Raw genomic sequence first — 53,827 nt, forward strand, 5'->3', positions numbered from 1 at the left:
GTCTCGGCGCCCTGCAGGAACCGGCAGTTGCGGCCGACGACCTCGTCGACGGGGTAGCCCGTGAGGCGCGTAAACGCCGTGTTGACCCAGATCAACGGTCGGTCGGGCAGGCGAGCGTCGGCGATGCTGATGGACAGGTCGCTGTCCAGGACCGCTCGCACTGCCGCGTCGTCACTCACGCCGCGATGGGTTCCTGCGCGACCGCGACGGACCCGACACCGCGGGACACGAAGGCGTACGCGAGCGCGCCTGCCACGTAACCGAAGGCGAGGATGACGAAGAGTCCCTGCGAGTACCCGGTGTCCGGCAGCGTCAGCGCACCGAGTGCGGCGGCGCCGACGAAGGCTGCGTTGTAGAGCACGTCGTACAGCGCGAACGCCCGGCCCCGGTAGATGTCGTCGGTGTCGCGCTGGACGATCGTGTCCACGGCGATCTTGGCGCCCTGTGCCGCGAGGCCGAGCAGCACCGCAGCACACAGGACGACGGTGCGCGACGGGCTGGTCGCGAGGAGGAGCTGGCTGGCGGCGGCTAGCGAGAGGCACAGGACGATCCACACGTGCGGGCCGGTCAGCCGTGCGAGCACCGGCGTGATGAGGACCGCCAGGAAGAAGCCGAGCGCGGAGGCTCCGAGGATCGTCGCGAAGGTCTTCAGCCCTTCGTCGGTGTCGGCCGGGTCGGAGAGCAGGTTGCGCGCGATGAGGATGCTCGCGATGAACGTGACGCCGTACAGGAAGCGGTGCACGGCCATGATGCCGAGAGCGCGCGCGGGTGTGCGCCTGGCGACCAGGTACTTGGCCCCCGCGACGAAGCCGCGGAAGATCAGCCCGAGCTGGGCGCGCAGCTGGGCGGCGTTCGCGCGCACGTCCGGACCCAGCCGGTCCTTGCCCAGCCGCGTTGCCAGGGCGGCCGCGATCGCCATCACGCCGGCCGCCGCGATGAGCGCCGCGGCGTCCTTGCCGCGTCCGGCCGGGAGCACCAGACCGAGCAGGAGCCCGATGGCCCCGCCGAACCCTGCGGCCGCAGCGCCCAGCGTCGGGGTCAGGGAGTTGGCCGTGAGCAGGAGAGGACCGTCGACGGTGCGGGGCAGCGACGCGGAGAGGGCCGAGAGCAGGAACCTGTTGGCCGACAGGTTGACCAGTGCGAGGGCGTAGACGACCGCGTTCACACCCTCGGTCAGCATGATCACCGCGATCAGCACCGTGAGCGCGACCCGCACCAGGTTCCCGACGAACAGCACCTGCCGTCGTCGCCACCGGTCGAGGAGGACGCCCGCCCACGGGCCGACGATCGTGAACGGCAGCAGGAGGACCGCGAACGCGGCAGCGACGCCCGTCGCGGTGCTGGCGTTCTCCGGGGAGAAGAAGAACAGGGTCGCGAGGCCGACCTGGAACATGCCGTCGGACGTCTGGCTGACGAGTCGCACAGCGAAGAGCTTGCGGAAGTCCCGCAATGGCCAGAGGGCCTTGAGATCGGCGATCACCTGCACGGGCACATCCTCGCACCCAGCCTCTCCGACTCACCCCTTCGTGTGTCCTTGGGTCGCGTGCGTGTGGTCCAGGCGGTGGTGTGTCGTGGCACGGGCTGATGATCATCGAGGGAGGTCGCGATCCGGCTCGGACGCTGAGCGGCTGAAGTTCGTCCGACCTCTGCAGAACCACGGCTCGGTCGGGGATCGTTCTTCTATCGCCGGCACCAACGCAGGTGCCGTGTGATGGGACGCGGGGTAGGCGTGAGTCGCTGGGAGCCGGTGCTGGAGCGGATGGTGCAGGAGCGCTATCCGCAGCTGGTCGCTCGGGCGATGCTGCTGTGCTCGTCGCGGGCAGACGCGGAGGACGTCGTGCAGGAGGCGTTGATCTCCACGTTCTCTGGCCGGGCCCGCTTCACGACGATGGCCGAGGCGGAGCAGTACGTCCGGCGGGCCATCGTCTCGCGGTTCATCGACGGCACCCGTCGGCGCGGGCGCGAACGAGCGCTGCTCGACCAGGTGAGGCCGCTCCCTGTCGTCGCGACGGCGGACGGGATGGCCGCACAGCTCGAGGCGGCGCTAGCACAGCTGCCGCCACGGCAGCGCGCCTGCGTGGTGCTGCGCTACCTCGACGACGTGCCCGTACGTGAGACGGCGTCGCTGCTCGGTCTCTCCGAGGGTGCGGTGAAGCGGTACACCGCAGACGGGATACGAGCGCTCAACGCTCTGCTCGGCACTCAGGGTTCGGTGCACGACGACAGCGTCCGGATCCTCTCGACCCAGAAGGGCGGCGGGCACGGTGCGTGACCTCGCAGACTTCATGAACGACGCGCTCGCGGAGCGGTCCGGCTCGCTGTCGGACCTGCCGACGACGTCCGTGGGCGAGCGCGTCCGCCGCAAGGTCCGGTTCCGACGCGCTCGTCGGCACACCCTCGAGGCGGGCGGCGTGGCCGCGATCGTGGCAGTCCTCGGGACCGCGACCTGGCTCGGGACGAACGGGCGGCACGACCCGGTGCCCGCCGTCAGCCCCACGACCTCCACGCCGTCGCCCACGCCGTCGCCCACGCCGTCCGACACGTCACCCGCGGTGGCCGACGAGATCCCGGGCCTCCCGCCGACGTACGCGATGCCTCCCGGACTCCTCGAGCGGACGACGACAGGTTGGGTGCTGTCGATCTACCGATCGGACGGCAACTCCGACACCGGCCAGGTGACCTACACCGTGGTGCTCGGCTCGCCCGAGGGCACCCTGTACCGGGTGCTCGACCTGCCCGCCGACCCGACGATGAACGTGGTGCTGGAACGGTGGGACGCCGGGTCGGCGACCGCCGTCGTCCACACCTCGTCGTCGCTGGACTCGACTGACGACAACCCACGCGCCATCCTCGACCTCGCGACCGGGACCGTGACTCCCGATGACCGCGGGATGCAGGCGCACGCGCAGTACGTCGGACAGGACGCCTCGGGCGCCGAGCTCTGGATCCAGCCGGCCTACGCGAGCCTCTCATCCGTCGCGGACGCCGAGCTGCTCACGATCCGGGAGGGCACGCGGGCTCAGAGTGTCGCCACGCTCAGCGGTGCCTATGGGCCGATCCTCGTGAACCCGACGGGCACACGCGCGGTCTTCCACATGGGTGCGTTCCTCGGTGCCGTCGACCTGGCCACGCAATCGGTGGTCACGGCGGACTACGGGATCGAGGGCATGGAGTGCGGGGTGGTCGGGTGGACCGACGCGGTCACCGTCCTGGTCTCGTGCTGGGACAACGTGAACTGGTCGCCCGACGCGGGTCTCTGGACCATCGACGTCGCATCCGACCCGCGCAGGACAGCGCACGTCCGGGACCTCGCGGAGTCGGATGCGCGCCCGGCGGTCTGGGGCGGGGCGTGGGTCAGCGACGGCGTTCTTGCGGCGCCGAGCTACCCGAGCCAGGATCAGAACGGCTGCCCGGAAGGCGTGTCGACCTGGGCGTCCGGTCTGCCCACGGTGGTCGCGGACGGGCACGGCAAGGTGCACTGGACTGCGACCGTGGTCGACGGTGTGATCTACGCGTCGTACGCGACGTCGTGCGGGGAGGTGTGGCCCGCAGCTGTCGAGGCATTCCCCGCGGACGGCGGTTCGATCGTGCTCCTGCCGCTACCCACGCCAGACCCCGACGGGCGCGAGTGGAACGGCATGACGTCCTGGGTCCCGGCCAGATGAGACGGGTGAGGGTGATCGTCTCCTGGACGATCGCCCGCCAAGGGTCCTGAGGACGACGAAGGCGCGCACCCCCTGGTGGGAGTGCGCGCCTTCGACGTGAATCGAGGTGCTAGAAGCTCAGCGCTCGTTCTTGGTGGTCGCGCCGAGCCTTCGTTCCGCTACGGCTCAGCGCTCGTTCTTGTGGTCGCGCCGAGCCTTCGTTCCGCTACGGGCGAGTGCGCTGGCGCGCCCTCACCCTGCGCTGCACTACGGCTCAGCGCTCGTTCGTTCCGGCGATGAAGGCCTCGAGCTGCTGGCGACCGAGGGTGTCCTCCATCTGCACGGGCGGGGACTTCATGAAGTACGTCGACGCGGACAGGATCGGGCCACCGATGCCGCGGTCCTTGGCGATCTTCGCGGCGCGCAGGGCGTCGATGATGATGCCGGCCGAGTTGGGCGAGTCCCAGACCTCGAGCTTGTACTCGAGGTTCAGGGGCACCTCGCCGAACGCGCGACCCTCGAGGCGGACGTAGGCCCACTTGCGGTCGTCGAGCCAGGCGACGTAGTCCGACGGGCCGATGTGGACGTTGCGGTCCTCCTTCTTGCCGCCCAGGGGGCCGGTCAGGTTGGAGGTCACGGCCTGCGTCTTGGAGAGCTTCTTGGACTCCAGGCGCTCACGCTCGAGCATGTTCTTGAAGTCCATGTTGCCGCCGACGTTCAGCTGGTACGTGCGGTCCAGCACGACGCCGCGGTCCTCGAAGAGCTTCGCGAGGACACGGTGCGTGATGGTCGCGCCGACCTGCGACTTGATGTCGTCGCCGACGATCGGGACACCGGCAGCCTCGAACTTCGCGGCCCACTCGGGGTCGGACGCGATGAAGACGGGCAGCGCGTTGACGAAGGCGACGCCGGCGTCGATGGCGCACTGCGCGTAGTACTTCGCGGCGACCTCGGACCCGACGGGCAGGTAGCAGATGAGGACGTCGACACGGGCCTCACGCAGGGCGGCGACGATGTCGACCGGCTCGGCGTCCGACTCCTCGATGGTCTCGCGGTAGTACTTGCCCAGACCGTCGTTGGTGTGGCCACGCTGCACGGTCACGCCGAGCGGCGGGACGTCGGCGATCTTGATGGTGTTGTTCTCGGAGGCGACGATGGCCTCGGAGAGGTCGAAGCCGACCTTCTTCGCGTCCACGTCGAACGCGGCGACGAACTCGATGTCGCGGACGTGGTAGTCGCCGAACTGCACGTGCATGAGACCCGGCACGGTGCTGTTGGCGTCTGCGTCGGCGTAGTAGTGCACGCCCTGGACAAGCGACGCGGCGCAGTTGCCGACGCCGACGATGGCGACGCGGATGGAGGTCATCCTCGCTCCTTCTCGGTGGTTCGCGGTGGTACGACGTCGTCGTCACCAGCGGTGGTGTCAGCAACGGCCGGACGGCCGGTGCCTGCAGGACGGGTGCGACGTACGCCGCGCTCGTTGTCGATCAACCCGTCGAGCCAGCGGACTTCACGCTCGACCTGTTCGAGGCCGTGCCGCTGGAGCTCGAGGGTGTACTCGTCCATGCGCTCGCGGGTGCGGGCGAAGGACTGGCGGACCGTCTCGAGTCGTTCGGTCAGGCGCGTGCGCCGACCCTCGAGGATCCGAAGCCGGGTCTCGGCGTCGGTCTGCGCGAAGAACGCGAACCGGACGTCGAAGTTCTCGTCCTCCCAGGTGGCCGGGCCGGACGACGCGAGGATCTCCTGGAGATGCTCCTTGCCGTCGGCGGTCAGCTGGTAGACGATGCGTGCGCGCTTGGACGCCACGGTGTGCGGTGCGACGACAGACTCGGTGCCCTGGATCCACCCGCGGTCGACGAGCGACTTGAGGCAGGGGTACAGCGAGCCGTACGACAGCGCCCGGAAGGATCCGAGCACCAGGTTGAGGCGCTTGCGCAGCTCGTAGCCGTGCATGGGCGTCTCGTGCAGCAGCCCGAGGATGGCCGGCTCGAGCACGTCGGAACGACCGCGCACGGGGGACACCTCCTCAACCTGTTGTGGACTCGATGTATCAACTCGATACATCCGGAGAGTATGTCGAGTTGAACGAACAGGGCAAGTCACGTGGCCGACAGGTGACCCACGCCACGCGCGGCAGGTCGATCTGCGGCGGGTCTTCGCGCAGGTCGTAGCGATCGTGTGAAGGGTCCGCAGCGGGGTCCGAGGTCCCAGGATCTGCCCAGCGGGGTCCCCCATACTGGGCATCGTCGGCAGAGGTGCGCCCATTTCGGGCGCCTCACGTCGCCGTGACCAGTTGATCGACGGAAGGCATCGCCTTGGCAAGCACGAACCGAAGGGCCGCGCCCGCACGGAGCAGGCGCAGTGCACCCCGCGGGTCGAAGCGCCGAACGGGACCGAAGAAGAAGTTCTTCGACTACCCCCGTACCGGGTTCCACGGACTGCACCGTTGGCTGCCGTCGTGGCGCGTCGTCGTCGGGACGTTCCTGGGTGTCGCCTTCCTCGGTGCCGGCTCCGTCGTCGCCGCCTATGCGTTCACGGAGGTCCCGGACGCGTCGGCCGCCGACGTCGAGGCGCAGACCACGACCGTCTACTTCGCTCCGAACGACGACGGAACCCCCGGCCCGGTCATGGGCACGTTCTCCACGCAGAAGCGCACGATCGTGGACTACGAGACGCTGCCCAAGTACGTCGGTCAGGCCACCGCTGCCGCCGAGGACAAGCAGTTCTACACCAGCAGCAGCGGCATCTCGATCACCGGGATGGGCCGCGCGCTGATCAACAACCTCAAGGGTGGCAAGACCGAAGGTGGGTCGACGCTCACGCAGCAGTACGTCGAGCGGTACTACGTGGGCTCGACGACGACCGACTACGTGGGCAAGGCCAAGGAGACGCTGCTGGCGATCAAGATCGCCAAGACGCAGACCAAGCCCGAGATCATGGGTCGCTACCTGAACTCGATCTACTACGGCCGCGACTCGTACGGGATCCAGGCTGCGGCACAGTCGTACTTCGGTGTCGACGCTGCCGCGCTGACGGTCGAGCAGGCCGCTCTGCTGGCTGGCATCATCCCGTCGCCGAACAACTGGGACCCGGCCAACTCGCCCGCGAAGGCCGAGGCTCGGTGGAACATCGTGCTCGACTCGATGGTCGAGGAGGGGTGGATCACGGGTACTGCCCGTGCCGCCATGGTCTTCCCGCCGACGGTCGAGCCGGTCGAGAGCAACACCTGGGCCGGCACCAACGGCTACCTCCTCGAGATGGTGGTCAAGGAGCTGGCCAGCGAGCCCTACAAGCTCGACCGCGACGAGCTGAACCGCGGCGGCTACAAGATCGTCACGACGATCAAGCAGCCGATGCAGGACAACGCCGTCGCCCAGGTCAACGGCTTCATGGCGGGCGGCATCGAGGGCCAGCGCGGACAGGCGCCCGACCCGCACGTGCGCGTCTCGCTGACCTCCGTCGACCCCAAGGACGGCGCGATCCTCGCCCTCTACGGCGGTCCCGACTACCTCACCGACGGCAAGAACCGCGCGACCTACGACAAGATCCAGGCCGGCTCGACCGCCAAGCCGTTCACCCTCATCGCGGCCCTTCAGGAGGGCATCCCGCTCTCGACGAAGTTCAAGGCCGGCTCACCCATGGTCATCCCGGGCTGGGATGCAGCGGTGAAGGACACGGTGCACAACTTCAGCGACGGCGGGCACGCCCCGATGGACCTCGTCCAGGCGACCGCCCAGTCGCAGAACACGGTCTACGCCCAGCTGAACCTGCAGGTCGGTGCCGACAAGACCGCGAAGGTCGCGGCGGACGCCGGCGTCTCGCAGGAGGACTTCGGCCTCGTCAACAGCAACGTCCTGGGCGCAGGACTGGTCAAGCCGATCGAGATGGTCGGCGCGTACGCGACGATCGCGTCGGGCGGCTACAAGGACACGCCGTTCATCGTGCGGACCGTCTCCGACAGCAAGGGCGCCGTGGCGTTCGAGCACCAGAGCGAGCACAAGCAGGTCTTCGCACCCGACGTCATGGCCGACACCACCTACGCCATGCAGCAGGTCGTCGAGTCCGGCTCGGGCGAGGACTGGGTCAAGCCTCTCGGTCGGCCCATCGCGGGCAAGACCGGAACCGCGACGGGCAACAAGTCGGCATGGTTCATCGGGTTCACCCCGAACATCGTGACCGAGGTGTCGCTCAGCCAGACGCCCGCCGACGGCACAGCTGGGCTGGACACGATCACCCCGCTGGGCCAGGCCAAGAACGGGCGGACGCTCAGGGAGGTCACCGGCGGTTCCTGGCCGGCGATGCTGTGGGCGTCGTACATGAAGCCCGTCTTCGACATGCCGGCCTACGCCGAGGTGCTCGAGTTCCCCGAGCGCGCGAACGTGGGGGGCAAGCCCAAGGAGACCGCGAAGCCGGCCCCCACGGAGACGGTCGCACCCCCGGCCCCGACCGAGGAGGCGCCGCAGCAGATCACCGTGCCCGACGGCCTCGAGGGCAAGCTCGAGGCCGACGCGACCGCGACCGTGGTGAACGCCGGGCTCGTGCCGAGCGTCGTCTCGGAGTCGTCGGACACCGTGACCATCGGTCGGGTGATCCGCGTCGATCCCGGCAGTGGGTCCACGATCGTGCAGGACGGGACCGTGACGATCGTCGTCTCGACGGGTCCGAAGAAGGCGCCGCCCGCACCCAAGCCGACGCCGACACCCACGCCGACGCCGACGGAGCCGCCCGCTAAGGAACCGGCTCCCTGATCTCCCCAGGACCCGGCCCTGTGCACAGCCGATTTCGGCACGTGCCCCGGGCCGGGTAGCCTTGGGGGCTGCTGTGCCCACAGTGACCGCCGCCATCGGTGGGAGGTGCGGGATGTCGTGCTCGGGTTCGCCCGGGCGGGACACTCAGCGACGCACACAACCCTCCTGCCACGGATCGACCGTGGCCGCTGAGACCAGAGGAGGTGGGTATGAGCCTGCGTCAGTACGAACTCATGATCATCCTTGACCCCGAGATCGAGGAGCGCACCGTTGCTCCGTCGCTCGACAAGTACCTGACGGTCGTCAAGACCGACGGTGGCTCTGTCGACAAGGTCGACATCTGGGGCCGTCGCCGCCTGGCGTACGACATCCAGAAGAAGTCCGAGGGCATCTATGCCGTCATCGACTTCCACGCGACGCCCGCGACCGCCAAGGAGCTCGACCGCCAGCTCGGCCTCAACGAGGTCGTCCTGCGGACCAAGGTCCTGCGCGCCGACGCCTGATCTCTTGTGGGTGCCCGCACGTAGCGTGCGGTTCCACATCATCCGACTGATTCCGAACGAGCGAGGAGCTGGGTATGAGCGGTGAGACCGTCATCACGGTGATCGGGAACCTGACCGGGGATCCCGAACTGCGCTTCACCCCTTCGGGGGCTGCGGTCGCGAACTTCACCGTCGCGTCCACCCCCCGCACGTTCGACCGCCAGAGCAACGAGTGGAAGGACGGCGACACGCTGTTCCTGCGCTGCTCCATCTGGCGGGAGGCGGCCGAGTCGGTCGCCGAGTCACTCACCAAGGGCACCCGCGTCATCGTGACCGGCCGGCTCGTGCAGCGCTCGTATGAGACCCGTGAGGGCGAGAAGCGCACCGTGTACGAGCTCCAGGTCGACGAGGTCGGCCCGTCCCTGCGCTACGCCACGGCCAAGGTCACCCGGACTCAGCGTTCGGGTGGCGGCGGCGGTGGCTTCGGTGGAGGCGGCGGTGGCGGCTACAACGGTGGCGGCGGCGGCTCGAGCGGTGGCGGCAGCCAGCAGGACGACCCGTGGGCCACGCCCACCGGTGGGTCCGGCGGCGCCGGCTACTCCGACGAGCCTCCGTTCTGATCGGCGCTCGACTCTCATAACGTCCCCATCCCCGGGCATGGCAACGCCCGGGGCTCCAGCAGACAAGGAGCACCACGATGGCCAAGGCCGTGGTCCGTAAGCCAAAGAAGAAGCAGAACCCGCTCAAGGCAGCGAAGATCGACGTCGTCGACTACAAGGACACTGCGCTGCTGCGCAAGTTCATCTCCGACCGCGGGAAGATCCGCGCTCGCCGGGTGACCGGTGTGTCCGTCCAGGAGCAGCGTGCGATCGCGCGCGCCGTCAAGAACGCCCGCGAGATGGCACTCCTGCCGTACTCGTCGTCGGCACGCTGAGAGAGGAGACCATCATGGCGAAGATCATCCTGACCCACGAGGTCACCGGTCTCGGTGAGCCCGGCGACGTGGTCGAGGTGAAGGACGGGTACGCCCGGAACTTCCTCGTCCCGCGCAACCTTGCGACGGCCTGGACCAAGGGCGCCGAGAAGGACGTCACCGCGATCCGCAAGGCCCGCAAGGCCCGCGAGATCGCGACGCTCGACGACGCCAAGGCGATCCGCGACTCGCTGCAGAGCAAGCCGGTCGTCGTGTCGGCCAAGGCCGGCGAGGCGGGCCGTCTGTTCGGTGCCGTCACGACCGCCGAGATCGCTGACGCGGTCAAGAAGTCGGGCGCGCCCCAGATCGACAAGCGGAAGGTCGAGATCGGTCAGCCGATCAAGGCCCTCGGCGAGTACCAGGTGTCGGTCCGTCTGCACGCAGACGTCTCGGCGACGGTGACCGTCAAGGTCGTCGCAGCCTGACCTAGCCCCACCAGCGGCGCCCCGTTCCTCTCGAGGAGCGGGGCGCCTCTGTCTGCGGTGCGCCGCGGGTCAGGCGCCGGTGACCATCCAGTGCGTGCCGCGCGCCCGCAGACCCGTGGTGACCGCTCGGGCGAGCATGAAGACGCCGGCGAACGCGGCCCACAGCCACGCCAGCCCTGCTGCCGCGCCCGACGGGGACGCATGCCGGACGGCAAGGGCGAAGGGCACGTAGACGAGCAGGGTGCCGATGCCGGCCCAGGCGAGGAAGCGACCGTCCCCAGCGCCGATGAGGACGCCGTCGAGCACGAACGTCCACCCAGCCATCGGCATCGTGATCCCGGCGACGACGAGGGCCACGACGGCGGCGTGCTGGACGGCGTCGTCCGAGGTGAACAGCGGGACGTACGCCCACGCGAGGCCGCCGAGCACGAGCCCGAGCACAGCCCCGGCGCCAACGCCCCACAGCAGCGTGCGGCGGAGCAGCGCGCGCACCAGCGGCACGTCGGAGGCGCCGAGACCGTGGCCGACGAGCGCCTGGGCGGCGATGGCCAGCGCGTCGAGCGCGAAGGCCGCGAGGCCCCAGACCGCACTCACGATCTGGTGCCCGGCGAGAGGGACAGGTCCGAGGCTCGTCGCGACCACGACGGTGAGCAGGATGGCCACCCGCAGCGACAACGTGCGGACGAACAGCGGGAGACCCGCGCGTGCGTTGGCCAGGATGCCGCCGGCCGCCGGTCGCAGGGAGGCGCCGACGAGGCGAGCTCCGCGCACGACCACGACGCTCAGCGCCACGCCCATCGCGACCTGCGTGATCGCGGTCCCCAGGCCCGAGCCCGCGATGCCCATGCCCACGCCGTAGACGAGGACGACGTTGAGCACGGCGTTGCCGACGGCGCCGAGGCTTGCGACGACGAGCGGGGTGCGGGTGTCGAGGAGGCCGCGCAGCGCACCGGTCGAGGCGAGGACCAGGAGCATCCCGGGCAAGCCCGGGGAGGACCAGCGCAGGTAGATGACCGCCTGCTCCGCCACCTCGCCGGTAGCCCCGAGCGCGCCCACGAGCCACGGTGCCGTGAGCCACGTGGCTGCGGCCAGCAGGATTCCCAGGCCGAGCGCGAGCCACATGCCGTCGACGCCGAGCTGGAGCGCGCCCGACCGGTCACCCGTGCCGAGGCGTCGTGCGACGGCCGCGGTCGTGGCGTAGGCAAGGAAGACGCACAGGCCGATGACCGTGATCAGGATGGTCGAGGCGAGCGCGAGACCGGCGAGGGGAGCGGTGCCGAGGTGTCCCACGACCGCCGAGTCGACGAGGACGAACAGCGGCTCGGCGACCAGTGCGCCGAGCGCCGGGACGGCGAGGGCCAGTATCTGCCTGTCCACGCCCGGTGGTGTGTGTCCGACAGATGAAATCCCGGCCAACCCTTCGTCGATCCACAGGAACTTCTGAGCGTTTGCGCCGGTCGAAGGCCGAAACGCGGGTGAAACTTCTTCGTCGTCCACATGCCTGTCCACGGTCTGTGGGCAACTCGCCAAGGTTATCCACAGGACGTCGACAGGTCGCGGGGCCCTGTCCACAGATCCTGACCCGCGCCCCACAGAGGACGTGACCGCCGCCCACAGCCCGATTTCTCCGACTTGGACAGCCGCGACATGGGCCCTAGGTTGCCAGGTGCGGTCTCGGCGTGACGTAGGTGGAGCGGCCCTCGCCCGGCGAGGATGTCAGACCCCCAGAGTACATATGTTCGAACGATGACGATGGGGAAGCGATGACGATCGAAGAGCTCGAGGGGTACGGCGCGCCGTCCGGCAGCCGTTCCGGAGGTGGCGGCTACGACCGCACCCCGCCCCAGGACCTCGATGCTGAGCGCTCGGTGCTGGGCGGCATGATGATCTCGAAGGACGCCATCGCCGACGTCGTCGAGCAGATCCGCGGCACCGACTTCTACCGCCCGGCCCACGAGGTGGTCTACGACGCGATCCTCGACCTGTACGGCCGCGGCGAGCCGGCGGACGCCATCACGGTCGCCGACGAGCTGACCAAGCGCGGCGAGATCGGCCGCATCGGCGGCGCGCCGTACCTCCACACCCTCATCTCGTCGGTCCCGACCGCCGCGAACGCCGGCTACTACGCGCGCATCGTTCGCGAGCGCTCGGTGCTCCGCAAGCTCGTCGAGGCCGGCACGCGCATCGTGCAGCTCGGCTACGGCACCGACGGCGGTGACGTCGACGAGATCGTGAACAACGCCCAGGCCGAGGTCTACGCCGTCACCGAGCGACGTTCGTCCGAGGACTACCTGATCCTGGGCGACATCATCGGCGGCGCGGTCGACGAGATCGAGGCAGCCGGCCACCGCGGCGAGGGCATGATCGGCGTGCCGACGGGCTTCTCGGACCTCGACAGACTCACCAACGGCCTGCACCCCGGACAGATGATCGTCCTGGCCGCCCGCCCAGCCATCGGCAAGTCGACGATGGGGATCGACATCGCCCGGTCGGCGTCGATCAAGCACAACATGACGTCGGTCGTGTTCTCGCTCGAGATGAGCCGCAACGAGATCACCATGCGTCTGCTGTCGGCCGAGGCACGCGTCCACCTGCAGAAGCTGCGCAACGGCCAGATGGGCGAGGACGACTGGGCCAAGATCGCGGCGACCATGGGCAAGATCTCCGAGGCCCCGCTGTTCATCGACGACTCGCCGAACATGTCGCTGATGGAGATCCGCGCCAAGTGCCGTCGACTCAAGCAGCGCCACGACCTCAAGCTCGTCGTCATCGACTACCTGCAGCTCATGTCGTCCGGCAAGCGCGTCGAGTCCCGCCAGCAGGAGGTCTCGGAGTTCTCCCGTGCCCTCAAGCTGCTGGCCAAGGAGCTCGAGGTCCCGGTCATCGCGATCAGCCAGCTGAACCGTGGCGCCGAGCAGCGCACCGACAAGCGCCCGCAGATGAGCGACCTGCGTGAGTCGGGCTCGATCGAGCAGGACGCCGACATCGTCATCCTGCTGCACCGCGAGGACGCCTACGAGAAGGAGTCCCCGCGCGCGGGCGAGGCAGACGTCATCGTCGCCAAGCACCGAAACGGCCCGACCGACACGCTCGTCGTCGCGTTCCAGGGCCACTACTCACGCTTCGTAGACATGCAGGCCTGACGACCGCTGTAAGTTCCGGCCAGGTGTTGTGGATTCCAGCCCGTGAGTGTGGGGCCGCTGTGCCGTCCGGCAGAAGCTGTGGTGTCGGCCATCCGTGGATGACGTTGGCCCCGTAGGCGCCCGATCGGCGATCGACGTTCCACGACGCGAGAAGACCTCCGGGGTCGAAGCGGAGCCTGTCGAGGCCCCGATCCACGGAGGTCTCTCGTCACGTCAACACCGGTTTCGGCCAGTACATCTAGTCCGGTCGGGCGGCCTCGGCGACCTTGGCGGTGTCGACGAACTGCTCGGAGCGCACTATTTGGCCTCCTCGGACGACGAAGTGGTGGGCGACCCGAACGTCCAGAGGCTTGCGCGTGGTGCGGTGCGCGGCGGTGTACCGGGCCAAGACGACCACGTTCTCACCGTCGACGACGTAGGTGTCGTCATGCGCGGTCCAGCCGTCCCAGTCCCCACCGAGAACCTCCATGACGTTTGAGGTGACGCCCTCCGGGGTGCGATAGGTGCGAGCCAGAGGGAAGCCGGCCATCTCGGTCCACTCGACGTCGGGGGCGAGCGTCGCTCGCAGTGCGACCAGGTCGCCGGCGGCGGATGCGAGGTACTGGCGGCGCACGACGTCGCGGGGCGCGGTCGAGGTGGTGGGGTCGGGTGCGTCGGTCAGCCCCATGTCATCTCCCCCTTGGCCACCTTGGGTTCGAGCTGGGCAGCGATCAGCATCCCGGAGCTCGGGTAAGCCTCGATGTACAGGCTCTCGGTCGCCTCGCTCAGCGCCCGAGCAGGGCGCGCGGCTCTCGCGGTAGGCGTGTGTCAGCGCCTGAGCAGGGCGCCCACCTGGGTCCGGATGTCCTGCGTGATCTCCTCGACGCTCAGTCCGGTGTTCACGCTCGCCGCCATGGCAAGGAACATGACCGCGGACACGACCCGGGCCAAGGTCGCTGCCTGGTATCCTGCGACGCGCTCGTCCCGGCGCAGCACGGCGGCGATCGCCTCCTCGGTCCGCTCGACGATGGCCAGCGCCTCGCGATGGCGGGGCTCTTCGGGGTCCCCGAAGACCATCTCGCGCAGGTAGGTCCGCCCGTTGTCGATCTGCACGCGGTTGCACATCACGATCGGGCGCACTACCGCCATGACGGCGTCCACCACATCGGCGAGGGGCTCGGCGTCCGCGATGCCACGCTCGAGGGCGTCGGCGTAGTGGGCGTTCTGGACCAGCAGGAGGAGCTCCCCCTTGGTCTTGGCGTAGAGGAACAGCGTCCCGGCGCCGATGTCAGCTCTGTCGGCGATCTGCTGGGTCGTGACCTCCTCGACGCCGTGCGCGGCGAACAGCTCGCTTGCGGCGGCGACGATGCGTTCGAGCTTGGCCTGCTTGTTCCGCTCGCGCCGACCAACCGAGGGGGCGACTGACATGGGGTGTCCTCCCGGGAATGAATCCTGACTCGACTCAGTTACGAGCATAGTCACTAGCGCGTGGGCTCGAATGTGCCTTTGTTCATTCTTCCACGTCCGGGCGGAGCACCTGCGCCCCCTCGGAGACAGCGGTGGCGTGACGATCGACGGAAGGACCGCCCGACCCATGACCACGTCCTCTTCTCTCTGGCAGCCGTTCACGCTCGGCCGGGTGGAGCTCAGGCACCGGCTGGCACTGGCGCCGATGACCCGCAGCCGAGCGAACCCGGACGGCTCACCAGGCCCGCATGCGGCGACGTACTACGGGCAGCGTGCTTCGCTCGGTCTGATCATCACCGAGGGTGCCCAGCCCTCGGAGGACGGCCAGGGCTACGCCAACACCCCCGGGATCCACACCCCGGCGCACGTCGAGGGTTGGCGCGAGGTCGCGGACGCGGTGCACGCCCGTGGTGGCGCCCTGTTCATCCAGCTCATGCACGTCGGGCGGGTCTCGCACCCGGACAACACCCCGCACCACCGTCAGCCTGTTGCACCCTCGGCGATCTCCGCCGACCAGGACATGTTCACCGCGTCCGGGCCGCAGAAGACCCCGGTGCCGCGTGCACTGACCGAGAGCGACATCCATGCGACCATCGACGACTTCCGCCGGGCCGCGGTCTTCGCCATCGCCGCGGGCGCCGACGGCGTGGAGATCCACGGGGCGAACGGGTACCTGCCGCACCAGTTCCTTTCCCCGAACGCCAACCATCGCACCGACGCCTACGGCGGCTCGGTGGAGAACCGGTCCCGGTTCCTCGTCGAGGTTGCCCGGGCCGTGGCCGAAGAGATCGGCGCGGATCGCACCGGCATCCGCATCTCGCCGGCGATGCCTCTCGGCGGGATCGACGAGGGCGACACCGCGAGCGTCCGGGCGCAGTACCGACACCTCGTGGGTGAGCTCGCCCCGCTGAACCTGGCTTACCTGCACGTGCATCACGTCGGTGACGACGAGCTGCTGCGCTCGTTCCGGGAGGGGTGGCCCACGGCGGTGCTCGTCGTCCGCTACGGGCGCACCCGCGAGCAGATCGCCGACGACATCGACGCCGGACTGGCCGACATCGCCCCGCTGGGCCGGTTCGCGTTGGCCAACCCCGACATCGTCGAGCGGCTGCGCACCAGCGCCCCGCTGAACGAGGTCGACCCGACCACGCTGTACGGAGGCGATGCGGCCGGCTACACCGACTACCCGACCCGCGTGCGCGCCTGATCTGCGCGCGTGCTCGCCCCGTCGCCCCGGCGGGCGGGCCTCATCGACCGAGTCGGTGCGCACAGACCGGTGCGCACCATACGCACGAACAGAAGGAACACGAAGATGCCCACTCTTGACGGAGCAGTCGTCCTGATCACCGGAGCCAACGGCGGGATCGGCACCCAGTTCGTCCACGACGCCCTCGCCCGCGGAGCGAAGAAGGTGTACGCGAGCGCCCGCAACCCCCGAGCCTGGGACGACGAGCGCATCGTGCCCCTGACCCTGGACGTCACCAACCATGCCTCGATCCAGGCGGCCGTCGAGGCCGCACCGGACGTGACGGTGCTGATCAACAACGCGGGTGCCTCGGTCGCCACGGCGGGCATCCTCACCCACACCGACGAGGAGATCCGCGCCAACGTCGAGACCAACTTCCTGGGCCCGCTGTTCGTGGCCCGCGCGTTTGCACCAGTCCTGTCCGCGAAGCGGGAGTCGGTGCTCATCGACATCCACTCTGCGCTGAGCTGGTGGGCGGCCGCTGGGATCTACAGCGCCACCAAGGCTGCCCTGTGGTCGGCGACCAACTCGCTGCGCCTCGAGCTCGCCCCCGCGGGCGTGCACGTCGTGGGGGTCCATGTCGGCTATGTCGACACGGCCATGGCCGCTAGTGCGACCGGGCCCAAGGTGGACCCGGCCGATCTCGTGCGCATCGTGTTCGACGCCGTGGAGGCGGGGGAGTACGAGGTGCTCGCCGACGAGACGTCCGTGCAGCTCAAGGCCGGGCTCAGCGCCCCCATCGAGGTGCTCTACCCCCAGCTGAACACCTCGAAGCCCTGACCGACCGGGGTGGTGGTGCGGCTCGGACGTTCGAGCGCCGCGCGGCACCACCGCTCCGTCTGGCACGACACGCCGCGGGCCCCGTTCGACGCCGCGGGCGACGGAGCGCGCTGCGTCATGCCCGACGAACGCGCGGTTCGTCGCGGGTCCGGCCGATACGCTAGGCGGTTGGCTCGAGAGAGACACTGCGCACGCCTTCGCCGACTACGCGGCCGTCGTCGGGGCGCGCCTCGGTGACCGCGTCGACACCGGGACGACGCTCAACGGGCCCTGGTGCTCTGCCTACCTGGGTTACGGCTCGGGGGTGCATGCCCGGGTTGCAGGGGCGCGAGGAGCCCCTCCGGGCCGTGCACCACCTGAACCTGGCCCACGGCCTGGGCCTGCAGGCACTGCGGTCCGTCGTCAGCGCGGACGCACGCTACTCCGTGACGCACAACCTGCATGTCTTCCGGCCCGACGGCCCCACGGGACAGAGGGCGCGCGACAAGGTCGAGTCGCTCGCGAACGACGCCTTCCTGGGCCCGATGCTCGAGGGCTCGTACTCGCGTCGGCTCGTCAAGACCACCAGCCAGGTCACCGACTGGTCGTTCGTTCTCGACGGTGACCTCGCGCGCATCCATCAGCCGATCGACGTGCTGGGAGTCAACTACTACAACACCAACCGCGTGCGGCTCTGGGACGGCGTCGGTCAGCGAGGGCGCGCGGACGGCTCAGGCTGCCGGTCGCGCGCAGGCCGCGTTCCTGCGCATCGTCGGAAGCGTGGTCGGTGCGGGCTCAGCGCTGGTTCGCGAGGCCGATGTGCTCCCCGAGCCGGTACTCGAAGTCCAGACCAGCCTGCTCGGCCGCAGCCTGGGCGCCGGCCGCCCGGACGAGGAAGCCCGGCAGGGTCAGGGAGTGCTCGAACTCGCGGTAGGCCGCGACCAGGTCGGCGTCGGGCGGCAGCGTGGCCCGGTTGATCTGGGCCTTCGCAGCCGAGATCGAGGCGCGGTCGAACGTGGAGAGCCGCCCGACGACAGCGTCGACGAACCCGTCGAGCTCGTCGTCGGGCAGGGCACGGGTGACCCACCCCCACCGCTCGGCGGTGCGGGCGTCGTAGTCGTCGCTGGTGAGGATGGCCTCAAGAGCCCGGTCCCGCCCGATGACGCGGGGCAGGCGCTCGCCGGCGCCGCCGCCGGGGATCAGCCCGGAGCCGACCTCGGGCTGCCCGAAGAGCGCCTTCTCCTGGCTGGCGTAGCGCAGGTCCAGGGCCAGCGCCAGCTCGTTGCCCCCGCCGCGCGTCCGACCGCGGATGCTCGCGATCGTGACGTATGGGGCTTGCGTGAGCCGGATGACCAGCTCGGTCCACGCCGACGGGGCGTCGACGTCGTCAGGAGCGGGGAAGTCGGCGGCGGCGGCGAGGTCGAAGTGGTTGTAGAAGAAGTCCGGCGTCGCGCTGTCGAAGACGACTACCTGGATGTCGGGGTCGGTCGCCAGACGGTCGATGATCTCGGTGAGCCGCAGCACGCTCTCGCCGACGACCAGGTTGACGGGCGGGTTGGCGAACGTGATGCGGGCGACCTGGGCGGATGTGCGCTCGAAGGCGATGGTGCTGGTCATGGTCAGGCCTTTCGGGACGAAATCGGGTTGGACTGATGACGGGCGAGGTAGACCGGGTGGGCACGGCCTTGCCCCGCCGTGCTACTGCTCGAAGTGCGGCAGGATCGTGCTGTCCGCGACGTAGGTCAGGGCGGCGGTGACGTCGTAGGCGTGGATCGCGGAGGCGTGCGGGGCGATCAGCTCGCTGAGGCCCGCGGCGTGCGCGCCGGTGAAGAAGGCGTCTCGGGCATCGTCGTCGGCGAACCCGAGCATGAGCGAGGCGTGCAGGTGCTGGTCGCCGGGGTTGTCGTGTGCGACGTGCGGGGTGTCCCAGGTCTTCTCGGTCCACGGCAGGAACACCTGCGTGCGCAGGTCCTTCAGGATCCCCGTGCCGATGAGGGCGGGCACGAGGGTCTTCCTGACGAACTGGTGGAACTCGACCGTGCCGACCCCGGCGCGCCGCCGCAGGTAGACGACAGCCCGTGACCCCGGCTTCTCGCCCGGGGCGATGTCGTACCAGCGGGAGGAGTTCGGTGGGCCGGCGTACAGGAGGGTGCGACGGAAGATATTGACCTCGTCCTCGAACGCCGGTGCGGTCTGCTTGCGTCCCATCAGTGGAGAGAGCGCGTTCTCGAAGGTGACCTCGGCGATCCCGTCGACCTTGCGCTCGGCGGGGATCGCGGTCTCGACTCCCGCGGTGGGCGGCCAGCGGCCGGGGTTGTGCTCCTCGAGGTGGATCTGGCGGTACTCGAGGAGTCCCGGGGTGGCCGAGATGATGCCCGAGTGCGGGCCTTTCCAGCGGTCCATGCCGTTCTGGCGGGGGATGTCGGTGCGCATCCACAGCAGGATCGAGGAGGTGAAGTGCTTGGAGACGTCCGGTGTGTGTCGCTCATGATCGTCCTTCCGTACTGGTTGTCAGACGGTGAGTCGGTTACTCCGCGAGGAACTTCGAGGCGATGGGGGCGAACTTCTCCCAGTACTGGAAGATGCCGCCGTGCCCCGAGTTCGGGTAGATGATCAGCTCGGACCCGGCGATCCGCCGGTGCAGGTCCTGGGAGAGCACCGAGGGGACCATGCGGTCGTTGTCACCGTTGGCGATGAGGGTCGGCTGGGTGACGACCGACAGGTCCGAGGGGGCCGAGCGCCCGAACTTCGCGATCGCCGAGAGCTGCTTCCGGAACGCGGGCACCTTGATGTCCTTGTCGCGGTCCACCGTGCGCTCCGTGAGTCGGGCCACGAAAGCCTTCGCGGCGCGCTTGCCCTCGGGGTCGCGGTTGAAGAACAGGAACTCCTTGGGGTCCGAGCGCGTCAGGGTGGCGCGCAGCATGTCCCAGTAGGTGGTGCCCACGACCTTGTCCATGTCCTTGCCGCCGCGCGGGCCGGTGCCGGTCAGGACGAGCCGGCGCACCAGATCGGGGTGCTTGACCACGAGGTCCTGGGCGATCATCCCGCCCATGGAGAAGGAGAAGATGTCGATCGTGTCGTAGCCGAGAGCGCTGACGAACCGGTAGGCGTCGTCGGCGGCCTCCTCCAAGGTGTCGCGCACCTTCCCGCTGGATGCGCCTACACCCAGCTGGTCGAAGGTGATCACGTGCCGGTGCTTGGCGATGGGGTCCACGATGCGGGGGTCCCAGTTGTCCAGGGTTCCGGCCAGGTGCACGAAGAACACCACGGGGATGCCGCCCTTGGGGCCGAGCTCTCGGTAGGCGAAGGTGTCGCCGCCGTCGCGCATGGTGCGGGCGGGGGCCTGGGCGTAGGACGTGATGACGGGGTCGTTGCTGGTGGTGCTCATGATGGTTCTCCTCGGGTTGTGTGGATGTCGGCGCGGTGATCGAGCCCGGATCAGGGGCGGGTGATGACGGCCTTGCCGCGCACGCGGCCGGCGACCAGTGCTGCCAGGGCGTGGGGGGTCTGGTCGAAGGGAAAGTCCTCGACCGGCAGGGGTCGGATGGTGCCGTCCTCGATCAGGGCGGTGATGTGTCGCAGCTGCTCACCGTCGGCATGCATGAACAAGAACTCGTAGCTCACGCCGAGCTTCTTGGCCTGGCGGCGGACCTTGCTGCTCAACGCGGTGATCGCCAGACGTAGCACGGGGTTCAAGCCCGCCTGGCGGGCGAAGGCCGGCTCGGGCGGCCCGGCGATGCCGATGGTCAACCCGCCGGGCTCGAGGATGCGCAACGACCTGGCGAGGTTGTCTCCGCCGAGGCTGTCCAAGACCAGGTCGTAGCCGGAGAGCTGCTGCTCGAAGTCTTGTGTGCGGTAGTCGATGACCACGTCCGCGCCGAGCTCGCGCACCTGGTCAGCATCCGTGCCGCTGACGGTGGTCGCGACGGTCGCGCCGAGGTGCTTGGCGAGCTGGATCGCGACCGACCCGACGGCACCGGCGCCGCCGTGAATGAGGACCTTCTGCCCGCGCTTGACGTTTCCCCGCTCGACGAGCGCCTGCCAGGCGGTCAGTGCCACCAGCGGCAGACCGGCGGCCTGCTCGGTGCTCAGCGTGGTGGGCTTGGGCGCGAGGTCGCTGTCGGCGACCGCGACCCGCTCGGCGAACGTGCCGATCTGGTCCTTGCCGGGCCGGCCGTAGACCTGGTCGCCCATGTTGAAGCCGCGCACCTGGGAGCCGACCCGGACCACGGTGCCAGCCAGGTCGTGGCCCAGGACGAGGGGGGTCTTGTAGGGCAGGATCGCCTTGAACTGCCCGAGCCGAATCTTCTCGTCCAGGTGGTTCAGCCCAGCGGCCTCGACGTTCACGAGGACGTCGTGGGGACCGACGACCGGCTCGGGGATGTCGATCGCGGTCAGGGGCTGCTTGTACCCGGTGATGCCGAACGCTCGCATCAGGATGATGCTCCTTCGTGGTGAGGGGTGGTTGGGGGCTGTACTGGGTCAGCGGCGCAGGAAACCGCGGGCTGAGACGACGAACGCAGCGTGGTTCTGGAAGACGACGCCGTGCCCGGAGTCCGGGTAGACCGTGACCGTCGCGGCGGGCAGGCGGCCCGCCAAGGCCGCGGCGTTGGCGGGCGGGACCATCCGGTCGGCCGCGCCGTGCACGATGAGCGCGGGACCGGGCGACGCCGACAGGTCGGCGGGCTCCTGCGTGCCCCACCGGTGCACCGCCGCCAGCTGCGCTCGCAGAACGCCCGCAGCGACCGCGCGCTCACGATCGGTGGTGCGCTCCTTCAACCGCGCCAGGTACTGCTGTGCGGCCCGCTTGCCCGTGGCGGTGCGGGTGAAGAAGAGCAACGTCTTCGGGTCCTGGAGTGTCGTGACCGCCCGTGCCGTCGTCGTGACGAACACCCGGGTCATGCCGGCCAGACCCGGGCCGCCGGCGGGGCCGGCGCCGGCGAGGATCAGGCGATCAATCAGCCCCGGGGCCTGCGCTGCGAGTGCCTGGGCGACCATGCCGCCCATCGACAGACCGAACAGGTCGACCCGCTCGTGCCCCAGCGCCCGGATGGCGGCGACGGCGTCCGTGGCCATGTCCTCGATCGAGTCGCGCACCTGGCCGGTGGAGTCTCCGACCCCGCGGTACCCGAGCGCGATCACACGACGGTCCTCGGCGAGGCCGTCCAGGACGCGCGGGTCCCACCCGTCGAGGTTCGCGCCCAGGTGGGTGAGCACCACGAGGGGAACGCCCCCCTCGCGCGGACCGAGCTCGCGGTAGGCGAACGACGCGTCCGCGGTGGCGACCGAGCGAGTCGGCGCATCGCGGGAGGTGATGCTCTGGGCGCCTTGTCCTGACACGTCTAGCTCTCCATCGTTCCGGTCTTGCCATGTTCCGAGTACACTCAATAGTGAGGTGACTCAGTAATAATGTCAAGAGAGGTTGCCATGGAGAGCGGACAGGCGCCGCGAGGACGGCGCGAACGGGCCAAGGCGGACAAGCGCGAACGGATCATGGCCGCGGCGAGCGACCTGTTCGCTGCACGCGGCGTCACGGGAGTCACGACCCAGCAGATCGCCGATCGGGCGGACGTCGCGATCGGCACCCTGTTCCTGTACTTCGGCAGCAAGGCGGAGCTGTTGATCATGGTGCAGAACCAGAAGTTCGCCGCGGCGATCGACGATGGGACTTCGGCGGTGGCCGCGGCTGCCGGACAGGGCGCCCTCGAGGGCGTGATGGCACTCATCCGCCCGGTCGTGGCCTGCGTGCGTGAGCAGCCCGAGAACGGCCGCACCTACCTGCGTGAGCTGGTCTTCGGCGACCCCGCTGAGCCCAACCGGCGCGAGGGCCTCGAGCTCTCCGCACGCCTGGAGGACGAGATTGCCGGTGTGCTGACCCGCGCCGAGGGCATCGACGGAGCCGATGCGACCACGCTGGCGCGGGTGGTCACCGCCGTCATCCACATCAGCACGACGGCCACGGTGTACTTGCACTTCAGCGACCAGGAGGTGCTCGCCGACATCAAGGCCCAGATCCGCGCCGCCGTTGCGCGACGTCGACCAGCGTGACCGCGCGCGGCGGCTCGCAGGTACCTCACCCACTCGCGAAGGAGAACCCCATGAGCACCACCCACTACGACGTCGTCGTCCTCGGCGCAGGGCCCGGCGGATACGTGTCCGCGATCCGCGCCGCCCAGCTCGACAAGTCCGTCGCCGTGATCGAGAAGCAGTACTGGGGCGGGGTGTGCCTGAACGTGGGATGCATTCCCTCCAAGGCGCTGCTCCGCAACGCCGAGCTCGCCCACACGTTCACCCATCAGGGCGACCTCTTCGGGATCTCCGGGCAGGTGACCTTCGACTACGGCGTCGCCTACGACCGTAGCCGCAGCGTCGCGGACGGGCGGGTCAAGGGTGTGCACTTCCTGATGAAGAAGAACGCCATCGCCGAGATCGACGGGCACGGCACCTTCGCCGGCCCCCGCACCATCGAGGTCGCCCTGGCCGACGGCGGAACCCGGACCGTCACCTTCGACGACGCCATCATCGCCACCGGCTCCTCCGTGCGCCTGCTGCCCGGCGTCGAGCTCAGCGAGAACGTGGTCACCTACGAGGCCCAGATCCTGAGCCGCGAGCTGCCCCGCTCGATCGTGATCATCGGCGCCGGCGCCATCGGAATGGAGTTCGCCTACGTGCTCGCCAACTATGGCGTCCAGGTATCCCTCATCGAGTTCCTGGACCGTGCGCTGCCGAACGAGGACGTCGAAGTGTCCAAGGAGATCACCCGCCAGTACAAGAAGCTCGGTGTCACCATCCTGACCTCCACCGAGGTCGAGACCGTCGAGGACGACGGCTCCGGCGTCGTAGTCACCGCCACGACGGCGTCCGGCGAGAGGTCGAGCATCCGCGCCGACAAGGTGCTCATGTCCGTCGGCTTCGCCCCCCGCACCGCCGGGTACGGTCTCGAGAGCACCGGCGTGGCCCTGACCGACCGGGGTGCGATCGCCATCGACGACCACATGCGGACCTCCGTGCCGCACCTGTACGCGATCGGGGACGTCACCGCCAAGCTCCAGCTCGCGCACGTCGCCGAAGCCCAGGGCATCGTCGCCGCCGAGACCATCGCCGGCGCCGAGACCATGCCGCTCGGCGACTACCGCATGATGCCGCGCGCCACGTTCAGCCAGCCCCAGGTCGCCTCGTTCGGCCTCACAGAGCAGCAGGCCCGCGACGAGGGCCACGACGTCCGGGTAGCCAAGTTCCCGTTCAGCGCGAACGGCAAGGCCCAAGGGCTCGGCGAGCCGGGCGGCTTCATCAAGCTCGTCGCCGACGCGAAGTACGGGGAGCTGCTGGGCGCGCACATGGTCGGCGCCGACGTCGCCGAGCTCCTGCCCGAGCTCACCCTCGCCCAGAAGTGGGATCTGACCGCTACCGAGCTCGCACGCAACGTGCACACCCACCCCACCCTCGGCGAAGCGCTCCAGGAGGGATTCCACGGCCTGACCGGGCACATGATCAACCTCTGAGCTGAGATGCCGGGTCCGACGGGGGCGCAGGGCAGGACGGGCCGATCCCAAGCCCGGAGCGATCCGCTTGACCGGCGCACCACTCGAGCTGGACGCGCCCCGCGAGCCGGAGACAACGGTGCTGCTCACCAGGGCCTTGGACGGGATCGACGTCCAGGCGAGCCTCCGCCTCCTGCGACGACCGTATGGCGCAGCGCGGCGCGGGCGCCGACGATGGACCGACCTGGTCCGCGACGGGCCGATGCCCGGCGAGCTCGTGGAGGACCCGTCGGAGGTCGAGCCGACCGACGGAACGAAACCCGTCGTCAGGCCAGTTCCGACTCGGCCGTCAGTCCCTCTTCAGCTCCTCGGCGAGCATCACGATGATGCCGCTAGGACCGCGGAGGTACGTGAGCTTGTAGACGTCCTCGTACGTCGCCACGCCGCGAAGCGGGTGACACCCGTGCCTCGCGGCGATCTCCAGCGCCTCGTCGATGTCGTCGACCGAGAATGCGACACGGTGCATGCCGATCTCGTTGGGACGAGTGGGCTGCGTGTCGATCGCTTCGGGATGGATGTACTCGAAGAGCTCGAGGCGACCGTGACCGTCTGGGGTCTGGAGCATCGCGATCCTGGCGTGGTTGCCGTCGAGGCCCACGGCCGTGTCGGTCCACTCGCCGCTGACCGTGTCACGGCCGACGACCGTGAGGCCGAGGTCGGTGAAGAACGCGATCGTTGCTTCGAGGTCGCGCACAGCGATGCCGACGTTCTCGAGCTTGATGGGCATGCGTTGCATGCTAACGAGCCGGGCCGTCCCGCCCGGAGCGTCCAGACAGCGCGAGATCCGCGGCCAGGCGAACGAGGCACGCCCTCACGCCCGTGGTACGGCCAGATCGAGCTGCGCACCTCGGTCGGGTCAGGGCCGGTCGTAGTCGCTGTCGGTGACGTGTTCGAGCCAGGTGACGACCTGGCCGTCACCGTCGGCCTCCTGGAGGGCGATGTGTGCCATGAACCGGGTAGGTGTGGCCCCGTGCCAGTGCTCTTCTCCCGGCTCGATGTAGACGACGTCGCCGGGGCGGATCTCGTGGATCTCGCCGCCGCGGGTGGCGACGTAGCCGATGCCGTCGGTGACGTAGAGGGTCTGCCCGTGGGGGTGGTGGTGCCAGGCGGTGCGTGCGCCGGCGGCGAATCGCACGTGGGCGCAGCCGATGGAGGACTGGTCGTCGGGGTTGCGGATGCCGTCGATGTAGACGGTACCGGTGAACCAGTCCTGAGGGCCGGCGGCGGTCTGGCCGCCGCTTGTCGTGACCTTCATGCTGATCGTGCTCCTCTGGTGGTGGGGTGTCTGCAGTTCAGCCTTCGCGACTGCTGTCTCCTGGGGTTCGTCGGTCCAGGCGGCGTCACTCGTCAGCCGCATCGAACCCGGTGTCGCGGATCGGCCGGGCGGGGACACCGGCCACGATCGCGTTCGCGGGGACGTCCTTGGTGACGACCGCGCCGGCGCCGACGATCGCGCCGTCCCCGATGGTCACGCCCGGGACGACGGTGACGCCGGCGCCGAGCCAGACCTTGCGCCCGATGACGACCGGTGCGGGGAGCATGTCAGCACGTCGCGCGGGGTCGACCGCGTGGTTGAGGGTGACCACGGTGCTGCCGTGGCCGATGAGCGTGCCGTCCCCGATGGTGATGCCGCCGGCGTCCTGGAACGTGCAGCCCATGTTGATGAACACGCCGTCGCCCAGCGAGGTGTTCTTGCCGAACTCGCAGTGGAACGGCGGGAAGAGCGTCACCGACTCCGGCACCGTGCGGCCCGTCAGCTCCGACAGCAGGCCTCGGACCTCGTCGGGCGTGCGGTAGCTGCTGTTCAGCTCGGCGGTGATCCGCATCGCGTCCTGGGCCGACTCGACGAGGAAGGCGTGCTGCGCGGAGCCGCCCTCGATGACGGCTCCGGTCCGCACATGGTCGAGGAAGTCCTGGAGGTTCATCTGCTGGTCCTGTCGTCAGAGGGAGTGCGCGGCGCCCGGCGCGGGTCGGGCCCACACCTCGGCGTGTGCGGCGTCGGTCCCCCAGGAGGCGAGCAGGCGAAGGCGTTCGGCCGAGGGGGACCCGGGTTCGGCGGTGTAGACGAGCAGCACCTGCCCGGGTTCGGCGGTGATGGCGAGCTCCTCGTAGGCGAGGGTCAGCTCGCCGACCACCGGGTGCTGGAACCGCTTGGTCCCGGCGCCGTGGGTGCGGACGTCGTGCGCGCCCCACAGCCGACGGAACGTCTCGCTGCGCGTCGACAGCTCCCCGACGAGGTCTTGCAGACCCTTGTCGTGGGGGTCGCGGCCGGCCTCGGCGCGCATGATCGCGACGCACATCTCCGCGAACAGGTCCCAGTCGGGGTAGAAGTCGCGAGCGACCGGATCGAGGAACTGGAACCGGGCCAGGTTCGGGGTCCGGCCGCCGTCACCGATGACCGGGGAGTAGAACGCGCGACCGAGCGCGTTGGTCGCCAGCAGGTCCTGGCGCTGGTCGCGCACGAACGCGACCCCGTCGGTGATCGCCGAGAGCGCCCACTGCAGGCTCGGCCGGGGCGCCGACGACCGGGTCCCGCGACGGCGCGGTCGTCCCGACGACGGGATGCCGTCCGCTGCGCGGGCGAGGTCGAGCAGGTGCGCGCGCTCGGTGTCGTCGAGCTGCAGGGCCTGCGCGACGGCATCGAGGACGGATGCCGACGCCCCGCCGATCGCGCCGCGCTCGAGCTTGGCGTAGTACTCCACGCTCACGCCCGCCAGCGCCGCTACCTCGCTGCGGCGCAGGCCCGGCACGCGGCGGTTGGTCCCCCCGATCACACCGGCGGCGTCCGGGGTGACCTTCGCGCGACGCGACATGAGGAACTCGCGCACATCTGCTCGGTTGTCCATGCTCACGACCGTAGGCCCGGTGCGTTCGACGAGGGAGTCCATGGTGAGCGGTGTACTGGCGGTACACCCCTCGACAGGGACTCCCCGTCGCGCGCACCGCGGGGTTCGCTGGTGCACATCCCGACAGAGAGGCACCACCACCATGCGCGCAGTCGTCATGTACGCCCCGGGCGACGTCCGGGTCGACCAGACCGAGCGGCCGACGATCATCGAGCCGACCGACGCGATCATCCAGCTCGCCGCGACCTGCATCTGCGGGTCCGACCTGTGGCCGTACCGCGGTGCCGACGAGGTCAGCTACCAGCCGATGGGCCACGAGTACGTCGGCGTCGTCGTTGAGATCGGCTCGCAGGTCACGACCCTCGAGGTCGGCGACTTCGTGGTCGGCTCGTTCTTCTCCTCCGACAACACCTGTGAGATCTGCCGGGCCGGCTACCAGACCCACTGCGTCCACCGCGGCCCAGGCGCGGTCCCCGGGGCCCAGGCCGAGTACGCACGGATCCCGCACGCCGACGGCACACTCGTCGCCACCCCCGGGACGCCTGACCCCGACCTCATCCCGTCCTTGCTGGCGGCCTCGGACGTGCTCGGGACCGGTTGGTTCGCTGCCGTCGCGGCCGAGGTCGGCCCGGGAAAGACGGTGGCCGTCGTCGGCGACGGCGCGGTCGGCCTGCTCGGCGTGCTCGCCGCCAAGCAGCTCGGCGCCGAGCGGATCATCGCCATGTCCCGGCATGCCGACCGGCAGGCGCTCGCCCGGGAGTTCGGCGCCACAGACATCGTCGAGGAGCGCGGGGATGACGGGGTGGCGCGCATCAAGGAGCTCACCGGTGGGCTCGGCGCGCACAGCACGATCGAGGCCGTCGGCACCCAGGAGTCGATGATGCAGGCCATCCGTGCGACCCGCGCCGGTGGGCACGTCGGGTACGTCGGTGTAGCGCACGACGTGTCGCTGCCCGGCGGGGAGCTGTTCTTCTCCGGGGTCCACCTGCACGGCGGACCGGCTCCTGTGCGCCGCTTCCTGCCCGAGCTCATCAAGCTCATCTGGGACCGCGAGATCGACCCCGGCAAGGTCTTCGACCTCACCCTGCCGCTCGAGCAGGCCGCTGAGGGCTACAAGGCCATGGACGAGCGTCGCGCGACCAAGGTGCTGCTCACCTTCTGACCCCATCCATCCGACGGCTCGTCCGCAGGCCTGCGGACGAGCCGTCGGGCCTGATCGAGAGGGACTCCTCGACCTGCTCGCTCCGCGGAGAAGAGCCGCGCGGCCCGCTACCGCCTCTCTCGGTGTGCCCTCCTGAGGCCGCCTTGCGCGCTCGGCAGCCGAGTCGTGAAGTCGATGAAGCTGACCCAGTCGGGGCGCAGCACGATGCGCGCCTGACGGGTGCCGGGCTGGTCGACGGCAGCCAGCAGGTCTTTGCCTTGCGCCGCGCCCAGGTACCGCACGGCTGACTCGCGGTACTCCGGCGCTATGCCGTCCACCTCCTCGATCTCGACACGGCCCCGCAGCTGCAGAGCCGTGGGTGGGGGGCCGGCGGTGTCGATGCAGAGGGCGACTCGGGGGTCGGCGCGCAGGTCCGCAAGACGTCGCGCCGGGTGGGCGATCCCGGCCTGCGGCCCGGCGACGTAGGTCACCATCACGACCGCCGACCCGGTCCAGGAGAACCAGGTGGGCACGATCCGCGGCCCTCCGTCGCGCGCCACGTAGCCCATGCGCGCCAGGTTCGACGACCTCAGCATGTTCTGTGCCCCCGGCTCGAGGAGCAGGCGGAGGTCACCTTGGGCGAGCACGGGTTGGTCGGCACTGAGCTGGTCCGTCATGGTCGGCTCCATTCGCAGGTGTCCGCCCGAGGTGGTTGCCAGGAAGGGCGTGCACCCTCGGACGTTCGCGGTCATCAACTTGACGATCGGCGAGGCCCCACATCGACAGCAGCTCGTCGGTACACCTAGCGCGCACCGCGGCGAAGGTCGCCGACCTCGGGCAGCGCGCGGAAGCCGGCTGCCACGTACGTCGCGACGCCGCCGGTGTTCGCACTCGGCGTGCACACCGTGGCGGTCGACGACCCCAGCTCCCGCAGCGCCGCTGCTGCGGCGACGGTGATCGCGGTGCCGTGCCCGCGGCCGCGGTGCTCGCGGTGCACGCCCATCGGTTCGATGAGTCCCGGCCGGCCGGGGCCGGCAGACCACACGGTCACGGCGGCCACCGCGGCACCGGCGTCGTCGTACCCGACCAGGCACCGGGCGTCGGCATACGCCGGTCCAGAGGCCATCGCCTGCCACTGTCGAGGCGTGAAGGTCGACCGGTCGAACGCCGCCAACTGGAGCTCGGACCGCACGTCCACCAGCTCCGGACCGACGACCTCGACCCGCAGGGCGACGTCGGCGACCGGCGCTGTGAGGTCACGCACCAGCGGCATCCACGGCTCGTCCAGGACCCACCCGGCGGCGCTCAGCGACTCCCGGAACGCCGCCCCGAAACGCGCCTCGACCGAGACGTCGCCCGCCGGGAGGACGCGACGCTCTGGGTCTGTCAGGTCGGCGACCAGCCGCTGCGCCAGCTCGTCGTCGTGGTCGGCGTCGGGTGCGATCGCCATCCGCAGCAGGGTCGGGCCGTCCAGAAGCCCGACCGCGACGATCCGGTCACCGCGACTCCACACCCGTACGGCCGCCGCGGTCGCCTCGGCGCCGAAACGCCAGAACCAGCCGACGTCGCCCGGATGCAGTTGCACAGGTGAGTCGTCGTGCTGCCATTCCCGCAGCGCGGGCAGTGCGCGGCGCAGCAGGTCGACGCCGGGCTCGGTCAGAACGATCGCCATCCCGTGATCACACCTCACGGAGTCAAACGCATTCGTCCCGCATCGACTTCGGCAGAGACCCGCGATGCATCGGCCGCACGTCAGTCCACGTCACCCTGCTCGGCGGCCGCGGCGTAGGCGGCAGCGAGACGCTCGAGCGGGCTCGGGCCGTCGCGAGGCTTCGCCGGCGCGTCGAGGTGCCGGACGCGCAGCTCGTCCATGAGCTCCTCGACGAACGCCGGACCCTCGTCGCGCATGAGCTGTTGCCGGGCGCGGAGCTCGGGGCTGCCCTCGCGCCAGTCGAGGCCCCAGCTGCCCAGTGCGTCGATCACGGGCAGCGTCTGGATCCCGGCCTCGGTGAGGCTGTAGCGAGCGCGCTGTCCGCGGGCGGCGGTGCCGCGCGTGAGGATCCCTGCCTCGACGAGCCGCACGAGGCGGTCAGCGAGGATGTTCGACGCGATGCCCTCGATCGACCCGTTCAGCAGCGCTCGGAAGTAGCGGCGGTCGCCGAAGATGACGTCGCGCAGCACGAGCAACGACCAGCGATCACCGAGCACCTCGACGGCGGCGTTGATCGGGCACCCGGACCGAGGTTCCACGACTCCTCCTTGACACGACCTGTTTCGTCGTCAATATAGTGGTTGCAGATCGCAACCACTACTCCCGAGGAGGAGACGATGGGCCGCTTCGTGTACGCGATGAACGTGTCCCTCGACCTGCGGATCGAACAGGTCCCGGGCGACAACGGCGCCGGCGAGTGGCTGCGCATCGACGAGGACCTGCATCGGGAGCTGAACGCCTGGGCGAGACGGGCCACGCTGATCGTCCACGGCCGGGTCTTCTACGAGACGATGGAGGAGACGTGGCCGCACGCGCGCGACGACGCCTCGCTGCCGGACGTCCTGCGCGAGTACGGGGAGATCTGGGTCGCCAAGCCCAAGGTCCTCGTCTCGCGCACCCGGCACACGGCCGACCACAGCACGCGGGTCATCGGCGGGGACGACGCGATCGAGCAGCTCGCTCGTCTCAAGGACGAGACCGACGGCGTCATCGGTGTCGGTGGGGCGACGCTCGCCACGCAGCTGCTCCGGGCCGGACTCCTCGACGAGCTGCTGCTCACGACCCATCCCGCGATCCTCGGCTTCGGCAGGACGCTGTTCGACGACTACGACCGGCCCCTCGATCTCGACCTGCTCGAGCACCGCTCGTTCGACTCGGGCGTCACGGTGCGTCACTACGCCATCCGCGACGAGAACGGGGCGAGCTGATGCTGCGTCAGGTGGCCGAGGGCGTGCTCACCCACGAGAGCGCGTTCCTGCTGAGCAACGCCGTGGTCGTGCAGGGCGCGGCGGGCGTCCTGCTCATCGACCCTGGTTTGCTCGCAGACGAGCTCGCCGGCATCGCGGCGGACCTTCACGAGGACGTCGCGGTCGGCTTCTCGACGCATCCGCACTGGGACCACCTGCTCTGGCACGCCGGGTTCGGAGCGGCGCCCCGCTACGGCACGGCCCGCTGCGCGGCGGCCATCCAGGCACGGCTGGCGGACCCGGACTGGAAGTCCTTCGTCGCCGGGATGCTCCCGGAGGACATCGCCGACCAGGTGCCCGTCGACGACCTCTTCGGCCGCATCACCGGCCTGCCCGCGGAGTCGGTGCGGCTTCCGTGGGACGGCCCCGGTGTCCGGATCATCGAGCACCAGGCTCACGCACCCGGTCATGCGGCGCTGCTGATCGAGGAGCATGGCGTGCTCGTCGCGGGCGACATGTTGTCCGACGTGCTCATCCCCATGCTCAACGCCTTCGCCGAGGACCCGATCGGGGACTACCTGGCCGCGCTGGAGCTGCTCGAGGACGCGGCGGCCGAGGCCGAGGTCGTCGTCCCTGGCCACGGGTCCGTCGGAGGAGCCGACGAGCTCCGGGCGCGGATCGACCAGGACCGGGCCTACCTCGAAGCCGTGCGTGAGGGCCGTGAGCCCGACGACCCCCGGCTCAACCAGGCCAAGGCCGGCTGGGAGTGGGTGGCCGGACTGCACGAAGGACAGGTGCAACGGCTCGGTCAGAAGCCCTGAGGCGCCACGTCCAGGTACGGGCCGAAGTCCTCGGGCTCCCAGCTCTGCACCAGCGTCACGCCCGGACTGAGCGTGAACACGTCGGCCAGCGCCAGGGTGTCCCGGTCGTTGGCGAAGTCGGGCTCGTAGGGCCCCGGTACGACCGCGCCGACCTTGATGGCGCCGGCCGGCAGGCCAGTGATGCGGTAGTGGTAGCCGTCGATGTCCGCCGGTCCGGACTTCAGCGCCAGCCCGGTGACCGCGTCGTACACCGTCACGATCCCGCCCTCGACGGGGTCGAACTCGGACAGCACCTGCCCCTCGATCGCAGCACCTGCGTCCGCGACCCAGACGCGGTCGACGTCGTGCAGGCGAGGGTTCTCGGCGTCACGCGCGGCGAGCTGGTGGGCTCCCGTGCCGACGAGGGTCACGCCGGAGAACACGTGTGTCCCGCGGTCCGCCCGCGTGAAGGTGTACGCGTCCGGCAGTGCCCTCACGAGCGCATCGTCGGTGGCGAAGCGGACCGTGCCGACGTACGCCCTCGCGGGCCGGCCGGCCGCGTTCAGGATCGTCACGCTGACGTCGAACGGGACGCCGGCGACGACGGTGTCCGGCGCTCTCAGGGCGAGCGTGCGCCACCCGGTCGCGGAAGCCGACGGTGCCGCAACCAGCCCGAGCCCGGCCATCAGCAGCACAACGACCGACCACCAGGCCGTCCGACGAGCCGTTCGTCCCGGTACTCGCGCCCACGTGCCCATGGCAGCCACTCCCCTCGCAGGTGGCCTGAGGCAGCGCCTCGCGGCGGCCACCATCCACTCCGGACTAGACCTCTGCGTAGGTCCGCGCAAGGCATCGCGGAGGAGTTCACCCGCGCTCCGGTGATGCACGCCGTCAGTCGAGATGCGCGCCCGCGCCCACGGCGTAGGCCTCGCGCACCCAGTCGGCGAAGGTGTCGTCGAGGTCGGACGCGGAGCGGACCCGGAACCGGTTGACGAACAACCGGTGGGTGTACGGCGTCACTCTCGTGATCCGGGGGTCGGTGTCCACCGGTCGCATGAGGTCGAGGAACCCGACGAGGCCGTGACTGTCGGGCCGGGCGCCGGCGAAACCGCGCCGCCTTCCCTTGAACGTGACCGTCGTCTTGTGCACGACGACCTCGACGGGTCCGCACGCCTCGACGAGCCTGACGAATGCCCGGTACAGCTCGACGTGCTCGGGGTCGGCGCCGCGCAGATGATCGTCGACGGTCCACGTGTGCGGTTCGGTCATGCCCTCATCGTCGTCGCCCTGCACGGCAAGCGCGCGGCCGGCTCCTTTCGCGTGGCGCGCAGGCACGGGAGAGTGGATCCCATGGTCTGCCGGCGGTGCCTCGTCGTCGTGGCGGTCGCTGTGCTGTGCACCTCGTGCTCGGCGTCGCAGCCGAGCCCAGGGTCGAGCGCCGCCACGAGCGCCGCGACACCGAGCCCGGTCACGGCTCCGGACGTCCCGGACGTCGCCGACATCCCGACGGTCGACGCCGTGGTCCCAGAGTTCACGTCCACGATCTCCGCGATCACTCCCGAGCTGGCCGCCCGGATGGAGCCGTCGTGGCGCCCCGGCTGCCCGGTCCCCCTCGAGGACCTCCGCTACGTCACGGTCACCCACCGCGACTTCGCCGGGGAGAAGGTGCAGGGCGAGCTCGTGGTGCACGCCGATGCTGCCGAGGACATGGTCACGGTGTTCCGGGCGCTGTTCGACGCGGGCTACCCGATCCGCTCGCTGCGGCTCGTCGACGACTTCGGTGCGAGCGACGACGCGTCGATGGACGCCGACAACACGTCGGCCTTCAACTGCCGGGCGATCACGGGTGGCACCGGTTGGTCGGAGCACGCGTACGGCCGGGCGATCGACGTGAACCCGGTCGAGAACCCGTACGTGCGGCGCACGTCGGTGGCGCCGGACGCGGGCCGGGAGTTCGCCGACCGACCCGACAGCCCGGGCGTCATCCACGCCGACGACGCGGTGGTCCGCGCGTTCGCCGCGGTCGGGTGGCTGTGGGGCGGCGACTGGGACTCACCGATCGACTACCAGCACTTCTCGCCGTCGGGGCGCTGACGGAAATCCCTCGGCCGACCACACCGACCGTTGCTAGTCTCCCGGTGACCGTGCGAAGGAACGAGGAGGTGGTACCCGTGAACGCAACACCGACATGGGCGCTCCCCTCGGGAGTCATGGTCGGGCGATAGGTCGCCCGGGAGCGCCGTCCACGAGCACTCCCGAAAGGCACGACCATGGAATTCACGACTGAGCGCCTCCTCGACGACGGCGTCCTTGAACGCGAGCTCGTCCTCGGTGAGATCCCCGGCACCGTCTGGACGCCCGGATCCGTACCGGCTCCGCTGATCCTGATGGCCCACAACAACGGGCTGCCCAAGAGCGACGCCCGCCTCGTGGCCAGGGCCCGATACCTTGCCTCCCACCACGGCTATGCGGTGGCGACCATCGACGCCGCCGGGTGCGGTGACCGACCCCGTTCCGCCGCCGCCGATCAGGCTCGCGCCGACCTGCGTCGGGCGATGCAGGCGGGCGAACCGGTCGACGAGATCTTCGAGGCCCTGGTCGGCCCGCTCGTCGAGGGGGCCGTCCCTGAGTGGCAGGCGACGCTCGACGCCCTCCTCTCGCTGCCCGAGATCGGTGGCCCGGTCGGGTACTCGGGCTGGGCCGCCCTCGGCATCCGGCTCGCGGCCGTCGATCCCCGGATCGCGGCCGTCGGCTTCTTCGCCGGGGGCTATGTGCCTCGCGCCCAGCGCGAGGATGCTCGGCTGGTGACCGTCCCGCTGATGCTCCTGGTGCAGTGGGACGACGAAGGAAATCCCCGGCAGCGTGCCTTCGACCTGTTCGACGCCTTCGGCAGCAAGGAGAAGACGCTGCACGCCAACCCGGGCGGGCACCTCGGAACGCCGGCGTTCGAGCTCGAGGACGGAGGCCGGTTCTACGACCGGCACCTGAGATGAGCCTCGAACACGGCGGCTCGGCGGGCTCCGGCCGATAGACGCCGTTCCAGCGGGTGCGCGAGCATGGTCGCGCACCCGCTGGTTCCGAGTCCCTTACGGCTCGATCGGGTACCCAGCCAGACGGAGGCCCACGTCGACCAGCTCGACCCGGCGCATGCCGGCCACGTCGTCGAGCCGGAACCACGCCGCGGCGTCCGTGCTCCCGTCGACCTCGTCCCGCAGCTCGCCGCCGACGACCTGCGCGCGGTAGATGATGCGTAGCCAGTGCATCGGGCCGTCCGACGGGTTGATGCGTTCGGACGCGGGCACGACGACCGAGTCGACCCCGAGAAGCTCGTCGAGCTGGACGGCCAGGCCGGTCTCCTCGAGCAGCTCGCGGACCGCGGCATCGGCTGGGTCCTCCCCCGGGTCGATGCCACCGCCCGGCAGCATCCACCGCCCGTCGCCCCGCCAGTGCGAGAGCAGCACACGCCGCGCGTCGACGACGACGGCGTAGGCAGCGACTCGCTGGATCACCTGTCGAAGCCTAGGCCGCGCGGGCCACGGCGCGGAGACGTCGTAGTACGCCCGCCACGAGCCTCACCATGCGTCGTCGCCCCAGGGGGTGAAGGCCCACCCGGTGGCGTCTGTCACGATGCCCGGTCCACCGAAGGACGTGCCTGAGTCGTTCCCGGACGCGTCTGTCACCGCCACCTTGATGTACCCGCCGGCGCCCGGCGCGACCGTGACCGTGAAGAGGAAGGGTCCCGGACCGGGACGGATCTGCGGGGTGATCGTGATCCGTGGATCGCTCCCGGCGATGCGCAGGAACGCCGCCTCCCAGCAGAGCGTGACCGGAACCGTGGCCTCGTACGAGTGGTGGTCCTCGGTGTAGTCGTACCCGGCACCCAGGCCGGGGTCGCCCTCGGTGTACCAGTGGTTGCAGACCTCGTCGCGCGTCGAGACCGGGGGCTCGGGCGACTGGCACCCGACCGTCAGCAGGACGAGGGCCGCGGCCCCGGCCCGACGACTGCTCTGCCCCGACATCCGGTCACGATGACAGGCTGGGCGCCCGCGCGCGGGCAGACCACCAGGCTCCACCCGAACGGCCGTCGCCCACGGCCGTGTGCGGCTGGACCACGGCTGCTCCCCCAGTCGTCGCTGCACACTGGGTCCATGGACACTTCGACGACGAGGCGCCTCGGCCCCGGGGACGAGCGCGACGCCAGGGAGCTGTTCGCCCTCATGGCGTCGGTGTTCGACGAGGATGCCGAGCCGTTGGGCGAGGAGTACCTGGGTCGGCTGCTGACATCGACCTCGTTCTGGGCGGTCGCCGCCTTCGAGGGCGGGCGTGTGGTCGGCGGGATCACGGCGCACACCATCCCGATGACACGCGCGCACTCTGCGGAGCTGTTCGTCTACGACCTCGCGGTGCACGAGGACATCCGCCGGCGCGGCGTCGGCCGACGGCTCGTCGAGGCTCTGCGCGCGCAGGCTGCGGACGCGGGGATCGCCGAGGTCTTCGTCGCCGCGGACGAGGAGGACGTCCACGCGCTGGAGTTCTATCGGTCGCTGTCAGGGCGCGAGTCGCCGACCGCCTTCTTCACCTGGGATGCCGGGTCTGCCTGACGCACGGCGGGCTCACACGTCGGGCTCACACGGCGTGCCAACACGGCGGCGAGCAGCGCGTCGATGGGTTGCGGCACGGCGTCCCGACGCACCGCCTCCCGCGTGAGCAGCCGGGCGTAGCGGAGCTTGCGACGCGCGCCGCTTCCCAGGAACCGCCGCAGCTGGGCGTCGAGCTCCCGGCCCCGCCATGCCGGCTGGTTCTGCAGGGACCGGAACGACCTGAGGTCGCCCTCCGACTCGAGCAGTGACTGGACCCTCGCGACGCCGACGGCACGGATCAGCTCGTCCTCGAGGTCGTCGACGCAGACGAACAGTCCCAGGTGCTCGACGACGGCCAGCGCGTCCCGGCAGATCGCCTCCTCTCGACGGTCACACAGGCAGGCCACCCGCGACGGCGTGCCGAGTCTGCCCAGGGCGCGCAGGAAGCCACGAATCGCGTGCGCCCCACCGATCGGGACGACGACGACCCCGTTCTCATCGAGCAGGCGTCCCCGTCCCTCCGCGGCCGTCTCCACAGCGATCTGGTCGCTGATGCCCTCGACGATCACCACGACGTCGGCGTGGTCGACCCGCGCCCACGCCTCGGCGGTGGCCCGCTGCGGCGCGTCCGGTCCGGACGCGTAGCCCTCGAGCGTGCGGAGTGTGCGCTCGCCTTCCACGCTCACCTCCTCGCGGGCCGTGCGGTGGCACGTCCTGTCCGGCTCGTTCCTGACTGCGCCTACCGGATCAGGCCGGCACGACCACGTCGCCGGAGCGGTGCAGCTTGTGCCACGGCAGGCGCGCTCCCGCCACGGCGCTCGCGATGGACTGGATGACGACCAGGTAGATCATCTGCCGGTAGAACACCTGCTGGAGGGGCAGGCTCCACAGCGGCTTGAGGCTCTCGCGGTCGAGACGCAGCGCGAAGGCGGTGGTCGCCAGCTGGAGCAGGGCGAACGCGAGCCACACCGTCAGGACCGTGCGGGCGTTGCCGGTGAACAGCCCGTAGAGCGCGAACAGGTCGATCGCGGGGGCCAGCAGGGGCATGAGCACCTGGAAGAGCAGCATGTAGGGGATGCCCACGAGACCGAGCCGACGCCCGCCCTTGGTGGAGTCCCACGCGGCGCGGCGGTGCTTCCAGATGCACTGCATCGTCCCGTAGCTCCAGCGGTACCGCTGGCGCCACAGGTCGTTCACGCTGCTCGGCGCCTCGGTCCAGGCACGCGCGTGCTCCTCGTGGACCACCCGGTAGCCGGCGCGCTGCACGCCCATCGTGATGTCGGTGTCCTCGGCGAGCGTCTCGGAGCTGAGCCCTCCGGCCGACTCGACGGCCTGTCGGCGGAACGCCCCCGCCGCGCCGGGCACGGTGGTGATGCAGCCGAGCATGTCCTGCAGGCGGCGGTCGAGGTTGAACCCGGTGACGTACTCGAGGTGCTGCCAGCGTCCGAGGAGACCGGTCCGGTTGCCCACCTTCGTGTTGCCGCTCACCGCGCCCACGTCGGGGTCGCGCAACGGCTGTACGAGCCGGCGGATCGTGTCCGGCTCGAACACGGTGTCCCCGTCGAGCATCACCAGGACGTCGTGCGACGCCTCGCTCGTGCCGGTCCGCAGCGCGGCGGCCTTGCCGGCGTTCGCCTGCCGGACCACCCGGACGCCCGGCAGGCCGAGGCGCTCGACGACGTCCCCCGTGCCGTCGGTCGAGCCGTCGTCGATGACGACCACCTCGAGGTCGGGGTAGTCCGACGCGACGAGCGAGCGCACCGCCCGCCCGATCCCGACGGCCTCGTTGTAGGCCGGGACCAGCACGGTCACGGGCGGCAGCCACTGCTCACCTGCGACACGACGGGCCGACTCCCGCACGTGCCAGGGTGCGAAGCCCACGACCAGGATGGTCCGCAGGAGGGCCAGGATGCCGAACCCGAGCATCGCCCACGTCACCGCGGTCACGAGCCAGCCGGACGCGTGCACCGCCACGGTGAGCACCTCTCCCTGGAAGGCAGGGATCGCCTCCGCGGGACGGGTGGCGCCCGCGGCCAGGCCCAGCCCGTCCGAGACGGTCGTGAAGCGGTAGCCGGCCTCGCGATACCGCTCGATCAGGGCGGGCAGGGCCGCCACCGTCTCGGACCGGTCCCCGCCGCCGTCGTGCAGCAGGACGATCTGGCCGTCCGTCCCCGTGGGGGCGCCGTCGGCGACGATCTGCTCGACGCCCGGCATGCTCCAGTCCTTGGTGTCCCGGTCGGCGAGCACGACGAGGTAGCCGGCGTCGGCCGCGCGCTGGACGGCCTTGAGCTCGGCTGCGTCGAGGTCCTGGGGTGACGACGAGTACGGCGGCCGCAGGAGCGAGGTGCTGATCCCTGCACCGCCGGCGAGGCCCAGCTGTCCGAGGGAGAGCTCGAGGTTGGCCCGCCAGGCGGGCACGGTCGACAGGTCGGCATGGGACCAGGTGTGCTCGCCCACCTCGTGACCGGCGTCGACGACCTGACGGAGCAGGTCGGGCTCCTCGACCGCGTGCGACCCGACGACGAAGAACGTGGCCGGGACGCCCTCGCGGGCAAGGATGTCGAGGATCTGCGGGGTCCAGCGTGGGTCCGGACCGTCGTCGAACGTCAGCGCGACCGTCTTCTCCTGCAGCGACACCCCGACGAGGCCGCCGTCGTCCGCGACGAGGACCGGCCCACCGGTCGGCGTCTCGACGGCGACCCGCGGCCCGGCCGTCGCCGTGCCCGCCTGCCCGACGTTCGTGGAGAGCGTCTGCAGTCCGAGCGCGAGGAGCAGCGCGGCGAGCAGGGCCGCCAGCAGGACCCAGTGGGCAACGCCTGGGCGGCGCGTGGCGTACCGGACGTGGGCCCGGCGCCGGCGAGGGCGCGTGGGCGACGAGGACATGGTGACGCTCTGGTCCAGCACGAGCCGTCACCCCTTGGTCGGTCGGGGATTCGGCGTCGCGGCGTGGGTCGACGCGGGCTCAGGCTTCGCGGTCGGGGCGTTGCCGGGCCGGTCGACGGTCTGACCGGGGGCCGCGTCCGACGAGCCGGGTGCGGCGGACGCGGTGGCTGTGGCCGAGGGGGAGGGGGCTACGGCACCCGGGATCGTGGTCGGCGTGGGAGCCGGGGTCGCGACGACGGACCGCGCCGCCGCCCTGGCCGATGCCGACTCAGAAGGCGTCGGCGTGGCCGACGGCGACGAGGGCGTGGGCACGAGAGGGGCGTCGTCGCCCGATGCGTCGGGGAACTGCGGAGCGCGCGGGCCGGGGAGGAGCGGGCCCAGACCGGGGACCGAGAGGCGGTTCATCCCGACGGGGACCACCAGCGCCACGACCACCAGGACGGCGTAGCCCGCGATGAGCGCACCGAGCGCCCACGTGATCCGTCGGACCGTCCGTCCACGCCGCCCGGAGGGGTCGACGAAGACTGCGCTGGGCGCACCCGACTGACCGCTCACACTCCGCCTTTCCCCGGGAAACAGGCAATTCTGCCATCGGCCGGGAGAAACCGGCGAAACGTGCAGGTCAGACGTCCAGGGGCTGCCGTCGCCACGTGGCCGGGCGCTAGCCTGCGGCATGACCGCAGACCGTCGGCTCGGCGCCTTCCTGACGACGCGCCGCCAGCGGTTGCAGCCCGAGGACGTCGGCCTGGCGCCAGGTTCCGGGCCGCGACGGGTCACAGGGCTGCGGCGCGAGGAGGTCGCGATCCTGGCGGGCGTCAGCACGAACTACTACCTGCGGCTCGAGCAGGGACGCGACGCGCACCCGTCGGCGCAGGTGCTGGACGCTCTGGCCCGGGCGCTCCGTCTCGACGCCGTCGCCACGGCGTACCTGCACGGTCTCGCCCGTCCCCCGGACCCGGCTGACGACGAGGACCGGGCCGGCGTCGTGCACGAGGCGACGCGATGGCTGATCGACTCGTGGGTGAACCAGGCGGCGGTCGTGCACAGCCGCCACGTCGACGTGCTCGCGTCGAACGCCCTGGCCCGGGCGCTCAACCCGACCTTCCAGGTCGGGGTCAACAGCGTGCTGTCGTTGTTCGACGAGCCTTCCGAGCGGACCTTTCACACGGACTGGGAGGGCTTGGCGGCGCGGTCCGTCGCGCTGCTGCGCGTCATGGCCGAGCGTCGCAGCGGTGATGCCCGGCTGGACGCGATCGTCGCGGAAGGCTCAGCCCGCAGCGCGCTGTTCCGCGAGTTCTGGGAGCGCCAGGACGTCGTGAACGTGGGAGACGGTGTCCATGAGCTCCACCACCCCCTCGTGGGAGCGCTCACACTGAACTATCTGCGTCTGCCGTTGGTCGGTACCGGCGGGCAGTCGATCTTCCTGTACTTCGCCGAGCCCGGATCCCCGAGCGCAGATGCGATGGAGGAGCTCGCCCGTTCTGGGTGGGGTCAGCAGGGACACGAACGACTCCCGCGCGAGCACTAGCGTCACGCAGGTGGACCTCCATCTGACGAACAAGGTCGCGGTAGTCACCGGGGCGAGCAAGGGCATCGGCCTGGCCGTCACACGGGCGCTGGTCGCCGAGGGCGCGAACGTCGTCGCCGGAGCGCGCTCGATCACGGACGAGCTCGTCGCACTGTCCGACACCGGCCAGGTCCTGGCCGTGGCCATCGACCTTTCCGACCCCGACGCACCGGCCGAGCTGGTGTCGCGGTCGGAACGCTTCGGCGGGCTCGACATCGTCGTCAACAACGTCGGCGCCGTGACCCCGCGCACCACGGGCTTCCTGGACGTCAGTGACGACGACTGGCACCAGACCCTGAACCTCTCCCTGATGGCGGCCGTCCGCACGACGCGCGCCGCGATCCCCCTGCTCATCGCCAGGGGCGGGGGCAACGTAGTGACGATCGGCTCCGTCAACGCGTACCTGCCCGATCCGGGGGTGATCGACTACTCCGCCACCAAGGCCGCGATCTGGAACCTGTCCAAGTCCCTGTCGAAGGAGTTCGGACCGCAGGGCCTGCGCTTCAACACCGTCAGCCCCGGACCCGTATCGACGCCGCTCTGGCTCGGCGAGACCGGCGTCGCGGCCACGGTCGCGAAGAGCATGGGCGTCTCTTTCGACGAGGCACGCCAGCGGATCATCGAGGGTGCCGGGGGCTTCTCCACGGGCCGCTTCACCGAGCCGGAGGAGGTCGCCGACCTCGTCGTGCTCCTGGCCAGCGACCGCGCGGCCAACGTGACCGGGGCCGACTTCCTCATCGACGGCGGCTTCACCAAACAGCTCTGACCATCGCGCCACCCCCTTTGAAGGAGCGAACATGTCGGGTACCCCTGTCGTCTTCATCCATGGTCTCTGGATCCACTCGTCCGCGTGGGCACCGTGGCTGGACCTGTTCCGCGAGAACGGGTACGAGCCGAGCGCTCCCGGTTGGCCCGGTGACGCGGACACCGTCGCCGAGACCCGTGCCGCCGCGGACGCCCTCGACGACGTCGGCATCGAGCAGATCTGTCACCACTACGCCGACCACATCGACACGCTCGGAGCCAAGCCGATCGTCATCGGCCACTCGTTCGGGGGCCTCATCGCGCAGGAGCTGCTCGCCAACGACCTGGCCATTGCAGCGGTCGCGATCGACCCCGCACCGATCAAGGGCGTCAAGACCCTGCCGTTCTCGCAGCTGCGGTCGGGGTTCCCGGTGCTCGGCAACCCCGCGAACAAGAAGCGGACCGTCGCGCTCACCGCCAAGCAGTTCCGCTACAGCTTCGGCAACGCGATCTCGCAGGAGGAGTCGGACGCGCTGTTCGAGGCGTGGACCATCCCCGGACCGGGCCGCCCCCTCTTCGAGGACGCCACGGCAAACTTCTCGCGTCACTCCCCGGCCAAGATCAACACGCACGAGGCCGTCCGGGGGCCGCTGCTGCTCACCTCCGGCAGCGAGGACCACACCGTGCCGAAGGCTGTCACGCTCGAAGTCGCCAAGATGTACGAGAAGAGCCCCGGCTCGATCACCGAGTACCACGAGTTCGAGGGTCGCGGTCACTCCCTGACCATCGACTCGGGCTGGCGGGACGTCGCGGACGTCGCCCTCGAGTGGCTCGCGTCGAAGAAGGTCGGCGTCGCGGAAGCCACTGCGAGCTGACCCTCGTCTTCGTCTCGCCCCTGGTCACGTCGCCCGATACGTTCGCGGGAATGTCGTCTGCCGGGGAGCCCACGGGCTCCCCGGCAGCTCCCCGGACTGAGAGCAGGGTGTCGTTCCATGGCGTGTCGTATCGGTGAGCTGGTCCTCGGTTGCCGCGACCCGGAGCTGCTGGCGCGGTTCTGGTGCGAGGTCCTCGACTTCGTCGTGCTCGACCGGGAGGACGACGGCTCGGTGGAGATCGGGGCGCGCGACGGCTTCGGCGGCTCGCAGCCGACGATCTTCCTGAGCCGCAGGGACGAGCCAGAGCCCGGGAAGTCCCGGCTGCACATCGACCTCAACGCCACCGACCGCGACCAGGACGCCGAGCTCGAGCGCCTCCTGGGCCTCGGTGCGGTACGGGCCGACATCGGTCAGACGGGCCAGGAGCCGTGGCACGTCCTGGCCGACCCCGAGGGGAACGAGTTCTGCCTGCTCAGGGCGAGGCTCGCCCCGCTCTGACGCCTGGGGCTATGCGCCGGGGCCGCCCGAAGAGCACGATCGTCCGGTGAGCACCGGCGCGAGCACGGTCGAACGGCCGTCGCGGTGGGGGCTGGCCGCGCTCGGCGCCGTCGGTCTCGCGGTCGCGGCCGCGCTCGCGGCGTACGCGAAGGTGCACCCGGGCGACGGCGCCGCGCTGACCACGTTCGGGTTCAGCGGGATGCTGCAGATGAAGGCGTGGCTGACCACGGCCGCCACCGTGCTCGTCGTCGCGCAGGTGCTCTCGGCCCTGGCGATGTGGGGACGGCTGCCCGGGGTCTCCGACCCACCCGGCTGGGTGAACGGCCTGCACCGCTGGACCGGCGTCGTCGCGTTCCTGCTCACGTTGCCCGTCGTGTTCCACTGCGTCTGGTCGCTCGGGTTCGAGGACAGCTCCACCCGTGTGCTGGTGCACTCCGTCGCCGGGTGCGTCTTCTACGGCGTGTTCGCGGCGAAGATGCTCGCGCTGCGACTGCCCGGGCTGCCGTCCGTCGCGGTGCCCGTGCTGGGCGGGCTGCTCGCCGGGGTGCTCGTGGTCGTGTGGTTCAGCTCCGCCTTCTGGTTCTTCGGCCAGTCCGGGTACGCGAGCTACTGACATGACCGGGTCCGAGGTCAGTCGCCGGTCGGTGCTCGAGGGTGCCGGCGTCGCGGTCGTGGCAGGGGCGGCGGGCTACGTCGGCTTCGTCGCTCTCGGCCCGGCACCCGGCAGCGACGACTCCGGCGGCAGCGACTACCCCGACGGTTCCGACGACAGCTCGGGAAAGGGCTCCGGCCCCTTGGCGTCGGTCGACGACGTGCCCGACGGCGGTGGCCTGGTGCTGAAGGACGAGAAGGTCGTGCTGACCCGCGACGGCACGACCGTCCACTGCTTCGAGGCGGTGTGCACGCACCAGGGCTGCCTCGTCGGCGGCGTGCGCGACGGCGTGATCCGCTGCCCCTGCCACGGCAGCGGCTTCGACGCCGCGACCGGCGAGGTCGTGCAGGGGCCGGCGACCGAGCCGCTCAAGGTCGTCGACGTCGAGGTCACGGACCAGGGCGAGGTGGTGCGCACGTGAAGTCGTTCTGGGACCGGCTGCCGACGCTGGTGTGGATCGCCGGCGCCGCGGCGACCGCCGGTGCTCTCCTGGCGGCGCTGCGCACCTGACGTCAGGGCGGCGCAGCGGGCAGGGTCACTCTGACGGAGAGCCCTCCCTCGGCCCGCGGCCCGAGCGTCAGGTGCCCGCCGTGTGCGCGGGTGATGCTCTTGACGATCGCCAGGCCCAGACCGACACCCGCGTGGTCGACCCGGACGCGCTCGGAGCCGCGCTGGAACGGCTCGGTCAGCGTCGAGACGAGCCCCGGCGGAAGCTTCTCCCCGGTGTTCTCGACGGTGAGCATGACGGACCCGGTCCGGGCCGACGTGCTGACCCAGACGCTTCCATCGGCGGGGAGGTTGTGCACGATCGCGTTGTGCACGAGGTTCGTCGTCAGCTGCAGGAGCAGTGCATGCGACCCGACGGTCGTCGCGACGTCACCGGAGGTCTCGAGGGTGATCCCGCGCTTCTCGGCGAGCGGAAGGAGCGTCTCGGTCGCCTCCTCCGCGAGGAGGGACAGGTCGACGCGCTCCCTGGTGAACGACTGCTGGTCGGCGCGGCTGAGCAGGAGCAGCGCCTCGGTGAGGTCGATCGCCCGCGAGTTGACGGCGTGGAGGCGGTCGAGGAGCTCGGCGGTGTCGTGCTCCGGGTCGTTGCGGGCGACGTCCAGGAGCGCCTGCGAGATCGCGAGCGGGGTGCGCAGCTCGTGGGAGGCGTTGGCCGCGAACCTTCGCTGCTCGGCGACGTGCGCCTCCAGCTGTTCGAGCATGGCGTCGAACGCGTCGGCGAGCTCCCGGAACTCGTCGGCCGGGCCGGGGAGCCGGATGCGGTGGGAGAGCGACCCGTTCGCGGCCTCGCGGGTGGCATGCGTGATCGGCGCGAGCGGCGCGAGCATGCGGCCGGCGAGGAGCCAGCCACCGAGCAGGCCGAACGCGAGCAGGAACGCCAGAGCCCACGCCGCTCTCGGTGCGAACGCGCGGACGAGGTCGTCCTGGGTCGGGCTGCGGCGACCGGGAAGACCGGGGACGCCCACGCCCACGCTCTCGGTGTTGGGTACATAGCGCAGCAGGAAGACCCACACCACCGCGAGGAGCAGGACGCCGGCGACCATGAGGAACGCCGCGTAGCTCGCGGTGAGCTTGAGGCGGACGCTCGGCCCCGGCTCCCTAACCATGATCGGGTCCTGTGTCGATGCGGTATCCGACCCCTGGCACTGTGGCGATGAGCCAGGGCTCTCCGAGGCGTTTGCGCAGGGCCGAGACGGTGATGCGCACGGCGTTGGTGAACGGGTCGGCGTTTTCGTCCCACGCCTGCTCGAGGAGCTGTTCGGCGCTGACGACCCCACCGTCGGCGGCCACGAGGACCTCGAGGACGGCGAACTGCTTGCGGGTGAGCGCGACATAGCGGCCGTCGCGGTAGACCTCGCGACGGAACGGGTCCAGGCGCAGGCCCGCCAGCTCGCGCACGGGCGGACGGTGGTGGGCGCGCCTGCGGTCGAGCGCTCGGAGCCGCAGCACGAGCTCGCGCATCTCGAACGGCTTGGTGAGGTAGTCGTCGGCACCGAGCCCGAACCCCGAGGCCAGGTCGTCGAGTCGGTCGGCGGCGGTGAGCATGAGGATCGGCATGCCGCTGCCGGAGGCCACGATGCGCCTGGCGATCTCGTCGCCCGACGGCCCGGGGACGTCCCGGTCGAGGACGGCGATGTCGTACGTGTTGACGCTCAGCAGGTGCAGCGCGGCGTCACCGTCACCGGCGATGTCGGCCGCGATCGCCTCGAGGCGCAGGCCGTCGCGGACGGCTTCTGCCAGGTAGGGCTCGTCCTCGACGATCAGCGCGCGCACGTCCTCGATGCTACGAGGGGCCACATATCGTCGGGATATCGAGACCCGCATACGCGACCGCAACACGCGACCGCGTTCGCTGAGGGGATGCACTTCAGTGAACGGTCCTCCCTGAGTCCCCGCTTCGCCGTCCTCGTCCTGGCGATCGCGGTGGCAGTCGTCGTGGCCGCGGTCGTCGGGTTCGGCAACCAGCCGTCGGTGGCGTCGTCGCTCGCGCCGACCTCCGACGCGACCTTGGTGCGCGAGGACACGACGTCCGGTGGCCTCCCGCCGCTCGAAGCGCCGGCTGTCGACGACGGTCGCGTCCTGGGTGCGGACGGCAGCGTCCCCGGCGGGGTGACCGTCTTCGACGACACGGTTCATGCCGTGACCCACCTCGACCCGGACCTGCTCGCCGCCGTCCGCCGGGCCGCGACCGACGCCGCCGCCGACGACGTCACGATCTTCGTCAACAGCGGCTGGCGTTCGGCGCAGTACCAGGAGCAGCTGCTGCAGGATGCGATCGCCCAGTACGGCTCGGCCGAGGAGGCCGCCCGGTGGGTCGCGACGCCGGACACCTCCCCGCACGTGCAGGGCGACGCGATCGACGTCGGCCAGTGGGCGGCCACGACGTGGCTGTCCGAGCACGGAGCGCAGTACGGGTTGTGCCAGATCTACGCCAACGAGTCGTGGCACTACGAGCTGCGCCCCGACGCGGTCGACGAGGGCTGCCCCACCATGTTCGACGACCCGACGCAGGACCCGCGGATGCGAGGGTGACCCGCACGCGCGTCTCGTCCACGAACCTCCTGGTCGTGCTGTTCGTCGTCTACCTCGTGCTGCTCGCGTGGATCGTGCTGTGGAAGCTCGAGGTCCCGTGGCTCGGCGTGGACGCCCAGCGGGTGCTCAAGCTCGTCCCGTTCGTCTCCACCGCCGACGCGGGCGCCAGCGCACCTGCCGAGGTGGCGGTGAACGCGGTGCTCTTCGTGCCCTTCGGCCTCTACCTCGGTCTGCTGGCTCCGTCCTGGCCGTGGTGGAAGGCCACGGGCGTGGTCGCGTGCGCGAGCCTGGGCCTGGAGGTCGCCCAGTACGTCCTGGCCGTCGGCAGCTCGGATGTCACCGACGTCGTCGTCAACACCGCCGGGGGTCTGGTCGGGATCGGCCTGCTCGCCCTGGCGCGGCGCAGGCTCCCGGCCAGCACGACGACGGTCATGGCCGGGGTCTGCTCGATCGGGACGGTGCTGGCCCTGCTCGCGAGCGGGCTCGTCGTCGCCTCCCCGATGCGCTACGCGCCCGGGGGTGGTGGCGGAGGCATCCACGGGCTGGTGCCGCGCGAGGCCCCGTCTAGTCTCGGAGCACCACCGTCGTAGCTGGAGGGTCCATTGATCGACATCGCCGAGCTCGCCGACCACCACCTCGACGCCGCGCGGGCGGACCAGTACGGCAGGTCCGCCGGGATCGTCGCCCACGACGGCGAGCTGCGCCAGACGGTGATCGCGCTGACGGCGGGTTCGAGCCTCGGCGAGCACAACTCGCCGAACGCTGCGACGCTCCAGGTCTGGCGCGGGCGGGTACGCGTCGAGTCCCCCGAGGGCGACGTCGAGGCGAGCACGGGGAACCTGTGGGTCCTCACGCACGATCGGCACTCGGTGCACGCCGTCGAGGACAGCGTGTTCATCCTGACCACCGTGACCGGGATCGGTCGGTCGTCGCACGGCTGAGGTCCGCGGGACACTCACCTGCCGCGACGGCACAGGCGTACGGTGCACTGGTGAGCACCGCTGCAGCCGCCGACTGGTTCCCCGATCCAGCGAACAGTGCGCGCCTGCGCTACTGGGACGGCACCGCGTGGACCGGCTACCTGGTCGACCTCGACAACCCCGGCGTCGTCTACCTGGAGAAGTCGCCCAGGACGCCGCCCCCGGCCCCGGGTTCGATCAACATCCCGCTCTCCGTCACGCTCACGGCGCTCTGACCTCGGCCGTCTCAGCGACGGTTCGCCGCGCGCAGCCTCCTGATCCCGCCCGCGAGCAGCACCAGGCCCAGGACCGCGACGACCATGCCGATGAGCGTCCACTCCGCCCGACCGTTCATGCCCCCGGTGGCCCCCGTCACGCCCGACCCCTGCAGCACCCAGACCAGTCCGACGAGAAACAGCAGCGCCCCGCCGATCACACGTACCCAGGTCGTCGTCATCTCCCGAGTGTTCAGCAGTTCTCGGCCCGCCGCTGTCCGGCGATGAATGCACGCCTTCGTCTCAGGCGTGCAGGACGGTCACGCCGCGCTGGACGAGTGCCGCGATCGCTGGAGAGTCCGACTCGGCGTCGGTGATCACTCCAGCAACCGATGGCAGCGGCACGACGCGGAACGGCGAGGCCGCACCCACCTTCTCGCTGCTCGCGAGCACCCAGGTCTCGCCTGCCCGGCCCGCGAGCAGGCGCTTCATCGCCGCCTCGTCGGCGTCGCCCGTGGTGAGTCCGGCATCTGCGTGGACACCGGTCACCCCGAGCAGGAACAGGTCAGCCGAGACGCCCTGCGCCGACTCCGCAGCCGCGGCGCCCATCGCGACGCCGGAGTGCCGGAACAGACGGCCGCCGATGAGCACGACGTCGATCCGGGCGTGCGGGATGAGTGCGGAGGCGACGGTCGGGCTGTGCGTGACGACGGTCGCTTCGAGGTCAGCCGGTAGCGCGGCGCAGACCGCGAGCGTGGTCGTGCCGCCATCGAGGATGACGGTGGACCCGGGCTGGATCAGCTCGACCGCGACGCGCGCGATCCGCTCCTTCGCGGCGACCGAGAGGCCTCCGCGCACCGAGAGATCGCCGACTGCGGGTGACACGGGCAGCGCTCCGCCGTAGACGCGCTGCACCAGGCCGGCGGCCGAGAGCTCGCGCAGGTCACGCCGGACGCTGTCCTCCGACAGGTTCAGCTCTGCCGCGAGATCGCGGGCGACCAGCTTGCCGTCGCGCGCCAGGCGTTCGAGCAGGAAGTCGCGTCGTTCAGCGGCCAGCATTCGCATTCCTCACTGTTGTTGCACGTTGTTGCACGTTACCATCGCGGCATGACCACCTCAATGCTCATCCTCATCGCCGGCCCCTACCGCTCGGGAACGGGCGACGACCCCGCCAAGCTCGACGCCAACCTGGCCCGGCTCGAGGAGGCGGCCTGGCCGCTGTTCGAGGCCGGCCACACGCCGATGATCGGTGAGTGGGTGGCGCTGCCGGTACTTCGGAGCGCCGGCGGCAGCTCCGTCGCCGACCCCATCGCCTCGCGCATCATGTACCCGACCGCGGAGCGGCTCCTCGCCCGGTGCGACGCGGTCCTGCGTCTGCCGGGTGACTCGGTCGGTGCTGACCAGGACGTCGCGATCGCGCGCGAGCGTCGCATCCCGGTCTACTTCTCGCTCGACGAGGTGCCGGGCGTCTCGGAAGTGCGACTGGGCGCCGCGTCCTCAGTCGGCTGACCGCACGTCCGTCGGAAGCACGCGAGCGGCGCAAGAGGTCGTAGTCGCCCCCCTTGCCGTCCGTGCGACCCCCAGCCACTGTGAACGCATGGATGAGGGTCTCACCGGCACCGGCACCGGCACCGGCACCTGCATCGGCCCGGGTGCCGAGCACGGGCTCGCGGTGTGCGTCGCCCATCCCGACGACGAGGCGTACGCGGTGTACGGGACGGTCGCGCTGCACCGCGACGACCCGGCCTTCCGGCTCGTCGTCCTGCACGCGACGGACGGCGACGCCGGTGAGATCGCCCCGGGTGTCGAGGCGACGCCCGAGACGCTCGCGGCGGTGCGTCGGGGAGAGTCCCGCAGTGGCTGGGAGACGGTCGGCCCCGAGCCCGCCAGGCACGACTTCCTGGGCCTCCCCGACGGTGGCCTGACCGAGGTGCCCTTCTCGGAGCTCGTCGACACGGTGTCCGCGTTCCTCGACGCCGAACGCCCGACCGTCGTCGTCACCTTCGGGCCCGACGGCGTCACGGGCCACCCGGACCACGTCGTCATCGGCCGCGCCACGAGCGAGGCGTTCGGACGGGTGCGTCGCGACGGCGGACCGGGGCTGCGGCGACTCCTGCACGCGGGCATCCCGCAGTCGCCGTTCGAGCGGATGCAGGCGTCGCGTGCGCGGCACGACCTGCCCTTGTGGGACCCGACGAAGGTCTACCACCTGCGCGGCTTTCCCGACGAGCTGCTCGGCATCACCGTCGACGCGCGGTCGGTCGCCGGGACGATCGTCGCCGGGCTGACGCAGCACCGGAGCCAGCGGCACGTGCTGTTCCACCCCGAGGCGTCCGAGGACCTGTGGCGGCGCAACGTGGGCATCGAGTGGTACGCGATCGCGTGGCCTCCCGGTCCTCGGACGCCGATGCTCAGCGACGTGTTCGACGAGCTGTAGCCGACCCGGACCGCGGGCGGGCACCGGGTGCGACGATGTCGTCGACCGGACCCGCACGACGAAGAGGGCCACGTGATCCGTCCCGACGAGCTCGTCGCCATCCCGCTGTTCGCCGACCTCACGCCGGAGCAGCTCGACTTCCTGGCCAAGGAGGTCGAGGACATCCAGCTGCTGCCGGGTGAGTTCGTGGTGCACGAGGGCGACGAGCGCGCGCTGTTCGTCGTCGTCGAGGGCTCGGTCGAGCTCACCAAGAACGTCAACGGCGAGGAGCGCGTGATCGGCCCGCGCGGACCGGGCGAGCTGTACGGCGAGGTGCCGGTGATGCTCAGCATGAACATGCCGGCGAGCTGCGCGGCGGTGGAGCCGTCACGCGTCCTTCGGGTGGACGTCGGGACGTTCTTCGCGCTGGCTGCGACCGCCCCGCAGGTCGTCGCAGCGGTGGGCGCCCTGGCCCAGGGCCGGATGGAGGGCCTCAAGGAGCTGGCCGCCGAGAAGCGGACGCCCGACATGGTCGTGATCGGCCCGCTGGTGGACCCGCGGGTGCACGACATCCGGACCTTCCTGCACCGCAACCGCGTCTCGTTCGACACCAAGAACGTGTCCGACCACGTGAGCCCCGTCGTCGAGCTCGCTGACGGACGCCGGCTGGTCGACCCGACGATGCGCGAGATCGCGCTCGCGGGCGGGCTGTCCGTGATGCCGGAGCACGACGAGTACGACGTGGTGATCGTCGGCGGCGGGCCGACCGGGCTGACCGCCGCGGTCAACGGCGCTGCCGAGGGGCTCCGCACGCTCGTCGTCGAGAAGTTCGCGCCGGGCGGCCAGGCGGGGACGTCGACGCGCATCGAGAACTACACCGGATTCCCGTTCGGCGTCTCGGGCGACGAGCTCGCCGCCAAGGCGCTGCGCCAGGCCAAGCGCCTGGGCGCCGAGATCGTGGTGACCCGGTCGATCACCAGCCTCGACACCCGCGAAGGTGCGCTCACCCTCGACGACGGTGCGCGGGTCGGTGCCCGGGTCGTCATCCTGACCTCGGGCGTCGAGTGGCGGCACCTCGCGATCGAGGCCATCGACCGGTTCGTCGGCAAGGGCGTCTACTACGGGGCTGCCCGTAGCGACGCGGGCCTCGCGCACGGCAAGGACATCGTCATCATCGGGGCTGGCAACTCCGCGGGTCAGGCCGCCCTGTTCTTCTCGCGGTACGCCGGATCCGTGACGCTCGTCGTCCGCGGCGCGTCGCTCGAGGCGAGCATGTCGACGTACCTCATCGAGCAGATCGCCTCGAACCGGCGCATCCGCGTCGAGACGAGGTCCGAGGTGGTCGCGCTGCACGGCCAGGACGTCCTCGAGCGGATCGAGGTCGCCGACCGGCGCACGGGCCAGGTCGACGAGCGCGAGACGGAGATCCTGTTCGTGATGATCGGCGCCGACGCGGTGACCTCGTGGCTCCCGGACGAGGTGGCACGCGACCACAACGGCTACGTCCTGACGGGACCGGACGCGAGGGACGCGTGGACACGGGAGCGTGACCCGTTCGCGCTCGAGACGTCGGCGCCCGGCATCTTCGCGGCGGGCGACGTGCGCTCGGGCTCGGTCAAGCGCGTGGCGGCCGGGGTCGGCGAGGGCGGCATGGCGATCGCGTTCGTCCACCAGTTCCTGGCGCTGCCCTGAGCGTGTCGCCCGCTCGTGGCACGATCGCCGCGTGACGACTGACTCCCTGCACCTGAGCGCGCACATCGACCGTCCGGTGTCCGAGGTGTACGCCTTCGCCTCCGACCCGGCTAACCTTCCGCGGTGGGCTGCGGGACTGGGCGGCGGGATCGTGCACGAGGGTGACAGCTGGTTCGTCGAGACGCCGGAGGGCCGGGCACAGGTGCAGTTCGCCGCGCAGAACGCGTTCGGAGTGCTCGACCACGACGTCACCACCCCGACGGGCGACCAGGTGCACGTCCCGATGCGTGCGATCGCCGACGGCGACGGCTGCGAGGTGGTCTTCACGTTGCGCCGGGCGCCGGGGATGACGGACGACGAGCTCGAGCGCGACGCCGGGCTGGTGACCGCGGACCTCGCCCGGCTCAAGCAGGTGCTCGAGGCGTGATCGTGACGATCGCCGCCGACGACCCGCACAACCCCGACGTCCTGGCGCTGCTCGGCGAGCACCTCTCGGACATGTACGCGACCTCTCCCGCCGAGTCGGTGCACGCGCTCGACCCGTCGGCACTCAGCTCGGTGGGCATCACCTTCTGGTCCGCGCGCGCCGACGACGGCCGGCTGCTCGGCTGCGTCGCGCTCAAGCAGCTCGACCCCACGGACGGCGAGCTCAAGTCGATGCGGACCGCGATGGCGGCGCGGGGCCACGGGGTCGGCACGGCACTGCTCGCGCACGTGCTCGACGAGGCGGCGGCGCGCGGGTACGCGTCGGTCCACCTCGAGACCGGGACGCAGGACTACTTCGCGCCGGCCCGACGCCTCTACGAGCGGGCCGGCTTCGTCGCCTGCCCGCCGTTCGCGGACTACCGGATCGACCCGAGCAGCGCGTTCTACCGGTACGAGGTCGGATCCGGGCTGTGAGCTTCGCTCCAGAGGGCGCGCGCAGTGACCGATAGTCCGAAGGTGAGCCTCCCGCCGGACGACCTGCCGCGTACCCCTAGCGGGCGGGTCCCGCAGTGGTGGGCGGACGAGCGCGCCGGGGTCCTGGTCGACCCGGACCCGTGGTGGACCCCGCCGGCACCCGAGCCCGTACGCCGCCGGCGAAGCCGCGGCGTCTGGCTCGTCCTCGTCCTCGTCGTGACGCTCGGCTCCGCCTGGTGGTTCACAGGGGGTGCTCCGGTCGAGCGGCTCTCCGACGCGTTGCAGCAGGTGCAGGGGTCTCCGGCGGTCCCGGCCCCGACCGCCGAGGTCGTCGCGCTCGCGGACGCCGCGCACCTGTCCGACGAGGGCCGCACGATCTTCTACGGCGCCCGTCCCGAGATCCTCGACGCGACCGCGTTCGCCGGGCGCTGCGCGGACGCCGGTGGGCTGGAGGGCGGCCACACGGTCGGCTGCTACCACCCGGGCGCGGAGACGATCGTGGTCTACCGCCCGGCCGACCCGCGCATCGGGGCACAGGCCGTGACGACGGCCGCGCACGAGACCCTGCACGCGGCGTGGGAGCGGCTCACGCCCGCCGAGCAGGACGCCGTGACGCCCCTGCTCGAGGCCGGGCTCGCGACCATCCCCGCCGACGACGAGATCTACACGCAGATCACGGGCTCGGTCGGGGCTCACCCGGAGAACCGGCCGACCG

At 70.6% G+C, this 53,827-nt stretch carries 64 protein-coding genes and 1 pseudogene (2 of these 65 cut by a window edge); 35 read left to right on the forward strand and 30 right to left on the reverse strand.

What is annotated here, in order from left to right:
* Positions 1-179 carry the beginning of a PP2C family protein-serine/threonine phosphatase gene (locus tag AC1DPN_RS17795; protein WP_477086105.1) on the reverse strand. 1,471 nt of this gene lie to the left of the window's left edge, so only the first 179 of its 1,650 coding nucleotides appear in the window; its start codon is at positions 177-179; its stop codon lies beyond the left edge, outside the window.
* The gene (locus tag AC1DPN_RS17800) at positions 176-1,486 is read right to left on the reverse strand and encodes an MFS transporter (protein WP_477086106.1); all 1,311 of its coding nucleotides are present in this window, start codon (positions 1,484-1,486) and stop codon (positions 176-178) included. The genes AC1DPN_RS17795 and AC1DPN_RS17800 overlap by 4 nt, the downstream gene beginning before the upstream one ends.
* A gap of 243 nt (positions 1,487-1,729) precedes the next feature.
* Here AC1DPN_RS17800 and AC1DPN_RS17805 point away from each other — a divergent pair, with 243 nt between their 5' ends.
* Both AC1DPN_RS17805 and AC1DPN_RS17810 read left to right on the forward strand, forming a co-directional pair.
* Positions 1,730-2,272: a sigma-70 family RNA polymerase sigma factor gene (locus AC1DPN_RS17805; RefSeq protein WP_477086107.1), complete on the forward strand. Its 543-nt coding sequence runs from the start codon at positions 1,730-1,732 to the stop codon at positions 2,270-2,272.
* The gene (locus AC1DPN_RS17810; protein WP_477086108.1) at positions 2,265-3,665 is read left to right on the forward strand and encodes a hypothetical protein; all 1,401 of its coding nucleotides are present in this window, start codon (positions 2,265-2,267) and stop codon (positions 3,663-3,665) included. The genes AC1DPN_RS17805 and AC1DPN_RS17810 overlap by 8 nt, the downstream gene beginning before the upstream one ends.
* Positions 3,666-3,918: 253 nt before the next feature.
* Here the strand turns inward: AC1DPN_RS17810 and AC1DPN_RS17815 are convergent, their stop codons facing one another.
* Both AC1DPN_RS17815 and AC1DPN_RS17820 read right to left on the reverse strand, forming a co-directional pair.
* The gene (locus AC1DPN_RS17815; RefSeq protein ID WP_477086109.1) at positions 3,919-5,010 is read right to left on the reverse strand and encodes an inositol-3-phosphate synthase; all 1,092 of its coding nucleotides are present in this window, start codon (positions 5,008-5,010) and stop codon (positions 3,919-3,921) included.
* A complete protein-coding gene (locus tag AC1DPN_RS17820; protein WP_477086110.1) occupies positions 5,007-5,657 on the reverse strand; it encodes a PadR family transcriptional regulator in 651 nt (216 codons plus the stop codon). Before AC1DPN_RS17820 ends, AC1DPN_RS17815 begins: the two co-directional genes overlap by 4 nt.
* Before the next feature lie 302 nt (positions 5,658-5,959).
* On the opposite strand from AC1DPN_RS17820, the gene AC1DPN_RS17825 reads away from it, so the two are divergent.
* The 5 genes from AC1DPN_RS17825 (at position 5,960) to rplI (ending at position 10,272) form a co-directional block, all read left to right on the forward strand.
* A complete protein-coding gene (locus tag AC1DPN_RS17825) occupies positions 5,960-8,392 on the forward strand; it encodes a transglycosylase domain-containing protein (RefSeq protein ID WP_477086111.1) in 2,433 nt (810 codons plus the stop codon).
* A gap of 209 nt (positions 8,393-8,601) precedes the next feature.
* Entirely contained in the window at positions 8,602-8,895 is a 294-nt protein-coding gene (gene rpsF, locus AC1DPN_RS17830) for a 30S ribosomal protein S6 (protein WP_477086112.1), read from the forward strand.
* 74 nt (positions 8,896-8,969) lie between these two features.
* Positions 8,970-9,494, forward strand: a complete 525-nt coding sequence (locus AC1DPN_RS17835; protein ID WP_477086113.1) for a single-stranded DNA-binding protein — start codon at positions 8,970-8,972, stop codon at positions 9,492-9,494.
* A gap of 77 nt (positions 9,495-9,571) precedes the next feature.
* Complete coding sequence (gene rpsR, locus AC1DPN_RS17840; protein WP_028051084.1) at positions 9,572-9,808, forward strand: 30S ribosomal protein S18; 237 nt, start codon at positions 9,572-9,574, stop codon at positions 9,806-9,808.
* Positions 9,809-9,822: 14 nt separating this feature from the next.
* Complete coding sequence (gene rplI, locus AC1DPN_RS17845; protein ID WP_477086114.1) at positions 9,823-10,272, forward strand: 50S ribosomal protein L9; 450 nt, start codon at positions 9,823-9,825, stop codon at positions 10,270-10,272.
* 69 nt (positions 10,273-10,341) lie between these two features.
* Here rplI and AC1DPN_RS17850 read toward each other — a convergent pair whose 3' ends face one another.
* On the reverse strand, positions 10,342-11,706 hold the full coding sequence (locus AC1DPN_RS17850; protein ID WP_477086178.1) for an MATE family efflux transporter: 1,365 nt from the start codon (positions 11,704-11,706) through the stop codon (positions 10,342-10,344).
* A gap of 329 nt (positions 11,707-12,035) precedes the next feature.
* On the opposite strand from AC1DPN_RS17850, the gene dnaB reads away from it, so the two are divergent.
* On the forward strand, positions 12,036-13,415 hold the full coding sequence (gene dnaB / locus AC1DPN_RS17855; RefSeq protein WP_477086115.1) for a replicative DNA helicase: 1,380 nt from the start codon (positions 12,036-12,038) through the stop codon (positions 13,413-13,415).
* 238 nt (positions 13,416-13,653) lie between these two features.
* Here the strand turns inward: dnaB and AC1DPN_RS17860 are convergent, their stop codons facing one another.
* Both AC1DPN_RS17860 and AC1DPN_RS17865 read right to left on the reverse strand, forming a co-directional pair.
* On the reverse strand, positions 13,654-14,082 hold the full coding sequence (locus tag AC1DPN_RS17860; RefSeq protein ID WP_477086116.1) for a nuclear transport factor 2 family protein: 429 nt from the start codon (positions 14,080-14,082) through the stop codon (positions 13,654-13,656).
* Between the two features lie 140 nt (positions 14,083-14,222).
* Positions 14,223-14,822, reverse strand: a complete 600-nt coding sequence (locus AC1DPN_RS17865) for a TetR/AcrR family transcriptional regulator (protein ID WP_477086117.1) — start codon at positions 14,820-14,822, stop codon at positions 14,223-14,225.
* Between the two features lie 166 nt (positions 14,823-14,988).
* On the opposite strand from AC1DPN_RS17865, the gene AC1DPN_RS17870 reads away from it, so the two are divergent.
* From AC1DPN_RS17870 to AC1DPN_RS17880, 3 genes and pseudogenes are all read left to right on the forward strand, one after another.
* Positions 14,989-16,068, forward strand: coding sequence for an alkene reductase (locus tag AC1DPN_RS17870; protein WP_477086118.1), 1,080 nt, complete (start codon positions 14,989-14,991; stop codon positions 16,066-16,068).
* A gap of 105 nt (positions 16,069-16,173) precedes the next feature.
* Positions 16,174-16,887 carry an SDR family oxidoreductase gene (locus tag AC1DPN_RS17875; protein WP_477086119.1) on the forward strand — a complete coding sequence of 238 codons (714 nt, stop codon included), beginning with the start codon at positions 16,174-16,176 and terminating at the stop codon, positions 16,885-16,887.
* 172 nt (positions 16,888-17,059) lie between these two features.
* A pseudogene (locus AC1DPN_RS17880) lies at positions 17,060-17,546 on the forward strand (family 1 glycosylhydrolase); the annotation flags it as partial.
* Between the two features lie 115 nt (positions 17,547-17,661).
* Here AC1DPN_RS17880 and AC1DPN_RS17885 read toward each other — a convergent pair.
* From AC1DPN_RS17885 to AC1DPN_RS17905, 5 genes are all read right to left on the reverse strand, one after another.
* Positions 17,662-18,483: an enoyl-CoA hydratase/isomerase family protein gene (locus AC1DPN_RS17885; RefSeq protein ID WP_477086120.1), complete on the reverse strand. Its 822-nt coding sequence runs from the start codon at positions 18,481-18,483 to the stop codon at positions 17,662-17,664.
* Positions 18,484-18,564: 81 nt separating this feature from the next.
* Positions 18,565-19,299 (reverse strand): strictosidine synthase, encoded by a 735-nt coding sequence (locus AC1DPN_RS17890; RefSeq protein ID WP_477086121.1) that lies wholly within the window; start codon positions 19,297-19,299, stop codon positions 18,565-18,567.
* Positions 19,300-19,393: 94 nt separating this feature from the next.
* On the reverse strand, positions 19,394-20,254 hold the full coding sequence (locus AC1DPN_RS17895) for an alpha/beta fold hydrolase (RefSeq protein WP_477086122.1): 861 nt from the start codon (positions 20,252-20,254) through the stop codon (positions 19,394-19,396).
* A 50-nt stretch (positions 20,255-20,304) separates the two neighbouring features.
* Entirely contained in the window at positions 20,305-21,300 is a 996-nt protein-coding gene (locus tag AC1DPN_RS17900) for an NADP-dependent oxidoreductase (RefSeq protein WP_477086123.1), read from the reverse strand.
* Positions 21,301-21,348: 48 nt separating this feature from the next.
* Entirely contained in the window at positions 21,349-22,206 is an 858-nt protein-coding gene (locus AC1DPN_RS17905) for an alpha/beta fold hydrolase (protein ID WP_477086124.1), read from the reverse strand.
* An 87-nt stretch (positions 22,207-22,293) separates the two neighbouring features.
* Here AC1DPN_RS17905 and AC1DPN_RS17910 point away from each other — a divergent pair, with 87 nt between their 5' ends.
* Together AC1DPN_RS17910 and lpdA are read left to right on the forward strand one after the other, a co-directional pair.
* A complete protein-coding gene (locus AC1DPN_RS17910) occupies positions 22,294-22,914 on the forward strand; it encodes a TetR/AcrR family transcriptional regulator (protein WP_477086125.1) in 621 nt (206 codons plus the stop codon).
* 50 nt (positions 22,915-22,964) lie between these two features.
* On the forward strand, positions 22,965-24,368 hold the full coding sequence (gene lpdA, locus AC1DPN_RS17915; protein ID WP_477086126.1) for a dihydrolipoyl dehydrogenase: 1,404 nt from the start codon (positions 22,965-22,967) through the stop codon (positions 24,366-24,368).
* Positions 24,369-24,696: 328 nt separating this feature from the next.
* Here lpdA and AC1DPN_RS17920 read toward each other — a convergent pair whose 3' ends face one another.
* The 4 genes from AC1DPN_RS17920 to AC1DPN_RS17935 all read right to left on the reverse strand — a co-directional run bounded on the left by AC1DPN_RS17920 (position 24,697) and on the right by AC1DPN_RS17935 (position 27,253).
* On the reverse strand, positions 24,697-25,134 hold the full coding sequence (locus AC1DPN_RS17920) for a VOC family protein (protein WP_477086127.1): 438 nt from the start codon (positions 25,132-25,134) through the stop codon (positions 24,697-24,699).
* Between the two features lie 129 nt (positions 25,135-25,263).
* Entirely contained in the window at positions 25,264-25,662 is a 399-nt protein-coding gene (locus AC1DPN_RS17925) for a (R)-mandelonitrile lyase (protein ID WP_477086128.1), read from the reverse strand.
* Positions 25,663-25,747: 85 nt separating this feature from the next.
* Positions 25,748-26,332 carry a sugar O-acetyltransferase gene (locus AC1DPN_RS17930; RefSeq protein WP_477086129.1) on the reverse strand — a complete coding sequence of 195 codons (585 nt, stop codon included), beginning with the start codon at positions 26,330-26,332 and terminating at the stop codon, positions 25,748-25,750.
* A gap of 15 nt (positions 26,333-26,347) precedes the next feature.
* The gene (locus tag AC1DPN_RS17935) at positions 26,348-27,253 is read right to left on the reverse strand and encodes a helix-turn-helix transcriptional regulator (RefSeq protein WP_477086130.1); all 906 of its coding nucleotides are present in this window, start codon (positions 27,251-27,253) and stop codon (positions 26,348-26,350) included.
* A gap of 142 nt (positions 27,254-27,395) precedes the next feature.
* Here AC1DPN_RS17935 and AC1DPN_RS17940 point away from each other — a divergent pair, with 142 nt between their 5' ends.
* Positions 27,396-28,415 carry a zinc-dependent alcohol dehydrogenase family protein gene (locus tag AC1DPN_RS17940; RefSeq protein ID WP_477086131.1) on the forward strand — a complete coding sequence of 340 codons (1,020 nt, stop codon included), beginning with the start codon at positions 27,396-27,398 and terminating at the stop codon, positions 28,413-28,415.
* Between the two features lie 107 nt (positions 28,416-28,522).
* On the opposite strand, the gene AC1DPN_RS17945 is transcribed toward AC1DPN_RS17940, so the two are convergent.
* From AC1DPN_RS17945 to AC1DPN_RS17955, 3 genes are all read right to left on the reverse strand, one after another.
* Complete coding sequence (locus AC1DPN_RS17945; protein WP_477086132.1) at positions 28,523-29,071, reverse strand: pyridoxamine 5'-phosphate oxidase family protein; 549 nt, start codon at positions 29,069-29,071, stop codon at positions 28,523-28,525.
* Between the two features lie 125 nt (positions 29,072-29,196).
* On the reverse strand, positions 29,197-30,066 hold the full coding sequence (locus AC1DPN_RS17950) for a GNAT family N-acetyltransferase (RefSeq protein WP_477086133.1): 870 nt from the start codon (positions 30,064-30,066) through the stop codon (positions 29,197-29,199).
* A gap of 80 nt (positions 30,067-30,146) precedes the next feature.
* A complete protein-coding gene (locus tag AC1DPN_RS17955) occupies positions 30,147-30,644 on the reverse strand; it encodes a winged helix-turn-helix transcriptional regulator (RefSeq protein WP_477086134.1) in 498 nt (165 codons plus the stop codon).
* Positions 30,645-30,722: 78 nt separating this feature from the next.
* Between AC1DPN_RS17955 and AC1DPN_RS17960 the strand changes: the two genes are divergently transcribed.
* On the forward strand, positions 30,723-31,313 hold the full coding sequence (locus tag AC1DPN_RS17960) for a dihydrofolate reductase family protein (RefSeq protein WP_477086135.1): 591 nt from the start codon (positions 30,723-30,725) through the stop codon (positions 31,311-31,313).
* Complete coding sequence (locus AC1DPN_RS17965; protein ID WP_477086136.1) at positions 31,313-32,113, forward strand: MBL fold metallo-hydrolase; 801 nt, start codon at positions 31,313-31,315, stop codon at positions 32,111-32,113. The genes AC1DPN_RS17960 and AC1DPN_RS17965 overlap by 1 nt, the downstream gene beginning before the upstream one ends.
* Here the strand turns inward: AC1DPN_RS17965 and AC1DPN_RS17970 are convergent.
* Together AC1DPN_RS17970 and AC1DPN_RS17975 are read right to left on the reverse strand one after the other, a co-directional pair.
* Complete coding sequence (locus AC1DPN_RS17970) at positions 32,101-32,787, reverse strand: hypothetical protein (RefSeq protein ID WP_477086137.1); 687 nt, start codon at positions 32,785-32,787, stop codon at positions 32,101-32,103. The two genes, AC1DPN_RS17965 and AC1DPN_RS17970, sit on opposite strands and share 13 nt — an antisense overlap.
* Before the next feature lie 196 nt (positions 32,788-32,983).
* Positions 32,984-33,361, reverse strand: a complete 378-nt coding sequence (locus AC1DPN_RS17975) for a DUF5655 domain-containing protein (protein ID WP_477086138.1) — start codon at positions 33,359-33,361, stop codon at positions 32,984-32,986.
* 81 nt (positions 33,362-33,442) lie between these two features.
* On the opposite strand from AC1DPN_RS17975, the gene AC1DPN_RS17980 reads away from it, so the two are divergent.
* Both AC1DPN_RS17980 and AC1DPN_RS17985 read left to right on the forward strand, forming a co-directional pair.
* A complete protein-coding gene (locus AC1DPN_RS17980) occupies positions 33,443-34,186 on the forward strand; it encodes a M15 family metallopeptidase (RefSeq protein WP_477086139.1) in 744 nt (247 codons plus the stop codon).
* 176 nt (positions 34,187-34,362) lie between these two features.
* A complete protein-coding gene (locus tag AC1DPN_RS17985; protein ID WP_477086140.1) occupies positions 34,363-35,085 on the forward strand; it encodes a dienelactone hydrolase family protein in 723 nt (240 codons plus the stop codon).
* 93 nt (positions 35,086-35,178) lie between these two features.
* Here AC1DPN_RS17985 and AC1DPN_RS17990 read toward each other — a convergent pair whose 3' ends face one another.
* Together AC1DPN_RS17990 and AC1DPN_RS17995 are read right to left on the reverse strand one after the other, a co-directional pair.
* Positions 35,179-35,601: an NUDIX hydrolase gene (locus tag AC1DPN_RS17990; protein ID WP_477086141.1), complete on the reverse strand. Its 423-nt coding sequence runs from the start codon at positions 35,599-35,601 to the stop codon at positions 35,179-35,181.
* A 63-nt stretch (positions 35,602-35,664) separates the two neighbouring features.
* Positions 35,665-36,111: a cadherin-like beta sandwich domain-containing protein gene (locus AC1DPN_RS17995; RefSeq protein WP_477086142.1), complete on the reverse strand. Its 447-nt coding sequence runs from the start codon at positions 36,109-36,111 to the stop codon at positions 35,665-35,667.
* Positions 36,112-36,240: 129 nt separating this feature from the next.
* On the opposite strand from AC1DPN_RS17995, the gene AC1DPN_RS18000 reads away from it, so the two are divergent.
* A complete protein-coding gene (locus AC1DPN_RS18000; protein WP_477086143.1) occupies positions 36,241-36,693 on the forward strand; it encodes a GNAT family N-acetyltransferase in 453 nt (150 codons plus the stop codon).
* Here AC1DPN_RS18000 and AC1DPN_RS18005 read toward each other — a convergent pair.
* The 3 genes from AC1DPN_RS18005 to AC1DPN_RS18015 form a co-directional block, all read right to left on the reverse strand.
* Positions 36,627-37,352, reverse strand: a complete 726-nt coding sequence (locus AC1DPN_RS18005; RefSeq protein WP_477086144.1) for a TOPRIM nucleotidyl transferase/hydrolase domain-containing protein — start codon at positions 37,350-37,352, stop codon at positions 36,627-36,629. The two genes, AC1DPN_RS18000 and AC1DPN_RS18005, sit on opposite strands and share 67 nt — an antisense overlap.
* A 67-nt stretch (positions 37,353-37,419) precedes the next feature.
* The gene (locus AC1DPN_RS18010) at positions 37,420-39,576 is read right to left on the reverse strand and encodes a bifunctional polysaccharide deacetylase/glycosyltransferase family 2 protein (protein WP_477086145.1); all 2,157 of its coding nucleotides are present in this window, start codon (positions 39,574-39,576) and stop codon (positions 37,420-37,422) included.
* Positions 39,577-39,582: 6 nt separating this feature from the next.
* Positions 39,583-40,110, reverse strand: coding sequence for a hypothetical protein (locus AC1DPN_RS18015; RefSeq protein WP_477086146.1), 528 nt, complete (start codon positions 40,108-40,110; stop codon positions 39,583-39,585).
* Between the two features lie 118 nt (positions 40,111-40,228).
* On the opposite strand from AC1DPN_RS18015, the gene AC1DPN_RS18020 reads away from it, so the two are divergent.
* The 6 genes from AC1DPN_RS18020 (at position 40,229) to AC1DPN_RS18045 (ending at position 44,312) form a co-directional block, all read left to right on the forward strand.
* On the forward strand, positions 40,229-41,083 hold the full coding sequence (locus AC1DPN_RS18020; protein WP_477086147.1) for a helix-turn-helix transcriptional regulator: 855 nt from the start codon (positions 40,229-40,231) through the stop codon (positions 41,081-41,083).
* Positions 41,084-41,093: 10 nt separating this feature from the next.
* Positions 41,094-41,888 (forward strand): oxidoreductase, encoded by a 795-nt coding sequence (locus AC1DPN_RS18025; RefSeq protein ID WP_477086148.1) that lies wholly within the window; start codon positions 41,094-41,096, stop codon positions 41,886-41,888.
* Positions 41,889-41,919: 31 nt separating this feature from the next.
* Positions 41,920-42,741 (forward strand): alpha/beta hydrolase, encoded by an 822-nt coding sequence (locus AC1DPN_RS18030; protein ID WP_477086149.1) that lies wholly within the window; start codon positions 41,920-41,922, stop codon positions 42,739-42,741.
* Between the two features lie 117 nt (positions 42,742-42,858).
* Positions 42,859-43,239, forward strand: coding sequence for a VOC family protein (locus AC1DPN_RS18035; protein WP_477086150.1), 381 nt, complete (start codon positions 42,859-42,861; stop codon positions 43,237-43,239).
* Positions 43,240-43,285: 46 nt separating this feature from the next.
* Positions 43,286-43,852: a DUF6529 family protein gene (locus AC1DPN_RS18040; RefSeq protein ID WP_477086151.1), complete on the forward strand. Its 567-nt coding sequence runs from the start codon at positions 43,286-43,288 to the stop codon at positions 43,850-43,852.
* A 1-nt stretch (position 43,853) separates the two neighbouring features.
* Positions 43,854-44,312: a Rieske (2Fe-2S) protein gene (locus AC1DPN_RS18045; RefSeq protein WP_477086152.1), complete on the forward strand. Its 459-nt coding sequence runs from the start codon at positions 43,854-43,856 to the stop codon at positions 44,310-44,312.
* 91 nt (positions 44,313-44,403) lie between these two features.
* Here the strand turns inward: AC1DPN_RS18045 and AC1DPN_RS18050 are convergent, their stop codons facing one another.
* Positions 44,404-45,504: a sensor histidine kinase gene (locus AC1DPN_RS18050; protein WP_477086153.1), complete on the reverse strand. Its 1,101-nt coding sequence runs from the start codon at positions 45,502-45,504 to the stop codon at positions 44,404-44,406.
* Complete coding sequence (locus tag AC1DPN_RS18055) at positions 45,497-46,171, reverse strand: response regulator transcription factor (RefSeq protein ID WP_477086154.1); 675 nt, start codon at positions 46,169-46,171, stop codon at positions 45,497-45,499. The genes AC1DPN_RS18050 and AC1DPN_RS18055 overlap by 8 nt, the downstream gene beginning before the upstream one ends.
* 87 nt (positions 46,172-46,258) lie before the next feature.
* Between AC1DPN_RS18055 and AC1DPN_RS18060 the strand changes: the two genes are divergently transcribed.
* Genes AC1DPN_RS18060 through AC1DPN_RS18075 form a run of 4 tightly spaced genes read left to right on the forward strand, consistent with a single transcriptional unit; the run spans position 46,259 to position 48,125 of the window.
* Positions 46,259-46,930: a M15 family metallopeptidase gene (locus tag AC1DPN_RS18060; protein ID WP_477086155.1), complete on the forward strand. Its 672-nt coding sequence runs from the start codon at positions 46,259-46,261 to the stop codon at positions 46,928-46,930.
* Positions 46,927-47,520, forward strand: coding sequence for a VanZ family protein (locus AC1DPN_RS18065; RefSeq protein WP_477086156.1), 594 nt, complete (start codon positions 46,927-46,929; stop codon positions 47,518-47,520). The genes AC1DPN_RS18060 and AC1DPN_RS18065 overlap by 4 nt, the downstream gene beginning before the upstream one ends.
* A gap of 12 nt (positions 47,521-47,532) precedes the next feature.
* Entirely contained in the window at positions 47,533-47,871 is a 339-nt protein-coding gene (locus AC1DPN_RS18070; RefSeq protein ID WP_477086157.1) for a cupin domain-containing protein, read from the forward strand.
* Positions 47,872-47,921: 50 nt separating this feature from the next.
* Positions 47,922-48,125, forward strand: coding sequence for a DUF2510 domain-containing protein (locus AC1DPN_RS18075; protein ID WP_477086158.1), 204 nt, complete (start codon positions 47,922-47,924; stop codon positions 48,123-48,125).
* Positions 48,126-48,136: 11 nt separating this feature from the next.
* Here AC1DPN_RS18075 and AC1DPN_RS18080 read toward each other — a convergent pair whose 3' ends face one another.
* On the reverse strand, positions 48,137-48,346 hold the full coding sequence (locus AC1DPN_RS18080) for a hypothetical protein (protein ID WP_477086159.1): 210 nt from the start codon (positions 48,344-48,346) through the stop codon (positions 48,137-48,139).
* Between the two features lie 61 nt (positions 48,347-48,407).
* Positions 48,408-49,163 (reverse strand): DeoR/GlpR family DNA-binding transcription regulator, encoded by a 756-nt coding sequence (locus tag AC1DPN_RS18085; RefSeq protein WP_477086160.1) that lies wholly within the window; start codon positions 49,161-49,163, stop codon positions 48,408-48,410.
* Between the two features lie 48 nt (positions 49,164-49,211).
* Between AC1DPN_RS18085 and AC1DPN_RS18090 the strand changes: the two genes are divergently transcribed.
* The 6 genes from AC1DPN_RS18090 to AC1DPN_RS18115 form a co-directional block, all read left to right on the forward strand.
* Positions 49,212-49,613, forward strand: a complete 402-nt coding sequence (locus AC1DPN_RS18090; RefSeq protein WP_477086161.1) for a DUF4406 domain-containing protein — start codon at positions 49,212-49,214, stop codon at positions 49,611-49,613.
* Positions 49,614-49,701: 88 nt separating this feature from the next.
* Positions 49,702-50,541 (forward strand): PIG-L deacetylase family protein, encoded by an 840-nt coding sequence (locus AC1DPN_RS18095; RefSeq protein ID WP_477086162.1) that lies wholly within the window; start codon positions 49,702-49,704, stop codon positions 50,539-50,541.
* Positions 50,542-50,613: 72 nt separating this feature from the next.
* Complete coding sequence (locus AC1DPN_RS18100; RefSeq protein ID WP_477086163.1) at positions 50,614-52,212, forward strand: FAD-dependent oxidoreductase; 1,599 nt, start codon at positions 50,614-50,616, stop codon at positions 52,210-52,212.
* Between the two features lie 31 nt (positions 52,213-52,243).
* Positions 52,244-52,639, forward strand: a complete 396-nt coding sequence (locus tag AC1DPN_RS18105) for an SRPBCC family protein (protein ID WP_477086164.1) — start codon at positions 52,244-52,246, stop codon at positions 52,637-52,639.
* Positions 52,639-53,112: a GNAT family N-acetyltransferase gene (locus AC1DPN_RS18110; protein WP_477086179.1), complete on the forward strand. Its 474-nt coding sequence runs from the start codon at positions 52,639-52,641 to the stop codon at positions 53,110-53,112. Before AC1DPN_RS18105 ends, AC1DPN_RS18110 begins: the two co-directional genes overlap by 1 nt.
* A 42-nt stretch (positions 53,113-53,154) precedes the next feature.
* Positions 53,155-53,827: the 5' portion of a hypothetical protein gene (locus AC1DPN_RS18115; RefSeq protein WP_477086165.1), read on the forward strand. It continues 530 nt past the right edge of the window; 673 of the gene's 1,203 nt are visible here — the first part of the coding sequence; its start codon is at positions 53,155-53,157; the stop codon falls past the right edge of the window.

The organism is Cellulomonas sp. P4_H4 (assembly GCF_056400865.1).

Bases quoted from the DNA above. Each gene is read 5' to 3' on its own strand.
- AC1DPN_RS17815 (WP_477086109.1), bottom strand. From the start codon at position 5,010: ATGACCTCCATCCGCGTCGCCATCGTCGGCGTCGGCAACTGCGCCGCG.
- rpsF (WP_477086112.1), top strand. From the start codon at position 8,602: ATGAGCCTGCGTCAGTACGAACTCATGATCATCCTTGACCCCGAGATC.
- AC1DPN_RS17835 (WP_477086113.1), top strand. From the start codon at position 8,970: ATGAGCGGTGAGACCGTCATCACGGTGATCGGGAACCTGACCGGGGAT.
- rpsR (WP_028051084.1), top strand. From the start codon at position 9,572: ATGGCCAAGGCCGTGGTCCGTAAGCCAAAGAAGAAGCAGAACCCGCTC.
- rplI (WP_477086114.1), top strand. From the start codon at position 9,823: ATGGCGAAGATCATCCTGACCCACGAGGTCACCGGTCTCGGTGAGCCC.
- dnaB (WP_477086115.1), top strand. From the start codon at position 12,036: ATGACGATCGAAGAGCTCGAGGGGTACGGCGCGCCGTCCGGCAGCCGT.
- AC1DPN_RS17860 (WP_477086116.1), bottom strand. From the start codon at position 14,082: ATGGGGCTGACCGACGCACCCGACCCCACCACCTCGACCGCGCCCCGC.
- AC1DPN_RS17865 (WP_477086117.1), bottom strand. From the start codon at position 14,822: ATGTCAGTCGCCCCCTCGGTTGGTCGGCGCGAGCGGAACAAGCAGGCC.
- AC1DPN_RS17870 (WP_477086118.1), top strand. From the start codon at position 14,989: ATGACCACGTCCTCTTCTCTCTGGCAGCCGTTCACGCTCGGCCGGGTG.
- AC1DPN_RS17875 (WP_477086119.1), top strand. From the start codon at position 16,174: ATGCCCACTCTTGACGGAGCAGTCGTCCTGATCACCGGAGCCAACGGC.
- AC1DPN_RS17885 (WP_477086120.1), bottom strand. From the start codon at position 18,483: ATGACCAGCACCATCGCCTTCGAGCGCACATCCGCCCAGGTCGCCCGC.
- AC1DPN_RS17890 (WP_477086121.1), bottom strand. From the start codon at position 19,299: ATGCGCACCGACATCCCCCGCCAGAACGGCATGGACCGCTGGAAAGGC.
- AC1DPN_RS17895 (WP_477086122.1), bottom strand. From the start codon at position 20,254: ATGAGCACCACCAGCAACGACCCCGTCATCACGTCCTACGCCCAGGCC.
- AC1DPN_RS17900 (WP_477086123.1), bottom strand. From the start codon at position 21,300: ATGCGAGCGTTCGGCATCACCGGGTACAAGCAGCCCCTGACCGCGATC.
- AC1DPN_RS17910 (WP_477086125.1), top strand. From the start codon at position 22,294: ATGGAGAGCGGACAGGCGCCGCGAGGACGGCGCGAACGGGCCAAGGCG.
- lpdA (WP_477086126.1), top strand. From the start codon at position 22,965: ATGAGCACCACCCACTACGACGTCGTCGTCCTCGGCGCAGGGCCCGGC.
- AC1DPN_RS17920 (WP_477086127.1), bottom strand. From the start codon at position 25,134: ATGCCCATCAAGCTCGAGAACGTCGGCATCGCTGTGCGCGACCTCGAA.
- AC1DPN_RS17925 (WP_477086128.1), bottom strand. From the start codon at position 25,662: ATGAAGGTCACGACAAGCGGCGGCCAGACCGCCGCCGGCCCTCAGGAC.
- AC1DPN_RS17930 (WP_477086129.1), bottom strand. From the start codon at position 26,332: ATGAACCTCCAGGACTTCCTCGACCATGTGCGGACCGGAGCCGTCATC.
- AC1DPN_RS17935 (WP_477086130.1), bottom strand. From the start codon at position 27,253: ATGGACAACCGAGCAGATGTGCGCGAGTTCCTCATGTCGCGTCGCGCG.
- AC1DPN_RS17940 (WP_477086131.1), top strand. From the start codon at position 27,396: ATGCGCGCAGTCGTCATGTACGCCCCGGGCGACGTCCGGGTCGACCAG.
- AC1DPN_RS17945 (WP_477086132.1), bottom strand. From the start codon at position 29,071: ATGACGGACCAGCTCAGTGCCGACCAACCCGTGCTCGCCCAAGGTGAC.
- AC1DPN_RS17950 (WP_477086133.1), bottom strand. From the start codon at position 30,066: ATGGCGATCGTTCTGACCGAGCCCGGCGTCGACCTGCTGCGCCGCGCA.
- AC1DPN_RS17960 (WP_477086135.1), top strand. From the start codon at position 30,723: ATGGGCCGCTTCGTGTACGCGATGAACGTGTCCCTCGACCTGCGGATC.
- AC1DPN_RS17965 (WP_477086136.1), top strand. From the start codon at position 31,313: ATGCTGCGTCAGGTGGCCGAGGGCGTGCTCACCCACGAGAGCGCGTTC.
- AC1DPN_RS17975 (WP_477086138.1), bottom strand. From the start codon at position 33,361: ATGACCGAACCGCACACGTGGACCGTCGACGATCATCTGCGCGGCGCC.
- AC1DPN_RS17980 (WP_477086139.1), top strand. From the start codon at position 33,443: ATGGTCTGCCGGCGGTGCCTCGTCGTCGTGGCGGTCGCTGTGCTGTGC.
- AC1DPN_RS17985 (WP_477086140.1), top strand. From the start codon at position 34,363: ATGGAATTCACGACTGAGCGCCTCCTCGACGACGGCGTCCTTGAACGC.
- AC1DPN_RS17995 (WP_477086142.1), bottom strand. From the start codon at position 36,111: ATGTCGGGGCAGAGCAGTCGTCGGGCCGGGGCCGCGGCCCTCGTCCTG.
- AC1DPN_RS18000 (WP_477086143.1), top strand. From the start codon at position 36,241: ATGGACACTTCGACGACGAGGCGCCTCGGCCCCGGGGACGAGCGCGAC.
- AC1DPN_RS18020 (WP_477086147.1), top strand. From the start codon at position 40,229: ATGACCGCAGACCGTCGGCTCGGCGCCTTCCTGACGACGCGCCGCCAG.
- AC1DPN_RS18030 (WP_477086149.1), top strand. From the start codon at position 41,920: ATGTCGGGTACCCCTGTCGTCTTCATCCATGGTCTCTGGATCCACTCG.
- AC1DPN_RS18035 (WP_477086150.1), top strand. From the start codon at position 42,859: ATGGCGTGTCGTATCGGTGAGCTGGTCCTCGGTTGCCGCGACCCGGAG.
- AC1DPN_RS18045 (WP_477086152.1), top strand. From the start codon at position 43,854: ATGACCGGGTCCGAGGTCAGTCGCCGGTCGGTGCTCGAGGGTGCCGGC.
- AC1DPN_RS18050 (WP_477086153.1), bottom strand. From the start codon at position 45,504: ATGGTTAGGGAGCCGGGGCCGAGCGTCCGCCTCAAGCTCACCGCGAGC.
- AC1DPN_RS18060 (WP_477086155.1), top strand. From the start codon at position 46,259: ATGCACTTCAGTGAACGGTCCTCCCTGAGTCCCCGCTTCGCCGTCCTC.
- AC1DPN_RS18080 (WP_477086159.1), bottom strand. From the start codon at position 48,346: ATGACGACGACCTGGGTACGTGTGATCGGCGGGGCGCTGCTGTTTCTC.
- AC1DPN_RS18085 (WP_477086160.1), bottom strand. From the start codon at position 49,163: ATGCTGGCCGCTGAACGACGCGACTTCCTGCTCGAACGCCTGGCGCGC.
- AC1DPN_RS18090 (WP_477086161.1), top strand. From the start codon at position 49,212: ATGACCACCTCAATGCTCATCCTCATCGCCGGCCCCTACCGCTCGGGA.
- AC1DPN_RS18095 (WP_477086162.1), top strand. From the start codon at position 49,702: ATGGATGAGGGTCTCACCGGCACCGGCACCGGCACCGGCACCTGCATC.